Annotated in this window: 55 protein-coding genes (1 of these 55 only partly in view); 25 read left to right on the top strand and 30 right to left on the bottom strand. The window is 61.1% G+C overall.

What is annotated here, in order from left to right:
* Window positions 1-924, top strand: partial view of a glycosyltransferase family 4 protein gene (locus ACRESH_RS17900; protein ID WP_431743231.1) — the 3' portion only. 198 nt of this gene lie to the left of the window's left edge; only the last 924 of its 1,122 coding nucleotides appear in the window; its start codon lies beyond the left edge, outside the window; the stop codon is at window positions 922-924.
* Entirely contained in the window at window positions 917-1,684 is a 768-nt protein-coding gene (locus tag ACRESH_RS17895) for a DUF2334 domain-containing protein (protein ID WP_431743230.1), read from the top strand. The genes ACRESH_RS17900 and ACRESH_RS17895 overlap by 8 nt, the downstream gene beginning before the upstream one ends.
* On the opposite strand, the gene ACRESH_RS17890 is transcribed toward ACRESH_RS17895, so the two are convergent.
* Together ACRESH_RS17890 and purU are read right to left on the bottom strand one after the other, a co-directional pair.
* Window positions 1,671-1,832 carry a hypothetical protein gene (locus tag ACRESH_RS17890; protein ID WP_431743229.1) on the bottom strand — a complete coding sequence of 54 codons (162 nt, stop codon included), beginning with the start codon at window positions 1,830-1,832 and terminating at the stop codon, window positions 1,671-1,673. The two genes, ACRESH_RS17895 and ACRESH_RS17890, sit on opposite strands and share 14 nt — an antisense overlap.
* 21 nt (window positions 1,833-1,853) lie before the next feature.
* Window positions 1,854-2,705, bottom strand: a complete 852-nt coding sequence (gene purU / locus ACRESH_RS17885; protein WP_028943351.1) for a formyltetrahydrofolate deformylase — start codon at window positions 2,703-2,705, stop codon at window positions 1,854-1,856.
* A gap of 312 nt (window positions 2,706-3,017) precedes the next feature.
* Here purU and mvaT point away from each other — a divergent pair, with 312 nt between their 5' ends.
* On the top strand, window positions 3,018-3,395 hold the full coding sequence (gene mvaT / locus ACRESH_RS17880; protein ID WP_431743228.1) for a histone-like nucleoid-structuring protein MvaT: 378 nt from the start codon (window positions 3,018-3,020) through the stop codon (window positions 3,393-3,395).
* Window positions 3,396-3,466: 71 nt separating this feature from the next.
* On the opposite strand, the gene sbcB is transcribed toward mvaT, so the two are convergent.
* The 3 genes from sbcB to ACRESH_RS17865 form a co-directional block, all read right to left on the bottom strand.
* On the bottom strand, window positions 3,467-4,897 hold the full coding sequence (gene sbcB, locus ACRESH_RS17875) for an exodeoxyribonuclease I (RefSeq protein ID WP_431743227.1): 1,431 nt from the start codon (window positions 4,895-4,897) through the stop codon (window positions 3,467-3,469).
* A gap of 61 nt (window positions 4,898-4,958) precedes the next feature.
* Complete coding sequence (locus tag ACRESH_RS17870; RefSeq protein WP_431743226.1) at window positions 4,959-5,318, bottom strand: PilZ domain-containing protein; 360 nt, start codon at window positions 5,316-5,318, stop codon at window positions 4,959-4,961.
* Window positions 5,319-5,443: 125 nt separating this feature from the next.
* Window positions 5,444-5,830 carry a tetratricopeptide repeat protein gene (locus ACRESH_RS17865; RefSeq protein WP_431743225.1) on the bottom strand — a complete coding sequence of 129 codons (387 nt, stop codon included), beginning with the start codon at window positions 5,828-5,830 and terminating at the stop codon, window positions 5,444-5,446.
* A gap of 180 nt (window positions 5,831-6,010) precedes the next feature.
* Here ACRESH_RS17865 and pyk point away from each other — a divergent pair, with 180 nt between their 5' ends.
* Window positions 6,011-7,462 carry a pyruvate kinase gene (gene pyk, locus ACRESH_RS17860; protein ID WP_431743224.1) on the top strand — a complete coding sequence of 484 codons (1,452 nt, stop codon included), beginning with the start codon at window positions 6,011-6,013 and terminating at the stop codon, window positions 7,460-7,462.
* A 43-nt stretch (window positions 7,463-7,505) separates the two neighbouring features.
* Here the strand turns inward: pyk and ACRESH_RS17855 are convergent, their stop codons facing one another.
* Window positions 7,506-8,444, bottom strand: coding sequence for an iron-sulfur-binding ferredoxin reductase (locus ACRESH_RS17855; protein ID WP_431743223.1), 939 nt, complete (start codon window positions 8,442-8,444; stop codon window positions 7,506-7,508).
* Between the two features lie 252 nt (window positions 8,445-8,696).
* Between ACRESH_RS17855 and ACRESH_RS17850 the strand changes: the two genes are divergently transcribed.
* Window positions 8,697-10,220, top strand: coding sequence for a fumarate hydratase (locus tag ACRESH_RS17850; RefSeq protein ID WP_431743222.1), 1,524 nt, complete (start codon window positions 8,697-8,699; stop codon window positions 10,218-10,220).
* A 68-nt stretch (window positions 10,221-10,288) separates the two neighbouring features.
* Here ACRESH_RS17850 and ACRESH_RS17845 read toward each other — a convergent pair whose 3' ends face one another.
* The 5 genes from ACRESH_RS17845 to ACRESH_RS17825 are packed head-to-tail and all read right to left on the bottom strand — an operon-like array spanning window position 10,289 to window position 14,399.
* Complete coding sequence (locus ACRESH_RS17845; RefSeq protein ID WP_431743221.1) at window positions 10,289-11,446, bottom strand: phospholipase D-like domain-containing protein; 1,158 nt, start codon at window positions 11,444-11,446, stop codon at window positions 10,289-10,291.
* 1 nt (window position 11,447) lies between these two features.
* Window positions 11,448-12,029: a YceI family protein gene (locus ACRESH_RS17840; RefSeq protein WP_431743220.1), complete on the bottom strand. Its 582-nt coding sequence runs from the start codon at window positions 12,027-12,029 to the stop codon at window positions 11,448-11,450.
* Between the two features lie 45 nt (window positions 12,030-12,074).
* Window positions 12,075-12,371, bottom strand: a complete 297-nt coding sequence (locus tag ACRESH_RS17835) for an amidase (RefSeq protein WP_431743219.1) — start codon at window positions 12,369-12,371, stop codon at window positions 12,075-12,077.
* A complete protein-coding gene (locus ACRESH_RS17830; protein WP_431743218.1) occupies window positions 12,368-13,468 on the bottom strand; it encodes a serine hydrolase domain-containing protein in 1,101 nt (366 codons plus the stop codon). Before ACRESH_RS17830 ends, ACRESH_RS17835 begins: the two co-directional genes overlap by 4 nt.
* A gap of 43 nt (window positions 13,469-13,511) precedes the next feature.
* The gene (locus tag ACRESH_RS17825; RefSeq protein ID WP_431743217.1) at window positions 13,512-14,399 is read right to left on the bottom strand and encodes an acyl-CoA dehydrogenase; all 888 of its coding nucleotides are present in this window, start codon (window positions 14,397-14,399) and stop codon (window positions 13,512-13,514) included.
* Between the two features lie 135 nt (window positions 14,400-14,534).
* Between ACRESH_RS17825 and olsB the strand changes: the two genes are divergently transcribed.
* Both olsB and ACRESH_RS17815 read left to right on the top strand, forming a co-directional pair.
* Entirely contained in the window at window positions 14,535-15,290 is a 756-nt protein-coding gene (gene olsB / locus ACRESH_RS17820) for an L-ornithine N(alpha)-acyltransferase (protein ID WP_431743216.1), read from the top strand.
* Window positions 15,290-16,078, top strand: coding sequence for a lysophospholipid acyltransferase family protein (locus ACRESH_RS17815; protein ID WP_431743215.1), 789 nt, complete (start codon window positions 15,290-15,292; stop codon window positions 16,076-16,078). The genes olsB and ACRESH_RS17815 overlap by 1 nt, the downstream gene beginning before the upstream one ends.
* Here the strand turns inward: ACRESH_RS17815 and ACRESH_RS17810 are convergent.
* Complete coding sequence (locus ACRESH_RS17810) at window positions 16,075-16,656, bottom strand: ACP phosphodiesterase (RefSeq protein ID WP_431743214.1); 582 nt, start codon at window positions 16,654-16,656, stop codon at window positions 16,075-16,077. The genes ACRESH_RS17815 and ACRESH_RS17810 overlap by 4 nt on opposite strands.
* A 153-nt stretch (window positions 16,657-16,809) precedes the next feature.
* On the opposite strand from ACRESH_RS17810, the gene ACRESH_RS17805 reads away from it, so the two are divergent.
* From ACRESH_RS17805 to ACRESH_RS17795, 3 genes are read left to right on the top strand one after another with little or no spacing between them, the layout of a single operon-like run.
* Complete coding sequence (locus ACRESH_RS17805) at window positions 16,810-17,112, top strand: ArsR/SmtB family transcription factor (RefSeq protein ID WP_038607345.1); 303 nt, start codon at window positions 16,810-16,812, stop codon at window positions 17,110-17,112.
* Between the two features lie 13 nt (window positions 17,113-17,125).
* A complete protein-coding gene (locus ACRESH_RS17800; protein ID WP_431743213.1) occupies window positions 17,126-18,295 on the top strand; it encodes an MFS transporter in 1,170 nt (389 codons plus the stop codon).
* A gap of 17 nt (window positions 18,296-18,312) precedes the next feature.
* Window positions 18,313-19,362 (top strand): alkene reductase, encoded by a 1,050-nt coding sequence (locus ACRESH_RS17795; RefSeq protein WP_431743212.1) that lies wholly within the window; start codon window positions 18,313-18,315, stop codon window positions 19,360-19,362.
* A gap of 62 nt (window positions 19,363-19,424) precedes the next feature.
* Here ACRESH_RS17795 and ACRESH_RS17790 read toward each other — a convergent pair whose 3' ends face one another.
* The 3 genes from ACRESH_RS17790 to ACRESH_RS17780 form a co-directional block, all read right to left on the bottom strand.
* Window positions 19,425-20,264, bottom strand: a complete 840-nt coding sequence (locus ACRESH_RS17790) for an ATPase (RefSeq protein WP_431743211.1) — start codon at window positions 20,262-20,264, stop codon at window positions 19,425-19,427.
* Between the two features lie 88 nt (window positions 20,265-20,352).
* Window positions 20,353-21,348: an NAD-dependent epimerase/dehydratase family protein gene (locus tag ACRESH_RS17785; protein WP_431743210.1), complete on the bottom strand. Its 996-nt coding sequence runs from the start codon at window positions 21,346-21,348 to the stop codon at window positions 20,353-20,355.
* Window positions 21,349-21,397: 49 nt separating this feature from the next.
* Window positions 21,398-22,288, bottom strand: coding sequence for a LysR family transcriptional regulator ArgP (locus ACRESH_RS17780; RefSeq protein ID WP_431743209.1), 891 nt, complete (start codon window positions 22,286-22,288; stop codon window positions 21,398-21,400).
* Window positions 22,289-22,411: 123 nt separating this feature from the next.
* Between ACRESH_RS17780 and ACRESH_RS17775 the strand changes: the two genes are divergently transcribed.
* The 9 genes from ACRESH_RS17775 to ACRESH_RS17735 all read left to right on the top strand — a co-directional run bounded on the left by ACRESH_RS17775 (window position 22,412) and on the right by ACRESH_RS17735 (window position 35,726).
* Window positions 22,412-23,011: a LysE/ArgO family amino acid transporter gene (locus ACRESH_RS17775; RefSeq protein WP_431743235.1), complete on the top strand. Its 600-nt coding sequence runs from the start codon at window positions 22,412-22,414 to the stop codon at window positions 23,009-23,011.
* 188 nt (window positions 23,012-23,199) lie between these two features.
* Complete coding sequence (locus tag ACRESH_RS17770; protein ID WP_431743208.1) at window positions 23,200-23,796, top strand: superoxide dismutase; 597 nt, start codon at window positions 23,200-23,202, stop codon at window positions 23,794-23,796.
* Window positions 23,797-24,064: 268 nt separating this feature from the next.
* Window positions 24,065-26,113, top strand: coding sequence for a putative bifunctional diguanylate cyclase/phosphodiesterase (locus tag ACRESH_RS17765; protein ID WP_431743207.1), 2,049 nt, complete (start codon window positions 24,065-24,067; stop codon window positions 26,111-26,113).
* A gap of 149 nt (window positions 26,114-26,262) precedes the next feature.
* Window positions 26,263-27,597 (top strand): imelysin family protein, encoded by a 1,335-nt coding sequence (locus ACRESH_RS17760; protein ID WP_431743206.1) that lies wholly within the window; start codon window positions 26,263-26,265, stop codon window positions 27,595-27,597.
* Window positions 27,598-27,762: 165 nt separating this feature from the next.
* Window positions 27,763-29,190, top strand: coding sequence for a di-heme oxidoredictase family protein (locus ACRESH_RS17755; protein WP_431743205.1), 1,428 nt, complete (start codon window positions 27,763-27,765; stop codon window positions 29,188-29,190).
* A gap of 16 nt (window positions 29,191-29,206) precedes the next feature.
* A complete protein-coding gene (locus tag ACRESH_RS17750; protein WP_431743204.1) occupies window positions 29,207-30,271 on the top strand; it encodes an imelysin family protein in 1,065 nt (354 codons plus the stop codon).
* A 2-nt stretch (window positions 30,272-30,273) separates the two neighbouring features.
* Window positions 30,274-31,371 (top strand): DUF1513 domain-containing protein, encoded by a 1,098-nt coding sequence (locus ACRESH_RS17745; protein ID WP_431743203.1) that lies wholly within the window; start codon window positions 30,274-30,276, stop codon window positions 31,369-31,371.
* Window positions 31,372-31,510: 139 nt separating this feature from the next.
* Window positions 31,511-32,665, top strand: a complete 1,155-nt coding sequence (locus tag ACRESH_RS17740; protein ID WP_431743202.1) for an efflux RND transporter periplasmic adaptor subunit — start codon at window positions 31,511-31,513, stop codon at window positions 32,663-32,665.
* Between the two features lie 13 nt (window positions 32,666-32,678).
* Window positions 32,679-35,726 carry a multidrug efflux RND transporter permease subunit gene (locus tag ACRESH_RS17735; protein WP_431743201.1) on the top strand — a complete coding sequence of 1,016 codons (3,048 nt, stop codon included), beginning with the start codon at window positions 32,679-32,681 and terminating at the stop codon, window positions 35,724-35,726.
* A 63-nt stretch (window positions 35,727-35,789) separates the two neighbouring features.
* Here ACRESH_RS17735 and ACRESH_RS17730 read toward each other — a convergent pair whose 3' ends face one another.
* From ACRESH_RS17730 to colR, 5 genes are all read right to left on the bottom strand, one after another.
* The gene (locus tag ACRESH_RS17730; protein WP_431743200.1) at window positions 35,790-36,017 is read right to left on the bottom strand and encodes a hypothetical protein; all 228 of its coding nucleotides are present in this window, start codon (window positions 36,015-36,017) and stop codon (window positions 35,790-35,792) included.
* Window positions 36,017-36,727 (bottom strand): lipopolysaccharide kinase InaA family protein, encoded by a 711-nt coding sequence (locus ACRESH_RS17725; RefSeq protein ID WP_431743199.1) that lies wholly within the window; start codon window positions 36,725-36,727, stop codon window positions 36,017-36,019. The genes ACRESH_RS17730 and ACRESH_RS17725 overlap by 1 nt, the downstream gene beginning before the upstream one ends.
* A gap of 6 nt (window positions 36,728-36,733) precedes the next feature.
* A complete protein-coding gene (locus ACRESH_RS17720; protein WP_431743198.1) occupies window positions 36,734-37,414 on the bottom strand; it encodes a class I SAM-dependent methyltransferase in 681 nt (226 codons plus the stop codon).
* 109 nt (window positions 37,415-37,523) lie between these two features.
* Window positions 37,524-38,822: a sensor histidine kinase gene (locus ACRESH_RS17715; protein WP_431743197.1), complete on the bottom strand. Its 1,299-nt coding sequence runs from the start codon at window positions 38,820-38,822 to the stop codon at window positions 37,524-37,526.
* On the bottom strand, window positions 38,812-39,495 hold the full coding sequence (gene colR, locus ACRESH_RS17710; protein WP_038998896.1) for a two-component system response regulator ColR: 684 nt from the start codon (window positions 39,493-39,495) through the stop codon (window positions 38,812-38,814). The genes ACRESH_RS17715 and colR overlap by 11 nt, the downstream gene beginning before the upstream one ends.
* A gap of 189 nt (window positions 39,496-39,684) precedes the next feature.
* On the opposite strand from colR, the gene ACRESH_RS17705 reads away from it, so the two are divergent.
* Window positions 39,685-40,437, top strand: a complete 753-nt coding sequence (locus ACRESH_RS17705; RefSeq protein ID WP_431743196.1) for a phosphatase PAP2 family protein — start codon at window positions 39,685-39,687, stop codon at window positions 40,435-40,437.
* 93 nt (window positions 40,438-40,530) lie between these two features.
* Here ACRESH_RS17705 and groL read toward each other — a convergent pair whose 3' ends face one another.
* The 5 genes from groL to ACRESH_RS17680 form a co-directional block, all read right to left on the bottom strand.
* Window positions 40,531-42,180, bottom strand: coding sequence for a chaperonin GroEL (gene groL / locus ACRESH_RS17700; RefSeq protein ID WP_431743195.1), 1,650 nt, complete (start codon window positions 42,178-42,180; stop codon window positions 40,531-40,533).
* A gap of 47 nt (window positions 42,181-42,227) precedes the next feature.
* On the bottom strand, window positions 42,228-42,521 hold the full coding sequence (locus ACRESH_RS17695; RefSeq protein ID WP_009050540.1) for a co-chaperone GroES: 294 nt from the start codon (window positions 42,519-42,521) through the stop codon (window positions 42,228-42,230).
* A gap of 256 nt (window positions 42,522-42,777) precedes the next feature.
* Entirely contained in the window at window positions 42,778-43,275 is a 498-nt protein-coding gene (locus ACRESH_RS17690) for an FxsA family protein (protein WP_431743194.1), read from the bottom strand.
* Between the two features lie 64 nt (window positions 43,276-43,339).
* Window positions 43,340-44,068 carry a HugZ family protein gene (locus ACRESH_RS17685; RefSeq protein WP_431743193.1) on the bottom strand — a complete coding sequence of 243 codons (729 nt, stop codon included), beginning with the start codon at window positions 44,066-44,068 and terminating at the stop codon, window positions 43,340-43,342.
* Between the two features lie 106 nt (window positions 44,069-44,174).
* A complete protein-coding gene (locus tag ACRESH_RS17680; RefSeq protein WP_431743192.1) occupies window positions 44,175-45,182 on the bottom strand; it encodes a DUF481 domain-containing protein in 1,008 nt (335 codons plus the stop codon).
* Window positions 45,183-45,332: 150 nt separating this feature from the next.
* On the opposite strand from ACRESH_RS17680, the gene ACRESH_RS17675 reads away from it, so the two are divergent.
* Window positions 45,333-45,686 (top strand): MGMT family protein, encoded by a 354-nt coding sequence (locus ACRESH_RS17675; protein ID WP_431743191.1) that lies wholly within the window; start codon window positions 45,333-45,335, stop codon window positions 45,684-45,686.
* 43 nt (window positions 45,687-45,729) lie between these two features.
* Window positions 45,730-47,280, top strand: coding sequence for an AmpG family muropeptide MFS transporter (locus ACRESH_RS17670; protein WP_431743190.1), 1,551 nt, complete (start codon window positions 45,730-45,732; stop codon window positions 47,278-47,280).
* Window positions 47,281-47,304: 24 nt separating this feature from the next.
* Here the strand turns inward: ACRESH_RS17670 and ACRESH_RS17665 are convergent, their stop codons facing one another.
* From ACRESH_RS17665 to ACRESH_RS17655, 3 genes are all read right to left on the bottom strand, one after another.
* Window positions 47,305-48,504: an MFS transporter gene (locus tag ACRESH_RS17665; protein WP_431743234.1), complete on the bottom strand. Its 1,200-nt coding sequence runs from the start codon at window positions 48,502-48,504 to the stop codon at window positions 47,305-47,307.
* Between the two features lie 242 nt (window positions 48,505-48,746).
* The gene (locus ACRESH_RS17660) at window positions 48,747-49,526 is read right to left on the bottom strand and encodes a mechanosensitive ion channel family protein (RefSeq protein ID WP_431743233.1); all 780 of its coding nucleotides are present in this window, start codon (window positions 49,524-49,526) and stop codon (window positions 48,747-48,749) included.
* 176 nt (window positions 49,527-49,702) lie between these two features.
* Window positions 49,703-50,188, bottom strand: coding sequence for a YajQ family cyclic di-GMP-binding protein (locus ACRESH_RS17655; protein WP_431743189.1), 486 nt, complete (start codon window positions 50,186-50,188; stop codon window positions 49,703-49,705).
* A 113-nt stretch (window positions 50,189-50,301) separates the two neighbouring features.
* Between ACRESH_RS17655 and ACRESH_RS17650 the strand changes: the two genes are divergently transcribed.
* Genes ACRESH_RS17650 through ACRESH_RS17640 form a run of 3 tightly spaced genes read left to right on the top strand, consistent with a single transcriptional unit; the run spans window position 50,302 to window position 53,869 of the window.
* Window positions 50,302-51,219 (top strand): putative 2-dehydropantoate 2-reductase, encoded by a 918-nt coding sequence (locus tag ACRESH_RS17650; RefSeq protein ID WP_431743188.1) that lies wholly within the window; start codon window positions 50,302-50,304, stop codon window positions 51,217-51,219.
* A 50-nt stretch (window positions 51,220-51,269) separates the two neighbouring features.
* Window positions 51,270-53,306 carry a sensor histidine kinase gene (locus ACRESH_RS17645; protein WP_431743187.1) on the top strand — a complete coding sequence of 679 codons (2,037 nt, stop codon included), beginning with the start codon at window positions 51,270-51,272 and terminating at the stop codon, window positions 53,304-53,306.
* Window positions 53,307-53,308: 2 nt separating this feature from the next.
* Window positions 53,309-53,869, top strand: coding sequence for a cob(I)yrinic acid a,c-diamide adenosyltransferase (locus tag ACRESH_RS17640; RefSeq protein WP_431743186.1), 561 nt, complete (start codon window positions 53,309-53,311; stop codon window positions 53,867-53,869).
* Between the two features lie 34 nt (window positions 53,870-53,903).
* Here ACRESH_RS17640 and ACRESH_RS17635 read toward each other — a convergent pair whose 3' ends face one another.
* Together ACRESH_RS17635 and ACRESH_RS17630 are read right to left on the bottom strand one after the other, a co-directional pair.
* The gene (locus ACRESH_RS17635; RefSeq protein ID WP_431743185.1) at window positions 53,904-54,848 is read right to left on the bottom strand and encodes a Nudix family hydrolase; all 945 of its coding nucleotides are present in this window, start codon (window positions 54,846-54,848) and stop codon (window positions 53,904-53,906) included.
* Window positions 54,845-55,477 carry a glutathione S-transferase gene (locus ACRESH_RS17630; protein WP_431743184.1) on the bottom strand — a complete coding sequence of 211 codons (633 nt, stop codon included), beginning with the start codon at window positions 55,475-55,477 and terminating at the stop codon, window positions 54,845-54,847. Before ACRESH_RS17630 ends, ACRESH_RS17635 begins: the two co-directional genes overlap by 4 nt.
* Window positions 55,478-55,536 lie beyond the last annotated feature (59 nt).

The raw sequence follows: 55,536 nt of genomic DNA, 5'->3' as shown, positions 1-55,536 counted from the left end.
GGCTATCGCTTTCCGTTGCGCCTGGCCCCCTGGCGCAACATGCTCCAGGACCTGCAGCCGGACCTGATCGAGGTCGGCGACCCTTACCTGACCGCCTGGGCAGCGCTGGATGCCAGACGCCAGCTCGATGTACCGGTCATTGGCTTCTACCACTCCGACCTGCCGCTGCTGGTCAGCAATCGCATGGGTAGCTGGTTCACCCCCAATGTCGAGGCCTATGTCAGCAAATTGTATGGTAATTTCGACCGGGTCCTGGCCCCAAGCCTGGTGATGGCCAATAAACTGCGCTGTCTGGGTATCGGCAATGTGCATGTACAGCGCCTAGGTGTAGACCTTGCCACCTTTCACCCGCAACGCCGCGACCCAGACCTGCGTCGGCAATTGCACATCGCCGACAGTACGCGCCTGCTGATATTTGCCGGCCGCGGCTCGCGAGAGAAAAACCTGCCTGTGCTGCTCGACTGCATGCAACGCCTGGGCAGGCACTATCACCTGTTGCTGGTTGGCTCGCACATGCCCTCCAACGTGCCGGCCAATGTCAGTGTCATCGACCATTTCTGCCCGGCCAACGAAGTTGCCCGCCTGCTGGCCAGTGCCGACGCCCTGGTGCATGCTGGCGATCAGGAGACCTTTGGCCTGGTCATCCTCGAAGCCATGGCCAGCGCGATTCCCGTGATTGCCGTGGCCGCAGGTGCTTTCGAGGAAATCCTCGACAACCGATTTGGCCGCCTGTGTCCGCCCAATGACGGCCAGGCCATGGCCAGGGCGGTGCGCGAAGTGTTCGAAGAAGGTGCGCCGCAGCTCGGCCTGCAGGCGCGCCAACAGGTCGAGCAGCACTACGCCTGGGACAGCGTGGTCAACGGCCTGCTGGCCCACTACCGGGCAGTGCTCGGCCATGAGCTGCCGGTACGCGCTCATGGCTGATCACACCATCAGCCAACCCGCTGGGAGAAGCCTGCTGCTGGTGCTGCATGACGTCGCTCCGCACACTTGGCCGGACTACCAGCCGTTCGTCGAGGCAGTGGATGCCTTGGGCGACATCCCTATGACCTGGCTGGTGGTGCCGAATTTCCACAAACGCCATCCACTGGCACTGGCGAGTGGTTTTCGGCAAATGCTTGACCGGCGCCTGCAGCGTGGCGACGAGTTGGTATTGCACGGTTTTTACCATGTCGATGACAACCCGCCGCCACGCTCGGCGCGGGACTACTTCATGCGCCGTATCTATACCTGCGAAGGCGAGTTCTACCACCTTGACCAAGCCACCGCCCTGGAGCGCCTGGAGGCCGGCATGGCACTGTTTCAGCGTTTCGGATGGCCACTGGCAGGCTTCGTCGCCCCGGCCTGGTTGATGAGCGAAGGCACGCGTCAGGCATTGAGTACCCTCCCTTTGCAGTACACTAGCGATCCGCAACACTTCTATCGCCTGCCGGATTTCACTTCGGTTGCCGCCCCCGGCCTGGTCTGGAGTGCCAGTAATCCCTGGCGCAGGGGCCTGTCGAGGATCGTCTGCGACCTGCATAGCGCCCGCCTGCAACAAGCGCCGGTGATACGCCTGGGGTTGCATCCGGTGGATATGCGCCATGGTTTATCCCGTCGCTACTGGATGCAAACCTTGCAACACCTGTTGCGCCAGGGCCGCACGCCCCTGACCAAATCTGCCTGGCTGGCTAGTCGGCATTAGGGGCTTGCAACTGCTCCCAGAGTTCGGCCGCACCGGGAAAATCGGTGCCATCCTCGCTGTCCAGCGCTTCTGGGTCGTAACGGCTCAAGCAGCCCTCGCCGAGGGTCTGCGGGGCTTTGGAGGTTGCCCTGTCGAAAGGATCGGCCATGCTGCAACCTCCTTACGCGGATTAGTTGAAAACCACCGTCTTGTTGCCATGAACCAGCACACGGTCTTCCAGGTGATAGCGCAAGCCACGCGCCAACACCATCTTCTCGACGTCACGGCCGAATCGAACCATGTCCTCGATACTGTCACTGTGGCTGACCCGCACCACGTCCTGCTCGATGATGGGACCGGCATCCAGCTCTTCGGTCACATAGTGGCAGGTCGCACCGATCAGCTTCACACCACGCAATGACGCCTGGTGATAAGGCTTGGCACCGACGAACGAGGGCAGGAAGCTGTGGTGAATGTTGATCACCTGCTGGGCATATTCCTGGCAGAGTTGCGGCGGCAAGATCTGCATGTAGCGCGCCAGCACCACGACATCGGCACCGTGTTCCTTGACCAGGCGCGAAACTTCGGCAAACGCAGGTTGCTTGTCCTGCGGGTCGACCGGTACATGGAAGAATGGAATGCCATGCCACTCGACCATGCTGCGCAGGTCGTTGTGGTTGGAAATCACGCAGGGAATATCGCAATCGAGTTCTTTGGCGTGCCAGCGGTGCAGCAAGTCAGCCAGGCAGTGGGATTCCCGGCTGGCCATCAGCACTACGCGCTTCTTCTGGTCGGTGTCGGTGATACGCCAGACCATGGAGAATTCTTCGGCAATCGGGGCGAACGCTTCGCGAAAAGCCTCAATGCCAAATGGCAGGGTTTGCGCGCGGATTTCGTGACGCATGAAAAACCAACCGCTCTGCTCATCGGAATGATGGCTCGCTTCGTTGATCCAGCCGTTATAGGACGCCAGGAAATTACTGACTTTGGCGACGATGCCAACGCGGTCGGGGCAAGCAATCACCAGCCGATAGGTGCGCATGAAAGGGACTCCAGATACTTCGCAAAGGTGTTCATTCTAACGAGTGCCCGGAAAAACTGCAGTAGGGAATGCGCACGTCCTGTCGCCTGCGCGTGGAGTGCCTGAGTGCTGGCCGAAGCTGCGGTTCATGCGGGGTAGCCTCAAATTAACTGTTAACTGCCAGTCTTAGTTTGTAAATTTTTTTAATCCAATTTATCGGGTCGATTTAACCGCTCACTGATTGATTGCCAAGTTTAATGTTTACTTGGCAGTACGCTCTGACTATTATTGCCCCACTGTCTACCTGATTTCCCCACTTCCAAGGATCACCCAATGTCCCTGATCAACGAATACCGCGCCACCGAAGAAGCCATCAAAGAGCTGCAGGCACGCCTGGCAAATCTGTCGAATGACGACAAGCTGAAGAAAGAGCTGGAGTTCGAAGGCAAACTGCGCAACCTGATGGGCGAATATCAGAAGTCGCTGCGCGATATCATTGCACTGCTCGACCCTGAAGCGAAATCGGGCAAAGCACCTCGCGGCGCTGTTAAAACCACCGGCACCAAGCGCGCGCGCAAGGTCAAGCAATACAAGAACCCGCACAACGGTGAAGTCATCGAAACCAAAGGCGGCAACCACAAAACCCTGAAAGAGTGGAAAGCCAAGTGGGGTGGCGATGTGGTTGAAGGCTGGGCAACCCTGCTGGGTTAATTACCCGTCACTGTAATTCGTTTGCACTGATAAAAAAACGCCAGCTTGCTGGCGTTTTTTTCGACCGTCGCTTACAACCCCAATCGCAACTTCAACGCCTGGGCATGCGCCCGCCAATGTCCGAGCAATTCCCGCTGAGCGGCGTCGGCCTGTTCCCAGCACGCCTGTAGGGCCTGTTCGAAATCGCCAACGGTGTTTGGCGCGCCCCGCTGTGGATCGGTCAAGCGCTGCTGACAAAACAGCTGCCAGCGCTGTAACTCCTGCTCATTCAAGGTTTCGATAAAATTGCGTGCGCGATAGCGAAACAGCAATTCGGGCAAGCGTTCATCGTCGAACATCCAATGCCCGTGCCCCAACTGTCGTGGATCGACACTGCGTACTTGCTCACACAAGCGCCTGTCGCGATCACCGATAAAACCGTCATACAACTGCTGCTCCGGATCTTCGCAAGGGGCAAATTCTTCCTCGCGATAAAGGGTTTGCAACTTACCCTGCCAGATCCCCTGAGCCGCTATCAGGCTTGATGCCCGCGCTTGCAACAAGGACATATCCAGCTCCAGACGTTGCTGATCTTGCGCGCGTAATACAGTGAGCGGAGCAACAACTGGACAACGATTGACATGCACCAACTTCAAGGGGACCGGTAATTGTCCTTCAGGTATTTCTTCGCGTCGCGTGTATAAACGCTGACGCAGCGACTCTCCCTCCTCTTGTAACAAGGGTTGTGGATCCATGCCCAGGTCACAGACAATCAAGGCATTACGGTTACGCGGATGCCAGGCAAGCGGCAGGACTACCCCCAGATAATTGCGCGCCGCAGAGAAACGTCCGGAAATATGTACTAGAGGTTGCAGCAAGCGGATTTGATCCAGGACTTTCTGTTTACTGCGTAGTTGAAACAACCAGTCATATAGCTTCGGCTGTTTCTCTCGGATCAATCGAGCAAGCGCAATGGTGGCCCGCACATCACTGAGGGCCTCATGGGCCTGGCCATGATCGATACCATTGGCCGCCGTCAGCAGTTCCAGGCGCAAGCTGACACGTCCCTCCTGCTCGGGCCAGACGATACCATCCGGGCGCAAGGCATAGGCTGCGCGCACCACATCAATCAGGTCCCAACGGCTGTTGCCACCTTGCCACTCGCGGGCATACGGATCGAAGAAGTTGCGATACAGGCTGTAACGGGTGACTTCATCATCAAAGCGCAGGCTGTTATAGCCAGCACCACAGGTACCTGGACGGGCCTGTTCGGCGTGCACGCGGGTCATGAACTCGGCTTCGTTCAGGCCCTGGCTGGCCAACTGTGCTGGAGTGATCCCGGTGACTAGGCAAGCAGCCGGGTGCGGCAGGATGTCATCACTGGGTTGGCAGTAGAAATTGATCGGCGCTTCGATCTCGTTGAGGTCGAGATCGGTGCGCACGCCAGCTACCTGCAGGGGCCGGTCATTGCGCGGATTGATACCGGTGGTTTCGTAATCATGCCAGAAAATGCTGGTGCTCACGGGGTCGTCCTGAACATAAGATCGACCAGAGTCTAGGGCTACTCGCCCGCCACGGCCAGCCTCAGGCCGAGGCAGCCAATGGATAGAAACTGAAATAGTTACGCAGGGCCCGCACCAGCTGCGCGTATTCGCTCGGTGCCTGCAGCAGCATGAACCCGGCATCGTAGTGACCCGGCGTCTCATCTTCATGACACCACAGGCAACTGGCGGTCAGGTTGATCAGGTGCACGCCCCCGCTGCGGCCAAGCACTTTCAATTGCAGCTCGAAGTCCGGGCCGACCAACAGGGGTAGCTGACTGATCAGCATCAGGCCTTCTTCGGATACGTTACCCAGGTAGCCAATGGGCTGATCGGTAAAGCGGTTGAAGACTTTGAGGAAGTAAGGGAGCTGATGACGCTCGATGCGGCGCTCGTCAAACATGATCGGGATCGCTGTCGGAGACCCTTTAGCAGGGCCGCGCTAGTGCTGCTGATGTGCGTATGTTTCAGCAATAAGATTAGCGCAACCTGACCCAGGCGTCACAATCGGCTCCGAACACTTTAGTATTAACGCCAAGGCGTGGTGCTGGCCGGTCGGGCAATGGCTGCCTCGCCGCTGCGCAAGTGCCCCAATTGCTCCAGGGTCTGCAGGCGGGCGCGGGCACGGTAGGCGTATTCGTTCTGCGGGTAGCGCGCAATGAGGTACTGGTAGGTCTGCGCGGCATCGACGTAGAGTTTCTGCCGCTCCAGGCACTGGCCACGCAGCATCGACACTTCGGGATGGATGAACGGCCGGGCGCGGCTGGTCCGGTCGACCTGCGACAACTCGAGCATGACCCGCTCGCAGTTGCCGCGATCATAGGCGCGGTAGGCATTGTTCAGATGATGGTCCATCGACCAACGGGTGCAGCCGACGACACTGGTCGCCAGGGCTAGAACGATCAAGGCTCGCATGGGGAATCTCCTGTATTGAGCAGTTTATCGGCGTTGTCCGGAAAATCTATAGACCGCTGCCAGCGGCGGACTTGCCGTTCAAACGCTACCCCCATCCCCCGGCAGGTAGTGCAAAGGAACAATGACTACAGCGAAATTCCAGAGTAGCCTTTCGCTGCGCTTCACTATAGGAGTCTGTGCATGACCATCCGCCGTACCAAAATCGTCGCCACCCTTGGCCCCGCCAGCAACTCGCCGGAAGTTATCGAACAACTGATTCTTGCCGGCCTGGATGTCGCTCGCCTGAACTTCTCCCACGGCACGCCCGATGAGCACAAGGCCCGCGCTCGCCTGATCCGCGAGATCGCTGCGCGCCTGGGTCGCCATGTAGCGCTGCTCGGCGACCTGCAAGGTCCGAAGATTCGTATCGCCAAATTCACCAATAAGCGCATCGAACTGAAAGTCGGTGATCGCTTCACCTTCTCCACCGCCCACCCGCTGACCGAAGGCAATCAGGATATCGTCGGTATCGACTATCCAGACCTGGTCAAGGACTGCGGCGTCGGTGACGAGCTGCTGCTCGACGACGGCCGCGTGGTAATGCGGGTAGAAACCGCCACCAGCGACGCCCTGCACTGCTCGGTGCTGATCGGCGGCCCACTGTCCGACCACAAAGGCATCAACCGCAGAGGCGGCGGCCTGACCGCCCCGGCCCTGACAGAAAAAGACAAGGCTGACATCAAGCTGGCAGCCGAGATGGACCTGGACTACCTGGCCGTATCGTTCCCACGCGATGCCAGCGATATGGAATACGCCCGTCGTCTGCGTGACGAAGCCGGCGGCAGCGCCTGGCTGGTGGCCAAGATCGAACGCGCCGAAGCCGTGGCCGATGACGAAACCCTCGACGGCCTGATCGCTGCCAGTGATGCAGTGATGGTCGCCCGTGGTGACTTGGGGGTGGAAATCGGCGATGCCGAGCTGATCGCGATCCAGAAAAAGATCATCCAGCACGCCCGCCGCAACAACAAGGCCGTGATCGTCGCCACGCAGATGATGGAGTCGATGATCCAGAATCCGATGCCGACCCGTGCCGAAGTGTCCGACGTGGCCAACGCCGTGCTCGACAACACCGACGCGGTAATGCTTTCGGCCGAGAGCGCCGCCGGCGCCTACCCGATCGAAGCCGTCCAGGCCATGGCGCGCATCTGCCTGGGTGCGGAAAAGCACCCGACCAGCCAGAAGTCCAGCCACCGCTTGCACACCCGCTTCGAGCGCTGCGACGAAAGCATCGCCCTGGCCGCCATGTACACCGCCAACCACTTCCCGGGCGTCAAGGCGATCATCGCCCTCACCGAAAGTGGCTACACCCCGCTGATCATGTCGCGCCTGCGTTCTTCGGTGCCGATCTACGCCTTTTCGCCGCACCGCGCCACCCTGGCCCGCGCAGCAATGTTCCGGGGCGTCTACCCGGTGGCTTTCGATCCGGCAGCCCTGCCGCCCGAGAAAGTCAGCGAGGCCGCAGTCGACGAGCTGCTCAAACGCGAAGCGGTCGAACCAGGCGACTGGGCAATCCTGACCAAAGGCGACAGCTACCACACCATCGGTGGTACCAACGGCATGAAGATCCTGCATGTTGGTGATTCGCAGGTCTGATACTTGACCTGCAATGAAAAAACCGCAGCCTGTGCTGCGGTTTTTATGCGTGTCCGGTGAAGATGTCGGCAAACAACTGATTGCGCGGCAATCCGGCCAGAAACAATCGACGGGAAAACTGCTCGACGCTGGCGGGTGAACCACAGGCCAAGGCAATCGTCTGCCGTGATTGCAAGCGTAGCGCTGCCAGTGCCTGAGACAGTTCCTGCGGGGTGAGCAACTCCACCTGCAACTGCGGGTGATGCTCCGCCAGCTCGGCCAAGGCCCCGGCCTGATAGTGTTCCTGGCTGTCATGGGCCAAGTGCAGCAGACGAATCGGTCCATGGTGTTCCTGGCGCAAGGCTTCGCGCAAAATACCCCACAACGGCGCCAACCCCGTACCTGCGGCCAGCAACCATAGCGGGCGCTCCTGCCAGTCGGCATCGTAGTGCAGTGCACCGCCGCGCAATTCCCCCAGACGCAAGACGTCACCGACTTGCAGTTGGCGCGCCGCATCACAGAACGCGCCGGGCTGGCGACAGTCGAGATGGAATTCAAGAAAGCGCTCTGCACCGGGCAGGCTGGCCAAGGAATAAGGCCGGGCCACGCCATTGACGCTCCACAACACCAGGTGCTGGCCCGCTTGATAGCGCAATGCCCGTTCGGCCTGCAGGCGCAGGCGCAGCACCGTCGGGCTCAGCCAGTCGAGCGCGACCAGTGTCGCGGCGATGCCATCCTGTTGCGGGTCGAACAGGGCAACCTGCATATCCTCTTCGACCCGGCACTGGCACGACAACCGCCAGCCCAAACGACGCTGGTCCTCACTCAGCGCATCGGGCCGGGCATCCTGCGGCTGCCCGTGCAGGCAGCGCACCAGACAGGCATGACAACTGCCGGCACGGCAGCTGTACGGCACCGAAAAACCCGCCGCATTGAGGGCATCGAGCAAATTGCTGCCCGGCGTCACCGTCCACTGCTGTTCACCCACCCGCAATTCAGGCATCGATGGTCTCCCGGACCTACAAGCCGTCAGTTTTGCATAAACCACCGCTACGCAAAAACAGTGCCCGTCGCTTAGCGACCTTCGTCAGACCACTGATACGTGTACCCGGGGCCGATGCACGCTATACTGCCGCGCCTTTTTTGCGCCGCCAGCCAGACCGTCGGCGCGCCGTGAAAGGTCGTTTCGACACCTCGGCCTGTCCGCGTCGGAATACCTTATTGAATGTTCCCGTCTTTAAGAGGAGCGCGCTGCATGACCGTGATCAAGCAAGACGACCTGATTCAGAGCGTTGCCGACGCCCTGCAGTTCATTTCGTACTACCACCCCGTTGACTTCATCCAGGCCATGCACGAGGCCTACCTGCGTGAAGAGTCGCCCGCCGCGCGCGACTCCATCGCCCAGATCCTGATCAACTCGCGCATGTGTGCCACCGGCCACCGCCCGATCTGCCAGGACACCGGTATCGTCACCGTGTTCGTACGTGTCGGCATGGATGTGCGCTGGGATGACGCCACCATGAGCCTGGACGACATGATCAACGAAGGCGTGCGTCGCGCCTACAACCTGCCGGAAAACGTCCTGCGTGCCTCGATCCTTGCCGACCCGGCAGGCGCGCGCAAGAACACCAAGGACAACACCCCGGCGGTCATCCACTACTCCATCGTCCCGGGCAACACCGTGGAAGTGGACGTGGCGGCCAAAGGCGGCGGTTCCGAGAACAAGTCGAAGATGGCCATGCTCAACCCGTCCGACTCGATCGTTGACTGGGTGCTCAAGACCGTTCCGACCATGGGCGCTGGCTGGTGCCCGCCGGGCATGCTCGGCATCGGCATCGGCGGTACCGCCGAGAAGGCCGCGGTAATGGCCAAGGAAGTGTTGATGGAATCCATCGACATCCACGAGCTCAAGGCCCGTGGCCCGCAGAACCGTATCGAAGAGATCCGCCTGGAGCTGTTCGAGAAGGTCAACCAGCTGGGCATCGGTGCCCAGGGCCTGGGCGGCCTGACCACCGTGCTCGACGTCAAGATCATGGACTACCCGACCCATGCCGCGTCCTTGCCGGTGTGCATGATCCCCAACTGCGCCGCCACCCGTCACGCCCACTTCGTGCTCGACGGCTCCGGCCCGGCTGACCTGGAAGCGCCGTCGCTGGACGCCTACCCGGAAATCGTCTGGGAAGCCGGCCCATCGGCCCGCCGTGTCAACCTCGACACCCTGACCCCGGAAGACGTGCAGAGCTGGAAGCCGGGCGAGACCATCCTGCTCAACGGCAAGATGCTCACCGGTCGTGACGCCGCGCACAAGCGCATGGTCGAGATGCTCAACCGTGGCGAAGAGTTGCCGGTGGACCTCAAGGGTCGCTTTATCTACTACGTCGGCCCGGTTGATCCGGTGCGCGAAGAAGTGGTGGGCCCTGCCGGCCCGACCACCGCTACGCGGATGGACAAGTTCACCCGTCAGATCCTTGAACAGACCGGTCTGCTGGGCATGATCGGCAAATCCGAACGTGGCCCGACTGCGATCGAGGCGATCAAGGACAACAAGGCCGTGTACCTGATGGCTGTCGGCGGCGCCGCCTACCTGGTGGCCCAGGCGATCAAGAAGTCCAAGGTCCTGGCCTTTGCCGAACTGGGCATGGAAGCGATCTACGAGTTCGAGGTCAAGGACATGCCGGTCACCGTTGCGGTGGACAGCAATGGCGAGTCGGTGCACATCACTGGCCCTGCGCTGTGGCAGAGCAAGATCGCTGAAAGTTTGGCGGTAGAGGTGAAGTAAACCTCAGGGTTTGCTGACAGAAAAGCGGCAGGGAGTGATTCCCCTGCCGCTTTTTTATTGCCCCGCGATCAGTCACGACGATCAAGCAGATTGACTACCAACCGGTCCAGCCAGCCCCACAAACGCTGCTGCAGACGCTTCCACAACGGTCGGGCATGCCAATGGGCAAGGTCAATGCACAGGCTCTGGGCGAAATCGCGCTCGAAACTTGCGGCCACGGCAGCGGTCAGCGACGGATCGAAGGCCTCAACATTGGCCTCAAGGTTGAAGCGCAGGTTCCAGTGATCGAAGTTGCACGAGCCGATGCTGACCCAGTCGTCGACCAACACCATCTTCAAGTGCAAGAAGCACGGCTGATATTCGTAGATTTTCACCCCGGCGCGCATCAGCCTCGGGTAATAACGATGGCCAGCGTAGCGCACCGAAGGGTGATCCGTGCGCGGCCCCGTCAGCAGCAGGCGCACATCGATGCCGTGGAAGGCGGCTCGGCGCAAGGAGCGACGCACCTTCCAGGTCGGTAAAAAGTAGGGAGTGGCCAGCCAGATCCGCCGTTGACCGCTGTTCAGCGCGCGCACCAACGATTGCAGAATATCCCGGTGCTGCCGGGCATCGGCGTAAGCCACACGCCCCATGCCCTCGCCGCTATCGGGCACATGCGGCAAGCGCGACAAGCCGAAATGGGTCGGTGGCCGCCAAGCCGTGCGGCGCAGGTTGGCGCGCCACTGGCGATCGAAGAGCATTTGCCAGTCGGCCACTAGTGGCCCCTGCATTTGCACCATCACCTCGTGCCACTCACTGACGTCTTCATCAGGCACCCAGAACTGATCGGTGACGCCGGTACCGCCAACCACTGCCCAAGTCTGGTCGACCAGCAACAGCTTGCGGTGGTCACGGTACAAGTTGCGAAAACCGCGGCGCCAGCGCAGGCGGTTGTACCAACGCAGCTCGACGCCCGCAGCGATCAGGCGCTGGCGCAGGCTCAAGGTGAAAGCGAGCGATCCATAGTCGTCAAACAGGCAGCGCACCTGCACGCCACGTTCGGCGGCCTGCACCAGCGCCTGGACCATGGCTTCGGCACAGGCGCCCGCCTCCACCAGATACAGCTCCAGATCGACCTGCTGCTCGGCCCGCACGATGGCGGTGAGCATGCGCGGAAAGAACGCGGGGCCGTCGATCAATAACTCGAACCGGTTACCATCTCGCCAGGGGAAGACCGGTCCGGCCATATCAACGCGCCGTGAAGATCAACACCGCGGCCACCGGCACCGACGGGCTGATGGACTTGAGTCCGGCCATCTTGCGCAACGTCTCCAAGCCCGGCACCAGGTCGAAGTCATCAGCACGCAGCATCAAAGGTTCCAGGGTCACCACCTGAAAGCGTCGCTCGTCCAGGCGCGTGGCCAGCAGCAAGGCGCTGTAGCTGTGTTCCTTACCGTGCAGCTTGACGGTCAGCGGCAGCCGGAGCTCGACCTGGGCGCCATTGGCCAGGTCGTTAATCGGCCGCAGATCGATCTGAGCATTGACCTTGGCCTCCGGGAAGCGGGCGAACTCGAACAGATCCTTGCGCATGCGCTCATCGCGTAGCGGCACGCTGCTGCTGTTGGAGTCCATCTCGATCATCAGCTCGGCCGCGCCTTTGCGATCGACCTTGCCGTGCAGCACCAGAAAACGATGGACTTCGGCGGTATCGCCATTTTTGCTGGAAATGAAGGACAGGCGCGAGGACTCGCCATCCAGGTGCCAGTTGGCGTGGGCCGAGAAGCTCACGAGGGCGAGCATGACAAGCAGAAGACGGGGCAGAGAAAACATGGGAAATCCTGTAACACAGAGGCCGTCAACCTTACCCGGCTGCCTTCACGGCAGCAAGCCACAGCCCTCACGCGTACCCTGCCAACGCGCATGGCGCTCAATCCCTAGACCTGCGGCAGTGACTTGGCGGGTTTGCGCATGCTCCTCAAGACGACTCAGGGGTAGGTATTGGCGCACATAAACCTGACAGTAAGGCGCCTCGAAGCCCATGACGAAACGGCAGGAGCAGTACTCCTTGGCCGAATAGGCACTGAGGATGCCCGCAAAATCCGCCAGGGCCTGGCGCTCGTGCCAGGTCCAGGCCCCCACCAGCAGCAACAGCACCAGCAGCAAGCGCTTCATGGTCGCCCCCCGGCCTGTGCCGCCAGTACGCGCTTGAGCAATTCGTTGTGCTGGAACTGCCCATCGCGGTCATCGGCGTAACGCACCACCACCAGTTGTTCGTCGGGCAGTACATACAATGCCTGGCCCCAGTGCCCCAAGGCAGCGAAGGTGTCGGCGGGAGCATCCGGCCAGGGCCGCCCTGTACCGGGCAACGACTGATTGAGCCACCAATGCCCGCCGGGGTTAGCCTCCCCGGGTTGAGTGACAGCCTTGGCAAACAGGGTGCGATTGAACACGACCCAGTCCTTTGCCAGCACCTGCTGCGACTGCCAGCGACCGTCATGCAGCATCAGCAAACCGATGCGCGCCAGATCGCGGGCGCTCATGTACAGATAAGAGGAGCCCACCAGCGTGCCGCTGGGATCACGCTCCCAGACCGCCGAGGTGATACCCAGCGGCGTGAACAAGGCATCCCAGGGATACTGCGCATAACGCTCGGGCCCGACCATCGCCCGCAAGGCCGCCGCCAACAGGTTGCTGTCGCCGCTGGAATAGAGAAAGCGCTGCCCCGGCACAGCCGCCACCGCTCGAGCGGCTGTATAGGCGGCCATATCACCACGTCCTCGGGTGTAAAGCATGGCCACAACCGAGGAATGCAGCGGTGCGTATTCGTAGTCTTCCTGCCAGTCCAGACCGCTGGCCCACTGCAGCAGGTCTTGCAGACGAACCTGGGGATGGGCCTGCATGGGTGGGTAAAAGCGCGCGACCGGGTCATTGAGAGCAAAGCGCGCTTCACTGTGGGCCACGCCCAACACCGTGGCCAGCACGCTCTTGCTGATCGACCAGGTCAGGTGTGGGGTCCGTGCTGTCGTCGGTGCGGCGTAGTGTTCATAAACAATACGCCCCTCCTTGATCACCAACAGGGCATCGGTGCGCACACCTTCACGGCTGTGCTCATCACGCGGGGGAAAAGCGTACGCCTGCACCTGACGCCAGGCTGGGCTGTTGATATCAACCGCCTGCGGCCAGTCTGGAACCGGCCAGTCCTCCTGGCTCAAGGCTGGGGCGCTGGTAAACACCAGGCTGAGCAACAGCCCCAACAGCGCTTTGTTCATGCGACGTCACTCAAGGCCAGGGTTAGCGCAGCCTACCAGCGTTTCATGACAATCCTACGCTGGCCCACGCTTTGGCCAAGCGCTTGGCCCGCGCTGCGCTGGCAATCTCCAACAGCCCCTGGTCGCGCTGCCACAGCGTCGCCCACTCGCCGGGCGTGTTGCTCAACGCCTGATTGACCTCGTCCTTTAGCGCCGAGAACTGGGCAAACAGGCCGCCCAGCAACACATGGCACGCCGCGGAATCGGCACATTGCCGGCTGCCCTCGGCGCATCCACCGAGTAAAGCGATCAGGCGCAACTGCAAGCCCTGGGGCCAGCTGTTGTCCTGACCGACGCCATAGAGCCAGGCGCACAGCGCGCTGAGTACATAAAGGTCTTCAAGGGTACGGAACGGTTTGACGTAAGCATCCCAACCATCACCCGGCAAGAGCTCGCACAGCGCCTGGTCCAGGTGCAGGCAGGCGTGACCGACTTCCGGCATCAGTGGCAGGGCCGGCAACGGCTCCAGACGTACCCCCGGCTCACCGGGATAAACCACCGCCAGACTCAACTGCGGTGTCTCGCCTGCTGCCTCGCTGCGTGTGGCCACCAGCAGCCAGTCGGCATCCAGTCCGGCGGTGACGAAATCCTTGCTGCCAGTCAGACGCAGGTCGTCCAGGCGCACCTGCATGTCAGCCGGACGCACGCTGCGCCGCTCACTGGCGCACAAAGCGCCAAGGCTTGCCGGGGCACTGGGCCAGAGCACACGCAAGGCCGCCTGGTAGCCGACCAGAAAGGCCAGCCCCGGCGTCGGCATGGCCCGCCCGCCGAGTACTGCCAGCTCGAACGGGCTGACCCTTTCCAGGCGCGCCAGCAAGCTGCTGTAGGTATCGACCAGATCGCCTGAAAAGGGCTGTCGGAGAGGGTCGTTGAGTCGTTGTAGCCAGGCCATCGAAGCGCTCCTTGAGGGCTGTCATACAAGCATCACCAAAGGTTCATGGGGGTGACACCGCATCTACCTAGGCTGAGCTTGCACAACAAAGTCGACCGGCCGCAACCCCAAATGGCTGGCTTATGGAGACTCGTAATGACTCGGATCGCTCGCACTAGCGACAACAGCACTGAACGCCGTCTGCAAGCCGAACGCCTGGTCGGGCCAACGGCCCTGCAGGAAGCACAGGCCCTACGTTTCAGCGTGTTCAGTGGTGAATTCAAGGCCAAGCTCAAAGGCGCCGAACTGGGCCTGGACATGGATGACTACGACATTCACTGCCGCCACATCGGTGTACGCGACCTCAATAGCGGTCGCCTGGTCGCCACCACGCGCCTGCTCGACCACCAGGCCGCCAATAGCCTGGGGCGTTTCTACAGTGAAGAAGAATTCAGCCTGCATGGTCTTGGCCACCTGCAAGGGCCAATCCTGGAACTGGGGCGCACCTGCGTCGACCCGGCCTACCGCAATGGCGGCACCATCGCTGTGCTCTGGGCGGAACTGGCCGAAGTGCTCAACGAAGGTCGCTACAGCTACCTGATGGGCTGCGCCAGCATTCCCATGCAGGACGGCGGCGTCCAGGCCCATGCGATCATGCAACGCCTGCGCGAACGCTACCTGTGCACCGAACACCTGCGCGCCGAACCGAAGAACCCGCTGCCTAACCTGGCCCTGCCCGGCAACGTCATCGCCGAAATGCCGCCGCTACTCAAGGCCTACATGCGCCTGGGGGCGAAAATCTGCGGCGAGCCCTGCTGGGATGAGGACTTCCAGGTCGCCGACGTGTTCATCCTGCTCAAGCGCGACGAACTCTGCCCGCGCTACGCCCGCCACTTCAAGGCGGCAGTCTGATGCAGCGCCTGCGCGTCTTCGCACGCGTCCTGCGGGTGCTGCTGGTGGTGATGTTCGGCTTGGGGATGGCGGCACTGTTCAGCCTCTATGAACGTCTGCGCATTCCGGCCTCGGCCGAGCGCCGTCAGCGCTGGTCGCAACTGTTCATGCGCAAGCTGAGCAATGCCCTGCCCTTCAAGGTCCGGGTGGTTGGCCAATTGCCGCAACAGCCCATGCTCTGGGTCAGCAACCATGTGTCCTGGACCGACATTCCCCTGCTGGGCATGCTCACCCCGTTGTCGTTCCTGTCCAAGGCCGAAGTACGCACCTGGCCGGTGGCCGGCTGGCTGGCGCTCAAGGCCGGCACCCTGTTCATCCGGCGTGGCGGCAACGACAGCCAGTTGCTGCGCAAGCAGATCAGCCAGCACCTGCAACAGGCCTGCGCCCTATTGATCTTCCCGGAAGGCACCACCACCAACGGCCGCAGCCTGCGCACCTTCCACGGTCGCCTGCTGGCCAGCGCCATCGATAGCCAGGTGCCGCTGCAGCCGGTGGCCCTGCGTTACCTGCGTGATGGCCAGACCGATACGCTTGCCCCCTTCATCGGTGATGACGACCTGCTCTCGCACCTGATGCGGCTGCTTGCCCATGATTGTGGCGAAGTCGAGGTTCAGCTACTAAAGCCAATCCCCAGTGCTGGTGAAGAACGCGCGGCCCTGGCCTTCAAGGCCCAGCAAGCCATTCAAGTGGCATTGTTTGGCGCCGAGCAGCCTGCCGCTCAGCCGCAACGCCGAGCCAAAGCCGCCTAAGCCTGAGCCCGGGCCTTGCCGGCGAAGGCCTGCAGCTCGGGGTAAAAGCTGCGAAAGTCATCCATCAACGGCGCGTATAGCGCATCGACCAGCTCCAGGGCGCCGTCCATCCCTTCGGGGCGTGACAAGCGCTTGGCGATCCCGCGAAATACCTGTTCCAACACTGCGAAATCACGGTAGGACCCCAACCAGTCATCCGCTGCCATATAGGGCGCGATCTGTGCCAGCCGTCCGGGCAGATCCGGTTGCGCCGCCAGTACCTGATAGACCCTGTCGGTGAACTGCTCCAGGGGCTGCTCGGCATAGTCCCGCCAATGCAGCGCCAGGCAATGGTCAAAAAACACATCGAGGATGATCCCCGCATAACGCCGCCGCTCTCGGGGAAATCGCCCGAGGGAATGGAGCACCAGCGGGTGGCTGTCGGTGAATACATCGATCTGCCGGTGCAGGCGGATCGCTGCTTCCAACGGCAAGGGAAAACGCCCAGCCAACGGCCCTTTGACGAAATCCCCATAGAGACTACCGAGCAATTGCTCGGGTTGTTGGCCGCCCAGGTGAAGGTGTGCGAGGTAGTTCATCCGTGCAGTCTAGCACTAGCCCCGAGCATATCGTTATAACCCGATATAGCGATTTACGCTGAGCTAAGAACACCTTCATATTTGTATATCGCGAAATACCGATTTATATTTCGCTAAATCGCGATATACCGCTACACAACCATGAGCCCAAGCATGCCTCTCGATCTCGACGAAATAATAAAAGCCCTGGCCCACCCAGTACGGCGAGAAATCCTCAACTGGCTGAAAGACCCCGACGTGCAATTCCCTGACCAGCATCACAGCACCGAGCACGGTGTCTGCGCCGGCCAGATCGACCAACGCTGCGGCCTGTCGCAGTCCACGGTCTCGGCCCACCTGGCCACCTTGCAACGCGCGGGCCTGATCAGCAGCCAGAAGATCGGACAGTGGCATTTTTTCAAGCGCAATGAGGAAACCATCCAGGCCTTCCTCAAGCAGATGAGCCAAGAGCTCTGACAAGGACCTTGCAATGCCCCTTTCGCTAATAATCCTGGCGCTCAGCGCCTTCGCCATCGGCACCACCGAATTCGTCATCATGGGCCTGCTGCCCGATGTCGCGGCGGACCTCGGGGTGTCGATTCCCGGTGCCGGCTGGCTGGTCACCGGTTACGCCCTGGGTGTGGCCATTGGTGCGCCGTTCATGGCCCTGGCCACTTCGCGGCTGCCGCGCAAAGCGGCACTGATCGCCCTGATGAGCGTGTTCATCGTCGGTAACCTGCTGTGTGCGCTGGCCAGCGATTACAACCTGCTGATGTTCGCTCGGGTGGTCACCGCCCTGTGTCACGGCGCCTTCTTCGGTATCGGCTCGGTGGTTGCCGCCAGCCTGGTGCCCGCCAATCGCCGTGCCTCGGCGGTGGCCCTGATGTTCACCGGCCTGACCCTGGCCAACGTGCTGGGTGTGCCGCTGGGCACCGCCCTGGGTCAGGAATACGGCTGGCGCTCGACCTTCTGGGCAGTGACGGTGATCGGTGTGATTGCCTTGATTGGCCTGATCCGTTTCCTGCCGTTTCGCCATGACGAGGAAAAACTCGACATGCGCGCCGAACTGGCGGCCCTCAAGGGCGCGGGTATCTGGCTGTCGCTGTCGATGACCGTACTGTTCTCGGCCTCGATGTTTGCCCTGTTCACCTATGTCGCGCCGCTGCTTGGCGATGTCACCGGCGTTTCGCCGCGGGGCGTGACCTGGACCCTGCTGTTGATCGGTGTTGGCCTGACCCTGGGCAACATCGTCGGCGGCAAACTGGCTGACAAGCGCCTGGGCGCCACCCTGGTAGGTGTGTTTGCCAGCATGGCCGTTATTTCTACCGTACTGAGCTGGACCAGCGTTGCCCTGATCCCGGCCGAGATCACCCTGTTCCTCTGGGCCACGGCTGCCTTTGCCGCCGTACCGGCGCTGCAGGTCAACGTGGTGACCTTCGGCAAGGCCGCACCGAACCTGGTGTCGACCCTGAACATCGGTGCCTTCAACCTGGGCAATGCCCTGGGTGCCTGGGTCGGCGGCACCGTAATCGCTCAAGGATTGGGCTTGACCCGTGTACCACTGGCCGCCGCCGCACTGGCCGTGCTGGCCCTGATCGTCACCCTGATCACCTTCAGCCAGAGCGGCAACAAAACCGAACTGGCCCCTGCAACTCCCTGATAAGCCTTGAGGTACCTATGACGACTATTTTCGATCCGATCACCCTCGGTGACCTCGAATTGCCGAACCGCATCATCATGGCCCCACTGACCCGCTGCCGTGCCGATGAAGGCCGGGTTCCCAACGCGTTGATGGCCGAGTACTACGTGCAACGTGCCAGCGCCGGGTTGATTCTCAGCGAAGCCACTTCGGTGACACCGATGGGGGTCGGCTATCCAGACACTCCCGGCATCTGGTCCAACGATCAGGTACGCGGCTGGACCAACGTGACCAAGGCCATCCATGGCGCCGGTGGGCGGATTTTCCTGCAACTGTGGCATGTCGGGCGCATCTCGCACCCGCTCTACCTCAACGGTGAAACCCCAGTAGCGCCGAGTGCGATCCAACCCAAAGGCCACGTCAGCCTGGTGCGTCCGCTGGCCGGCTACCCGACGCCGCGGGCCCTGGAAACTGCGGAAATCGCCGATATCGTCGAGGCATACCGCAGCGGCGCCGAGAACGCCAAGGCCGCCGGTTTTGATGGCGTGGAAGTGCATGCCGCCAACGGCTACCTGCTCGACCAGTTCCTGCAGAGCAGCACCAACCAACGCGCCGACCAGTACGGTGGTTCGCTGGAAAACCGTGCACGACTGCTGTTGGAAGTGACCGATGCGCTGATCGAAGTGTGGGGCGCGCAACGCGTGGGTGTGCACCTGGCGCCACGGGCCGATTCCCATGACATGGGCGACGCCAATCGCGCTGAAACCTTTACCTATGTTGCCCGTGAATTGGGCAAGCGCGGGATTGCCTTCATCTGTTCGCGGGAGCAGGAAGCCGACGACAGCATCGGCCCACTGATCAAAGCAGCTTTCGGCGGTCCGTACATCGTCAACGAGCGCTTCACCAAGGCCAGTGCCAATGCTTCACTGGCCAGCGGCCGGGCAGATGCGGTGGCCTTCGGCGTTCCGTTCATCGCCAACCCGGACCTGCCGGCCCGACTGGCTGCGGATGCCCCCTTGAACGACGCACATCCTGAAACCTTCTATTCCAAGGGTCCGGTGGGTTACATCGACTATCCGCGGCTGTAAAAGCATCGCGGGGCAAGCCCGCACAAGACCTGTGTGCCGGCTTGCCCCGCGATGGGACGCAATCAAGGCCGCGCATTGATCTGCTGCTGCAGATTCTGCACCTGACTCTGCAGGGTATTGAGGCTGCGGGTCATCTGAGCGCGAAAGGCATCAAACTCGGCAACCGACGCCCCTGACGCAGCAGGCAGCGCCGAACGATTCTCCTGCTCGCTCTTGAGCACCAGCAGATCCTGTTCCAGGCGCTCGATGGCAGCACTGGGATTGCCCTGCTTCTTCAGAGCGGCAACGTCACTACCAAGGCTATTGATCTGGGTGTCGAGCTTGCCAGCATCCACCTGAGCCGCTTTCAAGGCAGCCAATTCGCTGTTCACCGCTTTCAACTGGATCTGCAATTCAGCCTGCAGCTTGGCAGTGGTCGCCTGTTGCTCGCTGGCCAGCACCAACACTTGCTCCAGGCGCTTGCCCAAATCGCCCGCCTGCCCGGCAACGCCTTGCTGCTGTTTCCCCTGCTCGGCAAGGTTGGCTTGCAGCTGTTTGATCTGCAGTTTCAAGGCTTCGCTGCCACTGTTGACACTGGACTCACTGGCATCGACCTTGCCACTGATAGCCTGCAGGCGCCCCGCTGCGTCTTCACTGATCCGGGCAAAACTTTCCTGGGTCGCTACCAGTTGCTGCTCCATCAATGACACCTGCTGAAAACTCCACCAGCCAAGGCCAGCCAGGGCGATGAAGGAGGCGCCCAGCAGCGCCCACAAAGGCCCGGTGCTGGCCGCCCGAGGAGCCTTGCGAGCGCCACCGGCAATAGGACCACGGCCCGGCGGCAAGCTGTCAAAGTCATCATCCCGCGTACCGGCACGCAAGGTCGGGACATTGTCGAAATCGTCTTGAGCATCGTTACGCATGGGAGCCTTCAACCGCTGTAATAGCAAATGGTCACTAGTATAAACCGCTTACACGGCGCACTGATCGACCGCAAACCCACTTGCAGGTTCACTGCTGCGGGTCTTGAGCCTTCCACCAGCCACAGAACTCGTCCAGTGCCGTCCATAGGCTGACCGTGGGTCGGTAGTCCAATAGCTGCCGGGCGCGGTTGATGTCCAGGGTGAAATCCTTGCTCATCACCTGCATACCCAAGCGCGACAGGGTCGGCTGTGGGCGCCCTGGCCAGAGCATGCAGGCGCCTTCGTTGAGCGCGGCCAGGCTGTAGGCCAGGCCAAAGGAGCGGTAACGGGTGACTTGCGGCAACTGCATCTGGCGCATCACGTAATTGAACACATCCCACAACGGCAGTGGATGACCGTTACTGATGTTGTAGGCCTGGCCCAGGGCCTGCTCATCGGCGAACAGGGCGCTGAGCAGTGCCTCATTGAGGTTCTGCACACTGGTGAAATCGACCTTGTTCAGGCCGTTGCCGATAATGGCCAGGCGGTGTTTGCGCTGCATTTGCAACAAACGCGGGAAAATGCTGACGTCTCCCGCCCCGGTGACGAAGCGTGGGCGCAAGGCCAGTACCTCCAGGCCGAACTCCTGGGCGCCGAAGACCTTCTGCTCCGCCAGGTACTTGGTGGCCCCATAGTGATCATGGAAGCGCCGCGGTACTTGCTCTTCCTGGATGCCCAGTTGCGAACGACCGTTGAAGTAGATCGACGGTGACGACAGGTGCACCAGGCGCCGCACGTGCTCTTTAAGGCACGCCTCGACCACATTCTCGGTGACCACCACATTGCCCTGGTGGAAATCCTGGTAGCGTCCCCAGTTACCCACAGCCCCAGCGCAATGAACCACGGCATCGACACCCTGACACAGGCGTCGGGCCAATTCCGGGTCGCCAAGGTCGCCGGGGATAAACTGCGCCCCACGCCGCACCAGGTGTTCGACCCCTTCGGCGCGCCGGCCGTTGACCCGAACCTCAAGGCCCTGCTCCAGGGCAAAGCGCGCAAAGCGCCCGCCAATGAAGCCGCTTGCGCCGGTGACCAGAATTCGCATGTAGCACTCCGCCTTACCAATTTTCAGATGCTGCTGACGCTGCCAGAACTTACAAGGGCACCAGCCATTGCCGGGCAGTCTGGCGCAGGTGCTCGGTCAATTGCCCAAGCAGTTGTCCACCATTGCGCCAATGATGCCAGTACAAAGGCACATCGATGGGCTTATCCGCCGAAATTTCTACCAAACGCCCGCTGGCCAATTGCTCTCGCACCTGCAACTCCGGCACCAGCCCCCATCCCAGGCCTGCTTCAGTCATGCGCAGAAAGCCTTCGGAAGATGGACACAGGTGATGCAGGAAGCCATCCTCGCTACCCAGCGAAGCCAGGTAGCGGTGCTGAAGAAAGTCATCCGGCCCGAACACCAGCGCCGGTGTCCGCGGCAACCGCTTGGCATCGAAGCCCTCGGCAAAGTAACGGGCCATGAAGGCTGGGCTGGCCAGAGCGCGGTAACGCATGGCCCCCAACAGTATGCTGCGCGCACCGGCCACGGGACGTTCACTGCCACACAGGCACGCGGCCACCTCCCCCGCACGCATGCGCTTGAGACCCACCTCCTGGTCCTCTACCACCAGGTCCAGCAACACCTGCTGATCGGCGCAAAATGCACCGACCGCCCCCGCCCACCAAGTAGCCAGGCTGTCGGCGTTGAGGGCGATGCGCAAACGTTCGGGCATACCCTCCTCGTCCAGCGCCGGCACCTGGCTTTGCAGGTCGCGCTCGAGCAGCCGCACCTGCTGGACATGGTTGAGCAAGCGTCGGCCGACATCCGTCGGGCTGGGCGGACTGGCGCGAATCAGCACCGGTTGTCCGACCCGCGCTTCGAGCAACTTGATGCGTTGGGAAATCGCCGACTGAGACAACCCCAACACCTGCGCTGCACGCTCAAAACCGGCCTGCTCGATGACCGCCGCGAGGGCAGAAAGCAGTTTGTAATCGAACATTGCTTTTCCTAATGCCAGATCAGGTTTATTTGTTTTTCTTATACAGACCGACACCCCAAAATGGCCAGCATCTTCTTTGGTTTTCTGCGCCAGCGTCCTGCCGGTGCCTGTGGAGCGTCCCCTATGTGGCAAAGCTACCTGAACGGCCTGTTGGTCGCCTTCGGCCTGATCATGGCGATCGGTACCCAAAATGCATTCGTCCTGGCGCAAAGCCTGCGCCGTGAACATCATTTGCCGGTGGCCGCGCTCTGTGTGTTCTGCGATGCCCTGCTGGTCGCGGCCGGGGTGTTCGGCCTGGCCACGCTGCTGGCACAGAACCCGACGTTACTGGCTGTGGCGCGTTGGGGTGGCGCAGTGTTCCTGATCTGGTACGGCAGCAAGGCCTTGTTGCGCGCCTGTTCGCAGCAAAGTCTGCAACAGGGCGAAGGCCAAGGTTTACGCTCGCGCCGGGCGGTGCTGCTCAGCGCCCTGGCGGTGACGCTGCTCAACCCCCATGTATATCTGGACACCGTGTTGCTGATCGGCTCCCTGGGCGCCCAGCAGACCGTTCCCGGCGCCTACGTGGCAGGGGCAGCCAGTGCCTCGCTGCTGTGGTTCTTTACCCTCGCCCTGGGCGCCGCCTGGCTTGCGCCCTGGCTGGCACGCCCCGGCACCTGGCGCCTGTTGGACCTGATGGTGGCAGTGATGATGTTCGCCGTGGCGGCCCAGTTGGTCTTTAGCTAAACGCCACTCGTCTGTCGGCAGCGAGGCCTCTGTAACCTCTTTCCCGTACACTTGTTGCGTGGTTAAGCGCAGGGCCGGGTGCTATGATCCAGCCCTTGCGTCGCAAAGAGTACAAACTCCCCGACGCACACCGGCCGCCCGTGATCGGCCTTGCGCTCACCGCAACAGACCTGATTAGGAGAATCACCATGGCTTTTGAATTGCCGCCGCTGCCTTATGCCCACGACGCCCTGCAGCCGCACATTTCCAAGGAAACCTTGGAGTACCACCACGACAAGCACCACAACACCTATGTCGTGAACCTGAACAACCTGGTGCCAGGCACCGAGTTTGAAGGCAAAACCCTGGAAGAGATCGTCAAATCCTCCTCGGGCGGTATCTTCAACAACGCCGCTCAGGTCTGGAACCACACCTTCTACTGGAACTGCATGGCGCCAAACGCCGGCGGCCAACCTACCGGTGCTCTGGCTGATGCCATCAACGCTGCGTTCGGTTCCTTCGACAAGTTCAAGGAAGAGTTCACCAAGACCTCCATCGGCACCTTCGGTTCCGGCTGGGGCTGGCTGGTGAAAAAGGCTGACGGTTCCCTGGCCCTGGCCAGCACCATCGGCGCCGGCTGCCCGCTGACCAGCGGCGACACTCCGTTGCTGACCTGCGACGTCTGGGAACACGCTTACTACATCGATTACCGCAACCTGCGTCCAAAGTACGTCGAGGCATTCTGGAACCTGGTCAACTGGAAGTTCGTTGCCGAGCAGTTCGAAGGCAAGACCTTCACCGCTTAAGCGAATACCATGACGAAAAAACCCGGCTTGTCCGGGTTTTTTTTCGCCTGCGTCACGGTGCCTGGCTCTTGCCCCAAGCGGATACCGCGCTAACATCAAACCTTGGGAAGTTCACTTCCAGCATTAAAGTCGCAAGGCCGGGCAACCGATACAGTGATAGCAGCAATACCATCACCCCAAGGGTGGGGTATGTTCTGCCAACGGCCGATAGTGGATTGCCAAGAATGATGGCAAAATGATGCCATGCGCATGGATTAAGGAAACCCCATTGAAGCTGGAACTCAAGAACAGCTTATCGGTCAAGTTGCTCAGGGTCGTACTGCTCTCGGCACTGGTGGTCGGTGTCGTTCTCAGTTGTGCGCAGATCGTCTTCGATGTCTACAAGACTCGTCAGGCAGTGGCCAGTGACGCCCAGCGAATCCTCGACATGTTCCGTGACCCTTCCACCCAGGCGGTCTATAGCCTGGACAAGGAAATGGGCATGCAGGTCATGGAAGGGTTGTTCCAGGACGAGTCGGTGCGCATGGCCTCCATCGGCCATCCCAATGAAACCATGCTCGCAGAAAAGTCCCGGCCGTTGCAGGAGTCGGCGACACGCTGGTTGACCGACCTGATCCTCGGTCAGGAGCGCACCTTCACCACGCAGTTGGTCGGCCGTGGTCCCTACAGCGAATATTATGGTGACCTGAGCATCACCCTTGACACGGCGTCCTATGGCAAAGGTTTCCTGGTCAATTCGGTGATCATCTTTATTTCCGGGGTGCTGCGCGCCTTGGCCATGGGCCTGGTGCTGTACCTGGTCTATCACTGGATGTTGACCAAGCCGCTGTCGAAGATCATCGAGCATCTCACCCAGATCAATCCCGATCGCCCCAGCCAGCACAAGCTGCCGTTGATCAAAGGCCACGAACGCAACGAGCTGGGGCTGTGGGTCAATACCGCCAACCAGCTGCTCGCCTCGATCGAGCGCAATACGCACTTGCGTCACGAGGCCGAAAACAGCCTGCTGCGCATGGCCCAGTACGACTTCCTTACCGGCCTGCCCAATCGCCAGCAACTGCAACAGCAACTGGACAAGATCCTGGTCGACGCCGGTCGCCTGCAACGCCGGGTCGCGGTGCTGTGCGTCGGCCTTGACGACTTCAAAGGTATCAACGAGCAGTTCAGCTACCAGGCCGGCGACCAGTTGCTGCTGGCCCTGGCCGATCGCCTGCGTGCCCACAGTGGCCGGCTCGGCGCCCTGGCGCGCCTGGGCGGCGATCAGTTCGCCCTGGTGCAGGCCGATATCGAACAGCCTTACGAAGCAGCGGAACTGGCCCAGAGCATTCTCGATGACCTGGAGGCGCCCTTCGCCCTCGATCACCAGGAAATCCGCCTGCGTGCTACCATCGGCATCACCTTGTTCCCCGAAGACGGCGACAGCACCGAGAAGCTACTGCAAAAGGCCGAGCAGACCATGACCCTGGCCAAGACCCGCTCGCGCAACCGCTACCAGTTCTACATTGCCAGCGTCGACAGCGAAATGCGCCGCCGCGAGCTGGAAAAGGACCTGCGCGAAGCGCTGCCACGCAATCAGCTGTACCTGGTCTACCAACCGCAGATCAGCTACCGCGATCATCGCGTGGTCGGTGTCGAGGCGCTGCTACGCTGGCAGCATCCGGAACTGGGTATGGTCCCGCCGGACCAGTTCATCCCCCTGGCCGAGCAGAACGGCAACATCATCACCATCGGCGAATGGGTTCTCGACCAGGCGTGTCGGCAGTTGCGCGAATGGCATGACCAGGGTTTCAGCGAATTGCGCATGGCGGTCAACCTGTCGACCGTGCAACTGCACCACAACGAACTGCCGCGCGTGGTCAACAACCTGTTGCAGATCTACCGCCTGCCGCCGCGCAGCCTGGAGCTGGAAGTTACCGAAACCGGCCTGATGGAAGACATCAGTACCGCCGCCCAGCACCTGTTGAGCCTGCGCCGCTCTGGCGCGCTGATTGCCATCGACGACTTCGGCACCGGCTATTCCTCGCTCAGCTACCTGAAATCACTGCCGTTGGACAAGATCAAGATCGACAAAAGCTTCGTCCAGGACCTGTTCGATGACGACGACGATGCCACCATCGTTCGCGCCATCATCCAGCTAGGCAAGAGCCTGGGCATGCAGGTGATCGCCGAGGGCGTGGAGACCGCAGAACAGGAGGCCTACATCATTGCCCAAGGATGCCATGAGGGCCAGGGCTACCACTACAGCAAACCCCTGCCAGCCCGGGAGCTGACTGTCTTTCTCAAGCAGGCCCAGCGCAACCAGGTTTCAATTCTCTAAACCCCTGAAGACATTGAACGAACAGGCAGAAGCACGCACTTGAATATTTACGTGACTGCCTCTTTACAGAAAATGCAAATCTTTCGCATTATGTTGCAGCTTTGCGTACCCCGGTACGCCTGTCCAACCTCTCGACGCAGGAATTCACCATGATTCGTATGCCTCTGGCCACCGCCAGCCTGTTGGCCATTGCCATCTCTCTCGCCGGTTGCGGCGACGACAAGGACAAGGCCGCCGCACCGCAAGCCCAGGCCCCGGCTGCCAGCACAGCAGCCCCGGCTGCGGCAGGCGCCGTCGACGAGGCGGCCGCCAAGGCCGTGGTCAAGCATTACGCCGACATGGTCCACGCCGTCTACAGCGACTCGCTGAGCACCGCCAAGACCCTGCAGACTGCCATCGACACTTTCCTCGCCACCCCCAACAATGAAACCCTGAAGGCCGCCAAGGCCGCCTGGGTCGCCGCTCGCGTTCCTTACCTGCAGAGCGAAGTGTTCCGCTTCGGCAACACCATCGTCGACGACTGGGAAGGTCAAGTAAACGCCTGGCCGCTGGATGAAGGCCTGATCGACTACGTCGACGCCAGCTACGAGCATGCCCTGGGCAACCCGGGCGCTTCGGCCAATATCATCGCCAACACCGAAATCCAGGTCGGCGAAGACAAGATCGACGTCAAGCAAATCACCCCGGAAAAACTCGCCAGCCTGAATGAACTGGGCGGTTCCGAAGCCAACGTCGCCACCGGCTACCACGCCATCGAGTTCCTCCTCTGGGGCCAGGACCTCAACGGCACCGGCCCGGGTGCTGGCGCCCGTCCAGCCTCTGACTACCTGGAAGGCAAAGGTGCCACTGGCGGTCACAACGAACGTCGCCGCGCCTACCTCAAGGCTGTGACCCAGTTGCTGGTCAAAGACCTGGAAGAGATGGTCGGCAACTGGGCACCCAACGTCGCCACCAACTACCGCGCCACCCTTGAAGCAGAACCTGTGACCGACGGCCTGCGCAAGATGCTGTTCGGCATGGGCAGCCTGTCGCTGGGTGAACTGGCGGGTGAGCGCATGAAGGTTTCCCTGGAAGCCAACTCGCCTGAAGACGAGCACGATTGCTTTAGCGACAACACCCACTACTCACACTTCTACGACGCCAAGGGCATCCGCAACGTCTACCTGGGCGAGTACATCCGCGCCGACGGCAGCAAGCTGAGCGGCCCGAGCCTGTCGTCGCTGGTAGCCAAGATCGATCCAGCCACCGACGCGACTCTCAAGGCCGACCTTGAGACCACCGAAGCGAAGATCCAGGTCATTGTCGACCATGCGCTCAAGGGCGAGCACTACGACCAGCTGATCGCTGCCGATAACACTGCCGGCAACCAGATCGTGCGTGACGCCATCGCTTCCTTGGTCAAGCAGACCGGTGCGATCGAACAGGCAGCAGGCAAGCTGGGCATCTCCAACCTGAACCCTGACACCGCCGATCACGAATTCTGATTCAGCGGCTGGGCCAGAAAAGGCGACCTTCGGGTCGCCTTTTTTATGCCCCGCGATAGGCAGCTTAAGCACAGATTTCATCAAGCAAACGCAAATCCCTCTTATTCCATGATCCTGAGCCTGCTAAGCTTGCACGCCGTTTTTTGCTCAAGCTCAGGATTCTTGATGTCTTCGTTGCTGCTCCGTCTCAGCCCTCTGCTTCTGGCCACGGCCCTGGTCGCCTGTGACGACGCCCCGCGTTTCACCCAGGCCGAACCGGGTGAAGCCTTCGCTGGCGGCAAGACGACAGTCAACAAGCGCGACCAGAATGCCTACTCCATGCCCTCGGCCAACCTCGCGCCGAGCCGGCGCCTGGATTTCAGTGTCGGCAACAGCTTCTTTCGCAACCCTTGGGTGATCGCCCCGGCAACCACGACGGCGCGCGATGGTCTGGGACCGTTGTTCAACACCAACGCCTGCCAGAACTGCCATATCAAGGATGGTCGTGGCCATCCGCCCGGCCCTGCCGCCAAGCATGCCGTGTCGATGATCGTACGCCTGTCGATTCCTGATCAGCCGCACTTCGCCAACGTCATCGAGCAACTGGGCGTCGTGCCCGAGCCGGTCTATGGCGGCCAGTTTCAGGACATGGCCGTACCAGGCGTTACTCCTGAAGGAAAAGTACGGGTCGAGTACACGCCGCTGTCGGTGAAGTTCAAGGACGGCAGCAGCGTCAAGCTGCGCCAGCCAACGCTGCAGATCAGCCAGCTCGGTTACGGCCCGATGCATCCCGATACCCGCTTTTCCGCCCGGGTCGCCCCGCCGATGATCGGCCTGGGCCTGCTCGAAGCCATACCCGAAGCCACGATTCTGGCCAATGCCGATCCCGACGATCGCAATGGCGACGGTATCCGTGGCCGGCCCAACCAGGTCTGGGACGATGCCTTGGGCAAAACCGTCCTCGGCCGTTTCGGCTGGAAAGCAGGACAACCGAACATCAATCAGCAGAACGTGCACGCGTTCTCTGGTGACATGGGCCTGACTTCCACCCTGCGGCCCATGGACGACTGCACCCCGGCACAAGTCGATTGCCTGAAGGCGCCCAATGGCAACGGCGCCAATGGCGAGCAAGAAGTCAGCGACAATATTGCGCGCCTGGTGCTGTTCTACACCCGCAATCTGGCGGTACCGGTCCGCCAGGACGTCGACTCGCCCCAGGTGCTGGCCGGCAAGAACCTGTTTCATCAGGCCGGCTGCCAAAGCTGCCACACCCCAAGCTTCACCACCGCCGCCGATGCCGCCGAACCGGAGTTGGCCAATCAGCTCATCCGTCCCTACAGCGACCTGTTGTTGCACGATATGGGCCCGGGTCTGGCTGACAACCGCACCGAGTTCGCCGCCAGTGGCCAGGACTGGCGCACCCCGCCGCTGTGGGGCATCGGCCTGACCCAGACCGTCAGTGGCCATACCGAGTTTCTTCATGATGGCCGCGCCCGCAACCTGCTCGAAGCCGTGCTGTGGCATGGTGGCGAAGCCGAAGCGGCCAAGCAGCACGTCTTGACCTTCAATGCCGAGCAACGCGCCGCGTTGTTGGCGTTCCTGAATTCACTTTAAGAGAAAGGAGCCGGGCATGTTCCGTCCTAAACTGTTGTTCACCAGCCTCGCCGCTTTCGCCCTGGGTGCCTGTTCGCCACAGGATCCACAGGCAGTGACCTCCGCTGCCATCGCCAAGCAGGTGATTCTGCCGACCTACAGCCGCTGGGTCGAAGCCGACCGCCAACTGGCCGTCAGCGCCCTGGCCTACTGCGAAGGCAAGGCTGACCTGGCCACTGCCCGCGCCGATTTCCTCCACGCGCAAAAAGCCTGGGCTGAACTGCAACCGCTGTTGATCGGCCCGCTGGCTGAAGGCAACCGCGCCTGGCAGGTACAGTTCTGGCCGGACAAGAAGAACCTGGTCGGTCGTCAGGTCGAGCAACTGCTCAGCGCTGACAAGCCGATCGATGCCGCCAGCCTGGCCAAATCCAGCGTGGTGGTACGCGGCCTGTCGGCCTACGAGTACATCCTCTTCGACAGCAAGCCAGACGTCGCCAGCGCCGAACAGAAGGCCCGTTACTGCCCGCTGCTGGTGGCCATCGGCGAACACCAGAAAGCCCTGGCCGAAGAGATCCTCAAAGGCTGGAACAACACCGATGGCATGCTCGCGCAGATGAGCAAGTTCCCCAACCAGCGCTACGCCGACTCCCATGAGGCCATCGCTGATCTGCTGCGCGCCCAGGTCACCGCTCTGGACACCCTGAAGAAAAAGCTCGGCGCGCCCATGGGCCGCCTGAGCAAGGGTATCCCGCAACCGCTGCAGGCTGAGGCCTGGCGCAGCCATTCCTCGCTGAAAAGCCTGGAAGCCAGCCTGAGCGCTGCGCAAACCGTCTGGGTCGGGGTCGGCAACCAGGGCCTGCGCGGCCTGCTGGGCAAAGATCAGAAAACCCTGGCCGACAAGGTCGACGCGGCGTACGCCAACGCCCTGAAATTGCTCAGCGCCAACCCGAAACCGCTGGGCGAACTGCTCGACGACGAAGTCGGCCGCCAGCAACTCAATGCAATCTACGACAGCCTCAACGTCGTCCACCGCCTGCACGAAGGCGAGCTGGCCAAGGCGCTGGGCATTCAGCTGGGCTTCAATGCCAACGACGGTGACTGATCATGTTGCGACGCCAGGCTCTCAAACTCGGTAGCGTCCTGCTCAGCGCCCTCACCCTGGGCGGCTGGACCCTGTTTCGCGGCAAGGACAGCAGCCCCCTGCTGCTTTCGGCGCGGGACGACAGCGACGGTAAACACTATGCCGTCGGCTATCGCCTGGACGGCACCCAGGTGTTCGCCACCGAAGTGGCCCAGCGTTGCCACGACATCATCAACCACCCCGAGCAGCCGATTGCGCTGTTCGTCGCCCGCCGCCCCGGCACCGAGAGCTACCTGATCGACTTGCGCAATGGTCGTTTGCTACAGACCATCGCCTCGCAGCCGAACCGGCACTTCTATGGTCATGCAGTGATCCACAGAAGCGGTGAATGGCTGTACGCCACCGAGAACGACACCACCGATCCTGGCCGTGGCGTCCTCGGCGTCTATCGCTTTGACGGCGAACGCCTGAACCATAGCGGCGAAATTTCCACCCACGGTATCGGCCCGCACCAGGTGTCGTGGATGCCCGATGGCGAAACCCTGGTGGTGGCCAATGGCGGCATTCGCACCGAAGCCGAAAGCCGGGTGGAGATGAACCTCGACGCCATGCAGCCGAGTCTGGTGCTGATGCAGCGCGATGGCACCCTGCTGAGCAAGGAAGTGTTGCCGCAGCAGATGAACAGCGTGCGCCACCTGGCGATTGCCAGCGATGGCACCATCGTCGCTGGCCAGCAGTTCATGGGCACTGGTGAGGAAACCGCCGAGCTGTTGGCGATCAAGCGGCCCGGGCAAGCCTTCCAGGCCTTTGCAGTGCCTGAGCAACAGTTGCAGTCGATGGCCAACTACACCGCCAGCGTGGCCATTCATAGCGAGTTGCGCCTGGTCGCCCTGACGGCCCCGCGCGCCAACCGTCTGTTCATCTGGGACCTGGACACTGCACAAGTGCGCCTGGATGCACCGATGCCTGACTGCGCCGGGGTCGGAGCGGTGGCCGATGGCTTTGTCGTCACCTCCGGCCAGGGCCGCTGCCGACTCTATGATTGCCGCAACAGCGAGTTGATCGGCCAACCCCTGCAACTGCCCTCCGGGCTTTGGGACAATCACCTGCACCTGGCCTGACCTGCCTCAGCTGAAAATAGCCTGGAACACAGGGTTCCCTGTCCCGGTCAAACGAGTAATATTCGGCTACATCGCACGTGGGCAGGAACGCCCGTAGTCGTGCCAAGCGAACAAAGAATCGTCTCCAAGGAACTGGACTATGCTGCGCCGCCGCATGCTGATCATGTTAGGTGTTGTCCTGCTGCTCGTGCTGATTCTGGGAGGCTACAAGGCGTTCTCCATTTATCAGCAGGTGCAGCTGTTCTCGGTCCCCAAGCCACCGATCAGCGTGGCGGCGACCGAGTCCAGTGAGCGCGCCTGGCAAAATCGCCTGCCCGCGGTCGGCAGCCTCACGGCCCTGCAAGGCATCGACCTGAGCCTGGAAATCGCCGGCACGGTCAAGACCCTGCAGTTCGAATCCGGGCAGAAGGTCAGCAAGGGCCAACCCCTGCTGCAACTGGACAGCGACGTGGAAACCGCGTTACTTGGCACCGCCCTGGCCGACCTCGGCCTGGCCCAGGTGGACTTCAATCGCGGCAGCCAACTGGTCGGTAGCCAGGCGATTTCCCGCGGCGAGTTCGACCGCCTGAGCGCTCAGTACAAACGCAACAAGGCTGTGGTCGATCAGCTCAAGGCCGCCCTGGCCAAGAAAAGCATCAACGCCCCCTTCAGCGGCACTATCGGCATCCGCCAGGTAGACATCGGCGACTACCTGGCCAGCGGCACGGTGATCGCCACCCTGCAGGACTTGAGCAGCCTGTATGTCGACTTCTATGTCGCCGAACAGGCGATCCCCAAGCTGAGCATCGGCCAGCAGGTGCTGGTCAGTGTGGCGGCCTATCCGCAACAAACCTTTCCCGGCACCATCAGTGCCATCAACCCCAAGGTTGAAGACAGCACCCGCAACGTACAAGTACGCGCCACCCTGGCCAACCCTGAAGGTAAGCTGCTGCCCGGAATGTTCAGCAGTTTGCAAATTTTGTTGCCCGACCCTCAGCCACAGGTCGTGGTGCCGGAAAGCGCCGTGACCTACACCCTCTACGGCAACTCGGTGTATGTGGCCGTGGCGAAAAAGGCCGAAGACGGCCAGGTGCAGAAAAACCCAGAGGGCCAGCCGCAGCTGATCGCCGAACGCCGTTTTGTCGAAACCGGTGAGCGCCGCGATGGCCTGGTGGTGGTGATCAAGGGCCTTCAGGCCGGCGAGCAGGTAGTTACCGCCGGCCAGCTGAAACTGACCCAAGGTGCGTCGATCACCATCAGCCCGGACAAGACCCTGCAACCGCCATCGAACACCCAGCAGTCGCGCGCCAACTGATCGAGGATGCGCCATGGCTTTTACCGATCCGTTCATCCGCCGCCCGGTGCTGGCCAGCGTGGTCAGCCTGTTGATCGTGCTGCTGGGCTTTCAGGCCTGGAGCAAACTGCCCATCCGTCAGTATCCGCAGATGGAAAACGCCCTGATCACGGTAACCACCGCCTACCCTGGGGCCAATGCCGAAACCATCCAGGGTTATATCACCCAACCCATGCAGCAGAGCCTGGCCAGTGCCGAGGGCATCGACTACATGACCTCGGTGAGCCGGCAAAACTTTTCGGTGATCTCGATCTATGCGCGGATCGGCGCCGACAGCGACCGCCTGTTCACCGAGCTGCTGGCCAAGGCCAACGAGGTGAAGAACAAGCTGCCACAGGACGCCGAAGATCCGGTGCTGAGCAAAGAAGCCGCTGACGCTTCGGCGCTGATGTACATCAGCTTCTACAGCAGCGAGTTGAGTAATCCGCAGATCACCGACTACCTGTCACGGGTGATCCAGCCCAAGCTGGCCACTCTGCCTGGCATGGCCGAAGCACAAATCCTCGGCAACCAGCTGTTTGCCATGCGCCTGTGGATCGACCCGGTAAAACTCGCCGGCTACGGCCTGAGCGCCAATGAGGTGACCGACGCGGTACGACGCTACAACTTCCTGTCAGCAGCCGGCGAGGTCAAGGGCGAGTACATCGTCACCAGTATCAATGCCACCACCGAACTGAAAACCGCCGAGGCCTTCGCCAACATCCCGCTCAAGACCAGCGGCGACAGCCGAGTGCTGCTCGGCGACGTGGCACGGGTCGAGATGGGCGCGGAGAACTACGACACAGTCAGCTCGTTCGATGGCACCCCCTCGGTCTACATCGGTATCAAGGCCACCCCCGGCGCCAACCCGCTGGATGTGATCAAGGAGGTGCGCAAGCTGATGCCCGAGCTGGAAAGCCAGCTGCCGCCAAACCTCAAGGCCTCCATCGCCTACGACGCCACCTTGTTTATCCAGGCGTCTATCGACGAGGTGGTAAAGACCCTGATCGAGGCGGTGCTGATCGTCATCGTCGTGGTATTCCTGTTTCTCGGTGCCTTGCGTTCGGTGTTGATCCCGGTGATCACCATTCCGTTGTCGATGATCGGCGTACTGTTCTTCATGCAGCTGATGGGCTACTCGCTCAACCTGCTGACCTTGCTGGCGATGGTGCTGGCCATCGGCCTGGTGGTGGACGATGCCATCGTTGTGGTGGAAAACATCCACCGTCATATTGAAGAAGGCAAGACGCCCCTCGAAGCAGCGCTGGAAGGCGCCAGGGAGATCGCCATGCCAGTGGTGTCGATGACCATCACCCTGGCGGCGGTCTATGCCCCTATCGGCTTTCTGGAGGGCCTGACCGGGGCCCTGTTCAAGGAGTTCGCCCTGACCCTGGCCGGTGCGGTGATGATTTCCGGCATCGTCGCCCTGACGCTGTCGCCGATGATGTGCGCCCTGCTCCTGCGCCACGACGAGAACCCCAGTGGTCTGGCCCACCGCCTCGACCAACTGTTCGAAGGCCTCAAGGTGCGCTACCAGAAACTCTTGCATGCCACCCTCAATACCCGGCCGGTGGTGCTGGTGTTCGCAGTGATCGTACTGTGCCTGATCCCGGTATTCCTGATGTTCTCCAAGAACGAGCTGGCCCCGGATGAAGATCAGGGTGTCATTTTCATGATGGCCACGGCGCCGCAGCCGACCAACCTCGACTACCTGAGCACCTACACCGACGAGTTCATTGATATCTTCAAGGCGTTCCCCGAGTACTACTCCTCGTTCCAGATCAACGGTTTCAACGGTGTACAGTCAGGTATCGGCGGCTTCCTGCTCAAGCCATGGAACGAGCGCGAGCGCAGCCAGATGGAGCTACTGCCGCTGGTGCAAAGCAAACTCGAAAGCATCGCTGGCCTGCAAATCTTCGGCTTCAACCTGCCCTCCTTGCCGGGCACCGGTGAAGGCCTGCCGTTCCAGTTCGTGATCAACACGGCCAACGACTACGAGTTACTGCTGGAGGTGGCCGAACGGGTCAAGGAACGTGCCCAGGCTTCAGGCAAGTTTGCCTTCCTCGACATTGACCTGGCCTTCGACAAACCGGAGGTGGTGGTCGATATCGATCGGGCCAAGGCTGCGCAGATGGGGGTGTCCATGGATGCCCTGGGGGGCACGCTGGCGACATTGCTCGGTGAAGCGGAGATCAATCGCTTTACCATCGATGGCCGCAGCTACAAGGTCATCGCCCAGGTCGAACGGCCCTATCGCGACAACCCCAACTGGTTGAGCAACTACTACGTGAAAAACCAGCAAGGGCAAATGCTGCCGCTGTCGACCCTGATCACTGTCAGCGACCGCGCCAGGCCGCGTCAGCTTAACCAGTTCCAGCAACTGAACGCAGCCATCATCCAGGGCGTCCCCATGGTTAGCATGGGCGAGGCGCTGGAGACCGTGCGCAGCATTGCCACCGAAGAAGCACCGCAAGGCTATGCCTTCGACTATGCCGGTGCCGCGCGGCAGTTCGTCCAGGAAGGCAGTGCGCTATGGGTGACCTTCGGCCTGGCCCTGGCGATCATCTTCCTGGTGCTGGCGGCCCAGTTCGAAAGCTTCCGCGATCCACTGGTGATTCTGGTGACCGTGCCGCTGTCGATCTGCGGTGCACTGATTCCGCTATTCCTCGGTATTTCGAGCATGAACATCTACACCCAGGTCGGCCTGGTGACGCTGATTGGCCTGATCAGCAAGCACGGCATCCTCGTCGTCGAATTCGCCAACCAGTTGCGTGAGCAGAATGGCCTGAGTGCCCGCGAGGCTGTGGAAGAAGCCGCGGCGATTCGCCTGCGGCCAGTGCTGATGACCACTGCAGCCATGGTCTTCGGCATGGTCCCGTTGATCCTGGCCACCGGCGCTGGCGCGGTCAGTCGCTTCGACATCGGTATCGTGATCGCCACCGGCATGTCGGTGGGCACCCTGTTCACCCTGTTCGTCCTGCCGTGCGTCTATACCCTGTTGGCGCGAGCGGATGTGCCTCAGGCGCAGACGCAACCGGTCTGATCCGGCAAAAATAAAAAGACCTCGTCACTGACGAGGCCTTTGCCACAACCAACCCTTGATCCATCAACCCGGCGCACGCCCCCCCTGGCTGAGGCCGAACAGCAGCAACAGCAGGTCGTGGTCAGGTTTGGCATCAACCTGCGGCTTGATCAGCCTCGGCAGCGGACACTGCGCCGCCTTGTCGAAATGGCTGAGCACCACCGGCCCGGGCTCTTCCCAAGCCGCCACAGCAGCAGTGGCCACCGCCAGGGCAGCCACGAGAAACAAACCTCGAGCTATTTCTAGTTTCATTACTCTAAACCTTTGACAGCGCTGCCAAACGCCATCTGGTAAAAATAGAGCAGCTTTCGCCATTCTGCGTCGTTGAATGACGAGTGGCGGCGCAGTTGCTGCAGGTCATTCGCTGCAGCACGTTGACAGCTGATGCGGCGGCGGCACTTTTCCAGGTCCAGCAGCGCAACTTCAGCCCGCGCCGCGTCGCCTTCGCCTAGCACCTTGATGAACACATGCTTGCCGTACAGGCAGCCATGCTGCCAATGGCCACGGTGCATACGCGCCAGGTTCTGTGCCAGATCCTGCAGCATGCGCTCATGCAGGGCCTCGCTATAACGCGCGCGCGCACCGCTGGCGTACCAGCTGTCGGAATCTTCGAAGCCGTCCAGGGCCTCGCTGACCAGCAGGGCGCGCCACTGATGGTCGGCATCACGCTCGACACCGCAATAAACGATATGCGGCACGCGCACACCCAATTGCTCGAAACTATGCAGCGCATCATATTCACGCAAAACCGTCGGACGGCCGAACGGATGCATCAAGCTGCGGTAGATATGGCCAATCTGACGTTTGGAGTACAGCAGCTGACCACTTTCACCCTTCAGCCGCTGCACACCACTTTCCCCACCCCGGCGCTGGTTGGGTGCCTCGACCCATTCACCCTGCTGTTGCCAGAAGTGCTCAAAGCGGTTGTTTCCCGTCGTTGCACCTGAGCGCTCTACCGCCATGCCCTGTTACCCCTTGCGCAATACGTATACTCGCCACATTGCATAGAACGGTAAAAAGTCCAATCGTTCCTGAATCCGGAAACCGGCGGCCTGGAATTCTTCTTCAACCGTCGCAACCGGTAATACAAAGCGATTTTGATAGCTGGGTTTACCGGTTTCAGCGTAACGGCGTTGCTCGAGTTTCTGCCGGCGCCACGCTTTGAAGTTGCCGTCAACCCACAACGACAAGATCACGCTGTCGCGGGTAACGCGTTGAAATTCCGAGAGAATTGTTTTTCGGTGGGCAGCTTCACCAATGTGGTGCATCAGTCGCATACAGAAAATGCTATCAACCGAGTTGTCCGGCAGGTCGATCGCGAACGCTGAAGTTTGCAAGGTCCGTACCCGCTCGACGATATGCGCCGGTTGGGAGTTGCTGGCGGTCTCCAGCATGGCTTCGGAGTTGTCCGCGCCGATGATCACCCGATTGGGTTTTTCCGCCAGCATCGGCCAGAAGCGACCGGCACCACAAGGCAGGTCGAGCACCAGGCCAGGCTCGCCAACCAACGCCAGGGCGCGGCGGGCCAGTTGTTCATCACGTTGATGAGACAAGCGCCGAGCGAGGCCGTCCTGATGCTTGAGGAAGTACTCCTGGGCATGTTGCTGGTCGTACTTCTCGGAAAATTCGAGCTTGATGGGGCTACGCATGGTGCATCTCCTGACTCCAATGCACTTACCTTAAGCAGGCAAGCGTTGGCATCAGGTCATGCGCGTGTGAAAAAATCGTGAGCGGCCCTGATAAAAGTTACAGAACATTTTATTGCTGCCCGGCCGGGCGCTCCGGACCGCAGCTCAAGTCCACATGAAAGCGGCAACCATGGGGCACCATCGCCGTCAAACTCACGCTCCAGTTCTGGTCATCACAAATCCGTTGCACCAGCGACAGGCCCAGGCCAAGGCCCTCCCCGCGCCGCTCATCGCCGCGAACAAAAGGCCGGAACATGGCTTCACGCTGCTCTTCAGGAATGCCCACGCCACTGTCCTCGACCCTGAACCCTGCAGGCTCCAGGGTCAGACGGATAAAGCCATAGTCGGTGTAATGCGCGGCATTACGCAGCAGGTTGCCCATTACCGCCTGCAGGAAGGTAGCGTTGTACAATGTCGGTAATCCCGCCTTGGCGTCGTAAAGCAGCGTCAGGCCTTTCTGTTCGATGGTGTCACGCCAGACGCCAATCAGGTCGTCCGCCACCTCCTTGATACTCGCCTGCGATGCCACCGCGCCCTCATCGCGCTGGGCCCGGGCCAGCATCAGGAAGGTTTTCACCAATTCCTGCATTTCCTCAGTGGCCCGGGCGATCCGTTCAACCTGGGAACGTGCGCGGGTGTCGATGTTGGGGTTGACCAACAGCAACTCGCAAGAGCTGGCCAGCACCATCAGCGGCGTGCGCAATTCGTGACTGACATCGCTGGTGAACAGGCGTTCGCGCGTCAGGGCATCGCGCAGGCGCCCCAAGGTGTCATCGAAGGCCACAGCCAGTTGCCCGACTTCGTCAGCCGCGTAATCCGGCGCCAGCGGTGGCGCCAAGCCCAACAACTGGTCACGATGACGTACCTGGCGCGCCAAGCGAATCACCGGTGCCATCACCCGACGGGCCAATACCCAGCCAAGGAACACCGCCAGGGCCAGGCTAAGGACGAACCCCACCACCACAACCGCGAATAGCACGCGCTCACGCTCTTCGAAATCGCTTTGATCCTGCAGCAATACGTAATGCCGCCCGTCTACCACTTCAACCATGGCGTGATAGGACAGTTGCTCGCGGAACACTTCGTGAAAACCCGGGCCGAGATGGCGCAAGTCCTTGGGCAACTCGAAATCGTCACGCCCGCCGCTGTAGTAGAACAGCTGGTCCGGTCGCGGGCGATGGCTCCAATCACTGACGCTGTCCATGCGCAGCAAGCGCTGCAGGTCCCCTCCCAGCACGGCCGAGATCAAGCGTTCTTCAACCAGATGCACAGTAGCAACAATACCGAAGGCGAATGCGCCAGCAACCAGCGCACTCATCAAGGCAAAGGCAATGATGATCCGCTGGGCAAGGCTCTGCTTAAACTCCATCACGGCCCTCGGCAAGGCGGTAACCAACGCCGTGGACGGTATGCAGCAGGGCTTTTTCAAAAGGCTTGTCGATCACCTGGCGTAGCTGGTGAACATGACTGCGCAGGCTGTCGCTATCCGGGCAATCGTCACCCCAAAGCGCCTCTTCCAGCACTTCGCGGCGCAGCACATGGGGACTCTTCTGCATGAGCACCGCCAGCAACTTCAAGCCAACCGGGTTGAGCTTGAGCAATTTACCTTCGCGGGTCACCTCCAGGGTATCGAGGTCATACACCAGGTCGCTGACCTGCAACGTGCGCCGGCCGCCGCCCTGAGCCCGACGCAGTACCGCTTCGATACGCGCGGCCAGCTCCGACAGCGCGAAAGGCTTGAGCAAGTAGTCATCGGCACCAGAGCGAAAACCTTGCAGGCGGTCATCGAGCTGATCGCGAGCGGTGAGCATGATCACCGGCGTGTCGCGCCGGGCGTCTTCGCGCAGGCGCTTGCACAGGGTATAGCCGTCGATACCCGGGAGCATGATGTCGAGCACGATCAAGTCATAGTGTTCAGTGGCGGCCAGGTGCAAACCCGACAGTCCATCCTGGGCACAATCGACCGTATAGCCTTTGAGGCCCAGGTAGTCGGCCAGATTGGCGAGGATATCGCGGTTGTCTTCAACCAGTAGAATTCGCATGAGGGTTCTCCCGTCCAGGGCATTTGCCTGCTTGGCAGGCGCAGCTTACGGCTATCGGTCACGCTCGGCCAGATCGGCGCAACTTTATTGCAGGCTAACGTTTTTTTCACTCACTCTTCACGGACAGGTTATAGCGTCTCCCCGAGAATTGCCGGTCGGGACTGTCCCTTCGACCTGCCTGGACCTACCATGCCCCTACCCGCCCCTTCTCGCCCGCTTAACGTCTGGATTTCCCTCGGAATCCCCGCAGTCATCGCACTGACGCTTATCCTGCTGGAGCTGACCTCACTGGACATGGACCTGGCCAAGCTGGCATTCGACCCGGTGGCAGGCCAGTTCATGGGTCGGCACAGCTATTTACTTGAAGACATCCTGCATGACCGCGCCAAACAGGTAGTCATCGTCCTTGGGCTGGGGGCCATTATCGCCTTCATCACCAGCTTTTTCTGGCTGCGTCTCCAAGGCTGGCGTCGAGAGCTGGGTTACCTGGTCTTGGCCATGGCGCTGTCGACCAGTTTTGTTACCCCGGTCAAAGCGGTTACCGCCGTGCAGTGCCCCTGGAGCCTGAAGGAGTTCGGCGGCAAGGAAACCTACAGCGAACTGCTCAGCCCTCGCCCCGACACTGACAAGCCAGGTCGTTGCTGGCCAGGCGGCCATGCGGCCACCGGTTTCACCCTGTTTGCCCTGTTCTTCGCCCTGCGTGACCGCCGCCCGCGCCTGGCGCGCGTCGCACTGCTGTTCGCGTTTGGCCTGGGCAGCGTGTTCTCGATAGGACGCATGCTGCAAGGCGCGCACTTCTTTTCGCATAACGTATGGACAGCCGTATTCTGCTGGCTGATCAGTCTGGGGTGTTATTACTGGGTGTTGTATTGCAAACCAGTGGGAGAGACTGTCAGTAGGAGCGGGCTTGCCCCGCGATGCGCTGTGACTGACCGATTGTAATCGCGGGCAAGTCGAGCCGTCGCACCGCCGCTCCTACAGGCACAAAAAAGCCCCGCACCAGGCGAGGCTTTTTCTCAAGCGGGTAAGGCTGGCTTACATCATGCCGCCCATGCCGCCCATGCCGCCCATGCCGCCCATATCAGGCATGCCACCGGCAGCACCTTCTTGCGGAGCATCAGCAACCATGGCTTCGGTAGTGATCATCAGGCCACCGATCGAAGCAGCAGCTTGCAGCGCCGAACGGGTTACCTTGGCTGGGTCCAGGATACCCATTTCGATCATGTCGCCGTACACGCCGGTAGCAGCGTTGTAACCGAAGTTACCCGAACCTTGCTTGACCTTGTCGACCACGACGCTTGGCTCATCGCCAGCGTTGGCAACGATCTGGCGCAGCGGCGATTCAACAGCGCGACGCAGCAGCTGGATACCAACGTTCTGCTCTTCGTTGTCGCCTTTGAGCTCGGAGATGGCTTGCAGGGCGCGAACCAGTGCAACACCACCGCCAGGCACCACGCCTTCTTCAACGGCCGCACGGGTAGCGTGCAGGGCGTCTTCAACGCGGGCTTTCTTCTCTTTCATTTCGACTTCGGTGCCAGCACCGACCTTGATCACGGCAACACCGCCAGCCAGCTTGGCCAGACGCTCTTGCAGTTTTTCACGGTCGTAGTCCGAGGAAGTCTCGTTCACCTGAGTGCGGATCTGGGCGATACGCGCTTCGATGTCGGCTTGTACACCGGCACCGTCAACGATGATGGTGTTTTCCTTGGACAGGGTCACGCGCTTGGCGTTACCCAGGTGCTCCAGGGTAGCGGACTCCAGGCTCAGGCCGATTTCCTCGGAGATCACGGTACCGCCGGTCAGGACGGCGATGTCCTGCAGCATGGCCTTGCGGCGGTCGCCGAAGCCAGGTGCCTTGACCGCAGCAACCTTGACGATACCGCGCATGTTGTTGACTACCAGAGTAGCCAGCGCTTCGCCTTCGACGTCTTCAGCCACGATCAGCAGCGGACGGCCGGCCTTGGCAACGGCTTCCAGTACTGGCAGCAGTTCGCGGATGTTGGAGATTTTCTTGTCAACCAGCAGCAGCAGCGGGCCATCCAGCTCGGCGACCATGGTGTCTGGCTTGTTGACGAAGTAAGGGGACAAGTAGCCACGGTCGAACTGCATGCCTTCTACAACCGACAGTTCGTTTTCCAGGCCCGAGCCTTCTTCAACGGTGATCACGCCTTCTTTACCGACTTTTTCCATGGCTTCGGCAATGATGTCACCGATGGAGTTGTCGGAGTTGGCGGAGATGGTACCTACCTGAGCGATGGCCTTGGAGTCGGCGCATGGCTTGGACAGGTTCTTCAGCTCTTTGACGATGGCGATGGTGGCCTTGTCGATGCCACGCTTCAGGTCCATCGGGTTCATGCCGGCAGCAACGGCTTTCAGACCTTCGCTGACGATGGCCTGAGCCAGAACGGTGGCGGTGGTGGTGCCGTCACCCGCTTCGTCGTTGGCCTTGGAGGCAACGTCTTTGAGCAGCTGGGCGCCCATGTTTTCGAAGGCGTCTTTGAGTTCGATTTCTTTGGCAACCGACACACCGTCTTTGGTGATGGTCGGAGCGCCGAAGCTCTTGGCCAGAACAACGTTACGGCCTTTCGGGCCCAGGGTGGCTTTTACAGCGTCAGCCAGAACGTTGACACCAACGAGCATTTTCTTGCGGGCGGAGTCGCCGAATTTTACGTCTTTAGCAGCCATGATCGTTTAATCCTTGAATACTTTGGAGTAACGGAAAACCAGCAGAATCAGCCTTCGATAACAGCGAGAATTTCGTTCTCAGCCATTACCAGCAGGTCTTCGCCGTCAACTTTCACAGTGTTGCTGCCCGAGTAGGGGCCGAAAACCACCTTGTCACCCACTTTCACGGCCAGCGCACGCACTTCGCCGTTGTCCAGGATGCGACCGGTACCTACAGCGACGATTTCGCCACGGTTAGGTTTTTCAGCGGCCGAACCTGGCAGAACGATACCGCCAGCGGTTTTCGATTCTTCTTCGCTGCGACGGATAACGACGCGGTCATGCAGAGGACGAAGCTTCATTGTCGATCTCTCCTAATTGTGGTTTTCATCGGCCGGTATCGACACCGGCGGGTTGATGCTTGCGGCGTAGCCGCTCGTAGCTCGCGGTGCGGGCCACGCATGTAATGTCCGGGGCAAGCCCTCGGAAACCTTGCGGTAACCCCTACATGAGGTCGCCAAGATCAATTACAAGGCTTGTTCATGAAAATTTTTAGCGATCTGCTCGCGCAAAGCAGAACGGCCCCTTCAGGGGCCGTTCGGACAAACGTTTGCACAATCACAGATCGCGGGGATGCCGTGGCTCACGGGGATCGCGATGCTCGTACTCACCCTCGATCACGTTCGGCTGACGCGGTTGGCCACTGGGGCTACCCGGCCGAGCCATGAACGGATCATCGCCAAAGGCACGCTGGCGCATGGCCTGGGCTTCGGCACGCTCGCGCATCTTGCGCCCGAGCAGGCGGCGGGTGAACGGCAGCAGGCAGATCAAGCCGATCACGTCACTGATAAAGCCTGGCAGCAGCAGCAGGCCGCCACCAAGGGCCAGCATCAGGCCGTGGAACATGTCTTCGGCGGGCAGCTCGCCACGCTGCAGGCTCTCGCGGGCACGCAGGGCGGTGGCCAAGCCGGCCACCCGCACCACCAGCACACCCAGGGCGGAGCCCGCAATGATCAGCAACAGCGCCGGGAAGAAGCCGATCGCGGTGCTGACCTTGAAGAACACGTACAGCTCCAGCACCGGAAAAATCAGAAACAGCAATAGAAAAGCACGCATCAATGGTTCCTCTGCGCAAGAAGTCCTTGCAGTACACCTTTAATGGTTGCGATCAATCGCTATTTCAACCCTGAGTGCTTTCACGCACCGGCCATTGATCGGTGCGAGCCAGAAAAACCAAGGCTTCGCGTACTTGTATCGGCGTATTGCAGGGCACGGCGAACGGCAGCCAGTGCAGCCCCTGGCCGATGCGCAGGTGCATGCCTTCGCTGTCGATGCCGACCAGCTGTGCCGCCCCTTGCGGCAGGCTGCCGAGCTGGACGTAATGTTCGATTGCGTTGGCGTGGTCGCTGTTCATGTGTTCGATCATGCTCAGCTCGGCCTTCCCGGCAAACGGATTGGCCAGGCTCAGATGGTCGATCCAATGAATGGCGCCAAAACCGCCGATGTAGCGATGACGCACTGGTTTGAGCACCCAGAAATCGAAATCATGGGCCTTGTGGTAATTGCTCGACTCAGGGAAATAGCGGTAATAACGCTCGGCAGCCGCTTCGATCGCCGCGGGCTCCTGGAGCTTGTGTGCTTGGGCCAGTACGGTCAGACGACCCACGGCCTGCACATCTTCAGCGTCGCGCTCGCCCACCAGCAGGGAGCACTTGGGATCTTTCTGCAGATTGTGGGTGTGCTGGGCGATACGGCTGATCAGGATCAGCGGATTGCCTTCGGCATCCAGGCAATACGGCACCACCGATCCGAAGGGAAAGCCCGGCATCGACTTGGAATGGGTCGACAGGACGCCACGGTATTCCTTGAGCAGCAGTTCCCGGGCCTGTTGTGCGACTTTTGCGCTCACTGTGTGACTCCCGACTCGACAATGTTCTGAAGGCAGGCCGCAAGCGAAGCCCGGCCATGTGCTTAACCATCAAAGTAATCATTATCGCCGGCGGTTGCCAGAAGACTTACCAGGCTACGCCGAAGCCTGCGGTGTAGCGGGTCTTTTCCAGATCGCTGTCACGGGTGCCGCTAATGATGTCGCGCTCGGCCTTGAGGTTCAGCGACGCCCACTCGGTGACCTTGTAACGCAGGCCGACCTCGGCATCCAGGGCATATTCGGCAACGCCACCCAGCGGCTTGCCAACCTCACCGTTGGTGAAGAACTCGACGCGCTTGCCGATCAGGTAGCGGTTGTAGTCCCACTTCATGGCCACGGCATAGAAGTTGTCCTTGCCACCATCGGCATATTCAAAGTCGGTGCGGTTGAGCAGCGAACCCAGGGAAAAGGCACCCAGTTCGTCATCCCAGAACTGGTAACCCGGGCCGGTACCCACAGTACGCTGACGGGCCAGGTCCTCGATATGGTCGCGCTTGTACTCAAGACGCCCTTGCCAGAACCATTTTTCGGTCAGGAAGCGGTCCAGCGCGTACTCGGCGCTCCAATTGTTGGTGGTGGTGACGTCGTTCTTGCTCTCGCGGTTGTATTCGCCTTCGCCCTGATGGCGCCAGCGACCATGGCGGGCCGTGGTCTTGAAGTCGACGTCATAGTCATCGCTGTCGGACTCGGCCCGCTTGTAGTCCATGGCCAGGTCGACGTTACCCTTCCACGACAGGTCCTCGACCACAGGCTTGGGCTTCATGATCTGCTGGATGCTGGCCAGCTCTACGGTCTTTGGCGTATCACCGTTGGCCAAGGTGACCTTGCCATCCTCGGCAGCGTTCAGCGACTTGGCTTTCTCGCCGCTGTAGGCGTCCTGCTTGACCAGCAACTCCTGGTCGCTTTCCAGGGTCTTGACCTGCTTCCAGTCCAGGGCGATGGAGCCACCGTACTCGGTCTTGAGCAACAGCTTGCCGCCATCAAAAACGCTGATCTTGCCGCTGAGCCGGTCACCGTTTTTCATCCACACCGTATCAGCAACAGCCGCAGAGCTGGCGGCAACGACAGCAAGACACAACAAGACTCTAGAAAACATAAGCAGGTACGGACTCTGGTTTGCAAAAAGTCGGGCATTATCCAGATACCCGCCCGTAGAGCAAGGACTGACCCACCCCATGCCAATGAGTTCAATTGCTGTTTGTCCGATGAACGTGGCTGTTTCACCGCGAACACCTGCGAGGCCGCGATGAAACCGACGCCTGGTGATCCGACAGAAAGTGCCCAGGCCCGACGAATGGCACTCTATCTGGTGCTCGGCCAAGTACCGCCGGGCAAGGTAGTCAGCTATGGCCAGCTTGCCGAACTGGCGGGGTTGGGCCGCGCAGCGCGCTGGGTCGGGCGGACCCTCAGTCAGTTGCCAGCAGACACCCAACTGCCTTGGCACCGGGTCCTGGGCGCCGGTGGACGCTTGAGCCTGGCCCTGGGAACGCCTTCAGGCGACGAGCAGCGCGCACGACTACGGGCAGAAGGCATCAGCCTGCACAATAATCGTGTGGATATGTTGCGCCATGGCTGGCGCCCAATGGAGCACAGCGGTTAGAGTGCGCGCTTTGTTTTCGTAAACTTGAGGCAGATGTTGGCCCATGCCCCGTAAAACCTGGCGCGCTGCGCTCGCTGCCTATGCCAGCCCGTCTACCTTGGTGCTGTTGCTGCTCGGCTTTGCCGCCGGCTTGCCCTACATGCTGGTGTTTTCGACCTTGTCGGTATGGTTACGCGAGGCCGGGGTGGCCCGCGAAACCATTGGTTATGCCAGCCTGATTGGCCTGGCCTATGCCTTTAAATGGGTCTGGTCGCCGCTGCTCGACCAATGGCGCCTACCGTTGCTCGGCAAGCTGGGGCGACGCCGCTCCTGGTTGGTGCTGTCACAGATTCTGGTAGTGGTGGGGCTGGTCGGCATGGGCTTTTGTGATCCGCAAAAGCACCTGTCCTGGCTGATTGCCCTGGCCGTGTTGGTAGCCTTTGCCTCGGCCACCCAGGATATCGCCGTCGACGCCTACCGCCTGGAAATCGCCGACGATCAGCGCCAGGCCGCGCTTGCCGCCAGTTACATGGCCGGCTACCGGGTCGCCGCGCTATTGGCTACTGCCGGTGCATTGTTCTTCGCCGAAGGCTTCGGCTCCACCGGTTTCAGTTACCTGCATAGCGCCTGGGCCGGTACCTATGTGCTGTTCGGCGTGCTGATGCTGCCGGCGGTGATCACCACCCTGCTGATGCGCGAACCGCCCGTCCCCCTGCGCACCCAGCTGTCGGCTGCCCGTTATGGCCTGGTCCATCAACTGGTGTCGGTATTCGTCCTGATCGTTCTGCTGGTCTCGGTACCGGCGACCTTCACCCAGCTGTACAACACCGATTTCGCCGGCGTGCTGTTCGACGGTGCAAGCCTGCTCGACCTGCTGCTCGAAGACCGTGCCTTCCTGCGCGCGATCCTCTACATCACCCTGACCGCGCTGTGCCTGTCGTCCATGGGCCGCCGCGGCTTGGCGCCGGTGCTGACGCCGGTCAACGACTTCATCCTGCGCTACCGCTGGCAGGCTCTTTTGCTGCTCGGGCTGATCGCCACCTATCGGATGTCGGATACGGTAATGGGCGTGATGGCCAACGTGTTCTATATCGACCAGGGCTTCACCAAAGATCAGATCGCCAGTGTCAGCAAGATCTTCGGCCTGATCATGACCCTGGTCGGCGCCGGCATGGGTGGCTTGCTGATCGTACGCTTTGGCATTTTGCCGATCCTGTTCATTGGCGGCGTGGCCTCGGCGGCAACCAACATTCTGTTTCTGATGCTCGCCGGCATGGGCCCGAACCTGCAGATGCTGGTGGTGACCATTTCCCTCGACAACTTCAGTTCGGGCCTGGCCACATCGGCATTCGTCGCCTACCTGTCGAGCCTGACCAACCTGAAGTTCTCCGCGACCCAATATGCGCTGTTGAGCTCAATCATGCTGCTCTTGCCGCGCCTGATCGGCGGCTACTCCGGGGTCATGGTGGAAAAATTCGGTTACCACGACTTTTTCCTGATCACCGCCTTGCTCGGCGTGCCGACCCTGATCCTGATCGCCTTGCACTGGCATCAGGAAGTGGACAAGGGTAAACAGCTACCGGTTGACAACTCAGTAGCCGAGCAGCGCCCCTGAATCCCCCTGAGCCCATTGCCGGGTTTATCCCGGCATAACCTCGGCTTGTTCGCTGGAGGCGCCCAGAACGATCTTCAGCGGCCATAGCGCCAGAGTACCCGCGACACCAGCCGCCAAGGCGAAACTCAGCAGGCTGGAACCGGCACCCAGCATCGCCAGCAAGGCACCCCCCAGCCCCAACAGGGCAATGGTAATCATCCCCAGCATGGCCGAAACCAAGCCCTTGCTCTGCTCGCTGGAGAACAGTGTCATGCGGTACAGCACCGCGTTGGCGATGCCCAGGCCCAGGGCATAGATCGACATACCCGCCACCAGGCTGGGCACGCCGGGCAACAGCCAGGTGGCCAGCATCATGCCCAGGAGACCCACCAGGTAAGGCCAAAGCGCACCCCGCACCAATCTGTTGAGCGGGTAGCGGTCGGCGATGCGGTTGATAACCAGGTTGCCCAGGATCAGGCCTGCGAACACCGGCAATTGCCACAGGGCATAGTCCAGGGTGCTCAAACCTTCATCGTGAATGAGCAACACCGGCGACAGCCCGATCCAGCCGATCAACGGCAGGCCAACCAGGCCCAGGGCCGCACTGCCCGCCACGAAGCGGCGATTGCCAAGCAACTGGGCATAACCGGCCAACAATGACCTCAGGTGGATTGGCTGGAACGCCAGGCGCGAACCGTCACGGCGCTCGACTCCCAGCGTCTCCGGCATGAAGCGGTACAACGCAAGCCACGACAGCACCGCGCAGGCGCCAAAGATCACGAATAACCAGCGCCACGACACCCACTCCAGCAACAGGGTGCCCAGCAGCGGCCCGAGCAAGGGCGAAAGCAGCGCAATATTGGCCAGCAACGCCATCATCCGCACCGCATCGGCCTCGCTGAAAGCCTCGTTCAAGGCCGGATAACTGACCGTCACCACGAAGCCCAGGCCAATGCCCTGCAACAGCCGCAGCAAGTTGAACAGTTCGATGCCCTTGACCCAGAAGGTAGCCAGGCAGGCCACGCAGAAAATCGCACAACCCACGAGCAGCAGTGGCCTGCGACCATAACGGTCAGCCAGCGGGCCGATCAGCCATTGCAGCAGCACACCGCCAAGCAGGTACAGGTTGAGGGCATGGGGAATGTAAGCAGGACTGGCATTGAGATCAGCGACCACCACCGGCATGGCAGGCATGACCACATCGCTGGCAAGGTAGGTCAGCAGCTCGAACAGCGCCAGGGCCATGGCGAAGCAGAAGGCTCGCAATGGCGTGATATTGATCAGGGGGGGTAAGCATGAGAAGACCGGGCAAACAGAAAGAAGCCAGCCTGTATGCCAGAAAGCCCGGGGCGCAGGTAGCGCGAAGACGTGAACAAGTGTAATGCCCTACAGGCGTGGGAGCGGATTCATCCGCGAAGGGTCGCAACGCGGTCCCAATAGCTGGGACTGCTGTGCAGTCCTTCGCGGATGAATCCCACGCCAAAGGTTTACTGTACCGCCGCTTCCTGCACTACGCGGATCACCCGCTGTGGAAAGGGAATGTCAATACCCTCTTCCTTCAGACGATCACGCGCATGCTCGTTGAGCATGAACAGCACATCCCAATAGTCCGCAGTGTTCACCCAGATCCGCAAGGACAGCGTGATCGAGCTGTCGCCCAGCAGCGAGACGACGGCCTGTGGCGCCGGATCCTGGTGGACACGTGGGTCTTTGGCCAGTTCCAGCAGCACCTGACGGGCCTTCTGCAGATCAGCCTGGTAATCGACACCGACATCGAACACGACCTTGCGAGTCGGCTGACGGTTGGTGTTGGTGATGATGCCGTTGGACAGGCTGCCGTTGGGCAGGATCACCGTCTTGTTGTCACCGGTACGCAACACGGTGTGGAAAATCTGGATGCTGTCGACGGTGCCCGCAACCCCTTGAGCTTCGATCCAGTCCCCCAGACGGAACGGACGGAACAGCAGAATCAGCACGCCACCAGCGAAGTTCGCCAGGCTGCCTTGCAACGCCAGACCGATGGCCAGGCCCGCAGCACCGATGGCGGCGACAAACGAGGTGGTCTCGATGCCAATCATCGAGGCAACGCTGACCACCAGCAGAATCTTCAGAATGATGTTCACCAGGCTGCTGATAAAACCTTGCAGCGCGAGGTCGGCATTGCGCAAAGCCAGCAGCTTGCCCAGTCGGTAGGTCACCTTGTTGATCACCCACCAGCCAATGGCCAGGGTCAGCAGCGCCAGCAACAGGCGGCTGCCATACTCCATGATCAAGGGGATCCAGGTTTGCGAGGTTTTAACCAGCTGATCGACTTCAGCACTCAAATCCATAATGTTCTCCTGATGCCGAGGGGCAAAAGCTGTAAAAATCGCACCGCCATCGTTTCAGCGGCAGCAGAGACCTCGGACGCCAAAACGGCGCCAAGGTTCCCGAAATGCTTCGATCAGTCGCGGAAGTTGTTGAACTGCAGCGGCATGCCGAACTCCTTGGCACGCAATGCGGCAATGGCTTCCTGCAGGTCGTCACGCTTCTTGCCGGTGACGCGTACCTGCTCACCCTGGATAGCGGCTTGGACCTTGAGCTTAGCATCCTTGATGTGAGCAACGATCTTTTTCGCCAACTCCTTGTCAATGCCTTCCTTGAGGGTCACTTCCTGCTTCATCACCTTGCCCGAAGCATAAGCATCCTTGACCTCCAGGCACTGTACGTCGATCTTGCGCTTGACCAGTGCCAGCTTGAGGATCTCGATCATTGCCTCGAGCTGGAACTCGGCTTCGGCGGTCAGGTTGACGGTCAGTTCCTTTTCCTTGAACTCAAAGCTGCCCTTGCCCTTGAGGTCATAACGACGGTCCAGATCCTTGACCGCGTTTTCCACAGCGTTGGTGACTTCGTGCTTGTCCAGTTCCGATACCACGTCGAACGACGGCATACCTTCTCTCCAAAAAATAAACGCGCGCTCGCGGCTCTGATGCAACAGGGCGATGGAGCGCGCCGGGTTTGACGGTTAAAATACCGGTTCATTATAACGGTTGCGAAACGCTGATGAGCAGCACCTGGCATATTCTCGGCGCCGGCAGTCTGGGCAGCCTCTGGGCCTGCCGACTGGCCCGTGCTGGCAAAGCGGTCCGGTTGATCCTGCGCGATGCAGAGCGCCTCAAGGCCTATGAAGCGGCCGGTGGGCTGACGCTGATCGAAAAGGACCGCGCACAGCTACACGCGATCCCGGCGCAAACCGTACACGACACCACGCCCATTCATCGCCTGCTGGTGGCCTGCAAGGCCTACGACGCCGAGCATGCGGTGGCGCAACTGGCCCCGCGCCTGGCCCACGGCGCCGAACTGATCCTGCTGCAGAACGGCCTGGGCAGCCAGGATGCAGTCGCCAACCAGGTCCCTCACGCCCGCTGTATCTTCGCTTCCAGCACCGAAGGCGCGTTCCGCGAGGCCGACTGGCAGGTCAACTTCGCCGGTTACGGCTTCAACTGGTTGGGAGATCCGGCAAACCCGCTGGCTCCGGAGTGGCTTGATGACCTGGCCGACGCCAGCATTCCCCACCAGTGGACACCTGACATCCTCACCCGTCTGTGGCACAAGCTGGCGCTCAACTGCGCAATCAACCCGCTGACCGTGTTGTACGAATGCCGCAACGGCGGCCTGCAGGAACACCACTGTGAAGTGGCCACCCTCTGCGCCGAGCTGGCCGAGCTGCTGCAATACTGCGGCCAGCCCGAAGCCGCTGACGGTCTGGGCGAGGAAGTGGATAAAGTGATCAAGGCTACCGCCGCCAACTACTCTTCCATGTATCAGGACGTTCGCCAGGGCCGACGCACCGAGATCCACTACCTGCTCGGTCATGCCTGTCGTGTGGCTACCCGCCATGGCCGCCAGTTGCCGCACCTGGAACGACTCTATCGGCGCCTGCTCGAACACCTGAGCTCACGCGGATTGCCCTGCGACTGAGCGCAGCGTTACCCTGCCCTTTCACCATAAGACCGGGATCCCGCTATCACATGACGCTGCGCGAACGTCTGGAAAACCTGCCGGTCGGCCAGAAGCTGCTGGCTGCCCTGCTGGTACTGTTGATCACCATTCTGCTGGTGGCCAACCTGACTTTCATCAGCGCCGCCTACTGGATTTCCCAGGAAAGCATGGCGCCGCAGGCACTGCAGACCATTGGCCGGCTGGTGGCCAACCCGCAACTGGCCTCACAAGCGGCCGATTCAGCCGAGACGGCCAAGGTTCTGCTCAAGGAGCTCGACAGCTACACCCCCTTGCGTGCCGCCGCGGTGTACGGCAGCGACGGCAAACTGCTCGCGCAACTGCAGCACGGTGAGCAATTGCCCCTGCCCACGCGCTACCGCCACATCGAGAACTGGCGCCTGACCGAGTTTCGCAGCACCCAGCTGACCAAGCTGCCGCGCCCAGGCGGGCCTCCCGGCTATCTGCTGATGGTGGCCAGCAGCGAACTGCCCATGGCGTTCTACACCGGTATCCTCACCGCCAGCCTGGGCATCCTGGTGTTCAGCATTCTGCTATGGATGGTCATCGCCCGGCAGATCAAGCGCCTGATTACTCAGCCGATCTACCAGCTCGAACAGTTGTCACGCCAGGTCACCCGCGAGGAGAACTACTCCCTGCGCGCCCACCGCGGCAACGACGACGAAATCGGCAGCCTGGCCGAAGCCTTCAATACCATGCTCTCACGCATCGAAGCGCGCGAGCAGCAGCTCAAGCGCGCCCGTGATGAGTTCCAGGATGCCTACGACCAGGCTCAGGGCCTTGCCGAGGAAACCCGCCACACCAACCGCAAGCTGGAGCTGGAAGTCCAGGTACGCAGCAAGATCGAGAAAAAACTCACCGGCTTTCAGAACTACCTCAACAGCATCATCGACTCCATGCCCTCGGCATTGATCGCCCTCGACGAACAGCTCTACGTTACCCAGTGGAACCAGGAAGCCAGCGCCCTGTCCGGCACACCCCTGGACGAAGCGCTGAACCAGCCGATCTTCCTCGCCTTCGAGCCACTCAAACCGTTCCTGCCGCAGCTCAAGGAAAGCGTCGAGAAGCACCGGGTAGCGAAGATCGAACGGGTGACCTGGAGCAAAGATGATGATGCCCGGCATTACGCCCTGACGTTCTATCCATTGATGGGCGGCGGCGGACGCGGCGTGGTTATCCGTATCGACGACATCACCCAGCGCCTGTCCCTGGAAGAAATGATGGTGCAGTCGGAGAAGATGCTCTCAGTAGGCGGCCTGGCCGCCGGCATGGCCCATGAAATCAACAACCCGCTGGGCGCGATCCTGCACAACGTGCAGAACATTCGCCGACGCTTGTCACCGGACCTGGCGAAAAATCTTGAACAGGCTGGCGAGCTTGGCATCGACCTGCCCATCGTCAACCGCTATCTGGAAAGCCGTGAAGTCCCGCAGTTGCTGGACGGTATCCAGCAGGCGGGGGCCCGCGCCGCCAAGATCGTCACCCACATGCTCAGTTTCAGCCGACGCAGCAACCGCCAGCTGGCACCCTGCGATTTGCCGGCGCTGATCGACCAGGCCGTGGAGATCGCCGGTAACGACTTCGCCCTGACCATCGGCTTCGACTTCAAGGGGCAAACTATCATTCGGCAGTTCGATCCCAACCTGGGGCCGGTGCCCTGCACCGCGAACGAACTGGAGCAAGTACTGCTCAACCTGCTGAAAAACGCCGCCCAGGCCATCCACCTGCGTGAAGACGACAGCGAACCGGGACGCATCATTCTGCGCACCCGGCTCAACCCTCCCTGGGCGGAGATTCAGGTGGAAGACAATGGTATCGGCATGTCTGAAGCGGTGCGTAAACGCACGTTCGAGCCGTTCTTCACCACCAAGGAAATCGGCCAGGGCACGGGTTTGGGCCTGTCGGTGTCGTACTTCATCATCACCAACAACCACAAAGGCCAGATGGAGGTGCAATCGGCACCGGGTCAAGGCACCTGCTTTACCCTGCGCCTGCCACTGGCCAACAGCTCGCCGACCGTGGCCGAGCCCCCAAAAATGGAGTCATGAACATGGGTTTTCGGTTGTCAAAGATCTACACCCGTACCGGCGACAAGGGCGAAACCGGCCTGGGCGATGGCCGCCGGGTGCCCAAGGATCATCCTCGGATCGAGGCTATTGGCGAGGTCGACAGTCTCAACAGCCAGTTGGGGCTGCTACTGGCCGGGTTGGCCGATCAGGGGCTGGGGGAAGTCATCGAAGTGTTGGCCCCCTGCCAACATCGCCTGTTCGATCTGGGCGGCGAACTGGCAATGCCCAGTTATCAGGCGCTGAACAGTGCCGAAGTGGAGCGCCTGGAAGCAGCCATCGATCGCTGGAACGAGGAACTGGGACCGCTTGAGAACTTCATCCTACCCAGTGGCTCGGCACTGATTGCCCAGGCACACGTGTGCCGAAGCCTGGCGCGCAGTGCCGAGCGGCGTTGTCAGCAGTTGAACAGTGTCGAGCCGTTGGCCGGGGTTGGGCTGGCGTATATCAACCGGTTGTCGGATTTGCTGTTTGTGGCGGCGCGGTTGATTGGCCGGCGTCAGGGAGTGGCTGAGGTACTTTGGCAGGCTGCAGCTAAACCTTGAGGGCTCATCGCCGGCAAGCGATGCAGCCCAGAACTCAGGCTTCAGGCCAGAACGCCCGAATCCCCGCCACACCCTGAGCCCCATGCTGCCAGGCCTTCTCGCGCTCGGCAGCACCCACGCCACCTAGCAAATACACCGGCTTGCTAAAACCGTCGATCAGCTGGCGGGCCTGATCCCAGCCAAGTGGCTCGGCATCAGGATGAGTCTGAGTGGCCTGCACCGGCGACAAGGTGACGAAGTCCACCCCCATCTGCTCGGCCAGACTCAGCTCCTCAGCGTTATGACACGACGCCGCCAACCAGCGCTCCTTCGGAAACGGCCGGCCTTTGCTGGCGTACTTACGCAGTTGCTCCGAGGTCAGGTGCCAACCCGCTGCAGGAAAGTCGCCCAGCCACTCCAGCGGTCCCTTGAGCATCAGCTGCGCCTTGCCAGCGCACAGGCCCACAGCGTCCACGGCTACGTCACGGTACTTGGGATCGTACATGTTCGGTGCACGCAGCTGGACCAACTTGACCCCGCCGGCAATGGCCTTCTGAATACCACGCAGCATCTGCGGTACTTCCAGGCCCTCCGGGGTGATCAGGTATTCACCCGGCAAACGGGCAGCCGCCACGATCGGCCGGTTGGCCTCGGGGAAGTCATACTGCGGCAGTTCGCGGGCCGTCACCCAGGCTAGCGGTTGACCTTCAGCACCATGGGGCTCGCCAGTAAAGCCACTGACTTCCCAGACATCCAGCAACACCTGCTTGTCCGGGTAGTCATGCTGGATCTTGATCAACGGCCGCGCAGCAGTGACGAAAATGCCCAGCTCTTCGTTCAGCTCACGGGCCAGAGCGATTTCCACCGCCTCGCCGTCCTCGACCTTGCCGCCCGGAAATTCCCACAGGCCGCCTTGATGCTGGGTATCGGCGCGACGGGCAATCAGGATACGACCGTCAGCGCCACGAATGACCGCCGCGGCTACGTGTATGCGTTTCACCCTTCACGCTCCGCCAGGCCAGCCTTCTGCCAAGCCTGGAAGGCCGGCCACTGATAGATGGTCTCGATGTAGGCTGCCGCTTGCGCTGGCACTTCCACCCGGTAGGTACGCAGACGCACCGCGATGGGGGCGAAGAAAGCATCCGCCAGGCTCGGTGTGCCGAACAGGAACGGACCGGCCTGTTTGGCGGCCAGACGGCATTCGGACCAGAGCGCGACGATACGGTCGATATCGACCTGCACGTCCAGCGGCATGTTCTCCAGCGCTTGATCGCGAGACAGGTCGAACGGCATGTTGCCGCGCAGAGCGAAGAAGCCACTGTGCATCTGCGCGCAGGCAGAGCGCGCCTGGGCACGGGCGGCAACGTCGGTCGGCCACAGGTTGGCCTCTGGGTGACGCTCGGCCAGGTATTCGGCAATGGCCAGGGAATCAGCGATGAGGCCGTGCTCGCACTTGAGCAGCGGCACTTTAGCCGTCGCCGAGTACTCCAGCAGCCGCGCACGGGTGTCGGGCTGGTTGAGCTTGATCAGGGTTTCATCATAGGTAGCGCCGGCCAGTTCAAGGGCCAGGGCAGCGCGCAGCGACCAGGAGGAGTACAGCTTGTCGCCGATGATCAGGTGGTAATTCATGGTTCGGCTCCATCAGGTTTGCCGGGACCATCGCGGGGCAAGCCCACTCCTACAGGTCC

It is taken from the genome of Pseudomonas sp. (assembly GCF_050739775.1).
Classification (GTDB): Bacteria; Pseudomonadota; Gammaproteobacteria; order Pseudomonadales; family Pseudomonadaceae; genus Aquipseudomonas.
This window is presented reverse-complemented; position numbering and strand designations above follow the sequence as displayed.

Coding starts and splice junctions, on each gene's coding strand:
- ACRESH_RS17835 (WP_431743219.1), bottom strand. CDS start 12,371: ATGAAGCGCTTGCTGCTGGTGCTGTTGCTGCTGGTGGGGGCCTGGACC.
- ACRESH_RS17790 (WP_431743211.1), bottom strand. CDS start 20,264: ATGCGTAACGATGCTCAAGACGATTTCGACAATGTCCCGACCTTGCGT.
- ACRESH_RS17670 (WP_431743190.1), top strand. CDS start 45,730: ATGCCCCGTAAAACCTGGCGCGCTGCGCTCGCTGCCTATGCCAGCCCG.
- ACRESH_RS17745 (WP_431743203.1), top strand. CDS start 30,274: ATGTTGCGACGCCAGGCTCTCAAACTCGGTAGCGTCCTGCTCAGCGCC.
- ACRESH_RS17795 (WP_431743212.1), top strand. CDS start 18,313: ATGACGACTATTTTCGATCCGATCACCCTCGGTGACCTCGAATTGCCG.
- ACRESH_RS17730 (WP_431743200.1), bottom strand. CDS start 36,017: ATGAAACTAGAAATAGCTCGAGGTTTGTTTCTCGTGGCTGCCCTGGCG.
- ACRESH_RS17680 (WP_431743192.1), bottom strand. CDS start 45,182: ATGTTTTCTAGAGTCTTGTTGTGTCTTGCTGTCGTTGCCGCCAGCTCT.
- ACRESH_RS17720 (WP_431743198.1), bottom strand. CDS start 37,414: ATGCGTAGCCCCATCAAGCTCGAATTTTCCGAGAAGTACGACCAGCAA.
- ACRESH_RS17655 (WP_431743189.1), bottom strand. CDS start 50,188: ATGCCGTCGTTCGACGTGGTATCGGAACTGGACAAGCACGAAGTCACC.
- ACRESH_RS17630 (WP_431743184.1), bottom strand. CDS start 55,477: ATGAATTACCACCTGATCATCGGCGACAAGCTGTACTCCTCCTGGTCG.
- ACRESH_RS17800 (WP_431743213.1), top strand. CDS start 17,126: ATGCCCCTTTCGCTAATAATCCTGGCGCTCAGCGCCTTCGCCATCGGC.
- ACRESH_RS17775 (WP_431743235.1), top strand. CDS start 22,412: ATGTGGCAAAGCTACCTGAACGGCCTGTTGGTCGCCTTCGGCCTGATC.
- ACRESH_RS17810 (WP_431743214.1), bottom strand. CDS start 16,656: ATGAACTACCTCGCACACCTTCACCTGGGCGGCCAACAACCCGAGCAA.
- ACRESH_RS17640 (WP_431743186.1), top strand. CDS start 53,309: ATGGGTTTTCGGTTGTCAAAGATCTACACCCGTACCGGCGACAAGGGC.
- ACRESH_RS17725 (WP_431743199.1), bottom strand. CDS start 36,727: ATGGCGGTAGAGCGCTCAGGTGCAACGACGGGAAACAACCGCTTTGAG.
- ACRESH_RS17650 (WP_431743188.1), top strand. CDS start 50,302: ATGAGCAGCACCTGGCATATTCTCGGCGCCGGCAGTCTGGGCAGCCTC.
- ACRESH_RS17735 (WP_431743201.1), top strand. CDS start 32,679: ATGGCTTTTACCGATCCGTTCATCCGCCGCCCGGTGCTGGCCAGCGTG.
- ACRESH_RS17830 (WP_431743218.1), bottom strand. CDS start 13,468: ATGAACAAAGCGCTGTTGGGGCTGTTGCTCAGCCTGGTGTTTACCAGC.
- groL (WP_431743195.1), bottom strand. CDS start 42,180: ATGGCTGCTAAAGACGTAAAATTCGGCGACTCCGCCCGCAAGAAAATG.
- colR (WP_038998896.1), bottom strand. CDS start 39,495: ATGCGAATTCTACTGGTTGAAGACAACCGCGATATCCTCGCCAATCTG.
- ACRESH_RS17865 (WP_431743225.1), bottom strand. CDS start 5,830: ATGCGAGCCTTGATCGTTCTAGCCCTGGCGACCAGTGTCGTCGGCTGC.
- ACRESH_RS17840 (WP_431743220.1), bottom strand. CDS start 12,029: ATGTTTTCTCTGCCCCGTCTTCTGCTTGTCATGCTCGCCCTCGTGAGC.
- ACRESH_RS17780 (WP_431743209.1), bottom strand. CDS start 22,288: ATGTTCGATTACAAACTGCTTTCTGCCCTCGCGGCGGTCATCGAGCAG.
- ACRESH_RS17660 (WP_431743233.1), bottom strand. CDS start 49,526: ATGGAGTATGGCAGCCGCCTGTTGCTGGCGCTGCTGACCCTGGCCATT.
- ACRESH_RS17845 (WP_431743221.1), bottom strand. CDS start 11,446: ATGGCCGGACCGGTCTTCCCCTGGCGAGATGGTAACCGGTTCGAGTTA.
- ACRESH_RS17785 (WP_431743210.1), bottom strand. CDS start 21,348: ATGCGAATTCTGGTCACCGGCGCAAGCGGCTTCATTGGCGGGCGCTTT.
- ACRESH_RS17740 (WP_431743202.1), top strand. CDS start 31,511: ATGCTGCGCCGCCGCATGCTGATCATGTTAGGTGTTGTCCTGCTGCTC.
- ACRESH_RS17850 (WP_431743222.1), top strand. CDS start 8,697: ATGACCGTGATCAAGCAAGACGACCTGATTCAGAGCGTTGCCGACGCC.
- pyk (WP_431743224.1), top strand. CDS start 6,011: ATGACCATCCGCCGTACCAAAATCGTCGCCACCCTTGGCCCCGCCAGC.
- ACRESH_RS17890 (WP_431743229.1), bottom strand. CDS start 1,832: ATGGCCGATCCTTTCGACAGGGCAACCTCCAAAGCCCCGCAGACCCTC.
- ACRESH_RS17805 (WP_038607345.1), top strand. CDS start 16,810: ATGCCTCTCGATCTCGACGAAATAATAAAAGCCCTGGCCCACCCAGTA.
- mvaT (WP_431743228.1), top strand. CDS start 3,018: ATGTCCCTGATCAACGAATACCGCGCCACCGAAGAAGCCATCAAAGAG.
- ACRESH_RS17665 (WP_431743234.1), bottom strand. CDS start 48,504: ATGGCCCTGGCGCTGTTCGAGCTGCTGACCTACCTTGCCAGCGATGTG.
- ACRESH_RS17855 (WP_431743223.1), bottom strand. CDS start 8,444: ATGCCTGAATTGCGGGTGGGTGAACAGCAGTGGACGGTGACGCCGGGC.
- ACRESH_RS17750 (WP_431743204.1), top strand. CDS start 29,207: ATGTTCCGTCCTAAACTGTTGTTCACCAGCCTCGCCGCTTTCGCCCTG.
- ACRESH_RS17690 (WP_431743194.1), bottom strand. CDS start 43,275: ATGCGTGCTTTTCTATTGCTGTTTCTGATTTTTCCGGTGCTGGAGCTG.
- ACRESH_RS17675 (WP_431743191.1), top strand. CDS start 45,333: ATGAAACCGACGCCTGGTGATCCGACAGAAAGTGCCCAGGCCCGACGA.
- ACRESH_RS17895 (WP_431743230.1), top strand. CDS start 917: ATGGCTGATCACACCATCAGCCAACCCGCTGGGAGAAGCCTGCTGCTG.
- olsB (WP_431743216.1), top strand. CDS start 14,535: ATGACTCGGATCGCTCGCACTAGCGACAACAGCACTGAACGCCGTCTG.
- purU (WP_028943351.1), bottom strand. CDS start 2,705: ATGCGCACCTATCGGCTGGTGATTGCTTGCCCCGACCGCGTTGGCATC.
- ACRESH_RS17815 (WP_431743215.1), top strand. CDS start 15,290: ATGCAGCGCCTGCGCGTCTTCGCACGCGTCCTGCGGGTGCTGCTGGTG.
- ACRESH_RS17705 (WP_431743196.1), top strand. CDS start 39,685: ATGCCCCTACCCGCCCCTTCTCGCCCGCTTAACGTCTGGATTTCCCTC.
- ACRESH_RS17870 (WP_431743226.1), bottom strand. CDS start 5,318: ATGTTTGACGAGCGCCGCATCGAGCGTCATCAGCTCCCTTACTTCCTC.
- ACRESH_RS17770 (WP_431743208.1), top strand. CDS start 23,200: ATGGCTTTTGAATTGCCGCCGCTGCCTTATGCCCACGACGCCCTGCAG.
- ACRESH_RS17645 (WP_431743187.1), top strand. CDS start 51,270: ATGACGCTGCGCGAACGTCTGGAAAACCTGCCGGTCGGCCAGAAGCTG.
- ACRESH_RS17760 (WP_431743206.1), top strand. CDS start 26,263: ATGATTCGTATGCCTCTGGCCACCGCCAGCCTGTTGGCCATTGCCATC.
- ACRESH_RS17755 (WP_431743205.1), top strand. CDS start 27,763: ATGTCTTCGTTGCTGCTCCGTCTCAGCCCTCTGCTTCTGGCCACGGCC.
- ACRESH_RS17825 (WP_431743217.1), bottom strand. CDS start 14,399: ATGGCCTGGCTACAACGACTCAACGACCCTCTCCGACAGCCCTTTTCA.
- ACRESH_RS17715 (WP_431743197.1), bottom strand. CDS start 38,822: ATGGAGTTTAAGCAGAGCCTTGCCCAGCGGATCATCATTGCCTTTGCC.
- ACRESH_RS17695 (WP_009050540.1), bottom strand. CDS start 42,521: ATGAAGCTTCGTCCTCTGCATGACCGCGTCGTTATCCGTCGCAGCGAA.